This window comes from Achromobacter spanius (assembly GCF_029637605.1).
In the GTDB taxonomy this organism is placed as follows: domain Bacteria; phylum Pseudomonadota; class Gammaproteobacteria; order Burkholderiales; family Burkholderiaceae_B; genus Achromobacter; species Achromobacter spanius_E.
Genome location: NZ_CP121261.1, coordinates 2,790,894 through 2,848,564 on the forward strand (window position 1 = coordinate 2,790,894; position 57,671 = coordinate 2,848,564).

The following is a 57,671-nucleotide window of genomic DNA, read 5'->3' on the forward strand; positions in this document are numbered from 1 at the left end:
CCTGAGCGAAAGCCTGTTGCCGGAATACTCCGTATTCGGCGCCGTGCGCGAACCAGCCGGGGCCGCGCTGCCGGGCATCGCGCCGTCCAACGCCTATCCGTGCCAGGACGGCTACGTGCTCATCGCCGGCAACGGCGACGCCATCTACACCCGCCTGATGGCACGCATCGGTCGCGACGACCTGGGACAGGACCCGGCCTTGGCGCACAACGACGGCCGCGCCCGACGCGTCGCCGAGATCGACGCCGCCATCGGCGCCTGGACGCAAACCAGGCTGATCGACGACGTGCTGGCCGCAATGCGCGAAGCCGACGTGCCGGCCGGCCGCATCTATTCGGTGGCGGATATTGCCGCCGACCCGCACTACCGCGCCCGCAACGCCATCACCACCGTGGAATCCGCCGCCGGCGTGCCAGTGGAGATGCCGGCCGTCTTCCCGTATCTGTCGACCAACCCCGGCGCGGTGCGCGAACGCGCGCCCACGCTGGGCGAGCACACCGATGCCGTGCTGGCGCAGGCGGGCTTGTCGGACGAACAACGCGACGCGCTGCGCGCCAAGGGAGTGATTGCATGAACGCCGGCCCCGCAAAGATCGAGATCAACGAAGTTGGCCCCCGCGACGGCCTGCAGATAGAGAAAGCCCTGGTCGCCACCGACGACAAGGTCGCCTTCGTGGACGCCTTGTCCGACTGCGGCTTTGCACGCATCGAAGTGACCAGTTTCACGTCGCCCAAGGCCATCCCCGCGCTGGCCGATGCGGCGGACGTCATGCGCCGCATCCGCTGCCATCCGGGCGTGATCTATACCGCGCTGGTGCCCAACATCCGCGGACTGGAACGCGCGTTGGAAGCCGGCACCGACGAAATGAACCTTGTCATGTCGTGCAGCGAGACGCACAACCGCGCCAACCTGCGCATGACGCGCGAGCAGTCGTATGCGGAACTGTCGCAGGTGCTGGCTGCCGCCGGCCGCAGCGGCACGCCGTGCAATGTGTCGCTGTCCACCGCCTTCGGTTGCCCGTTTGACGGCGACGTGCCGGTGGATCAGGTGCTGGACCTGGCCGCACGGCTGGCGGACGCGGGCGCCACCGGCATCACCCTGTGCGACACCACCGGCATGGCGTTCCCGACGCAAGTGGCCGCCTTGTGCGAACAGGCGTCCACGCGCCTGCCCGGCGTGGGGCTGACCGTGCACCTGCACAATACGCGCGGCATGGCGCTGGCCAATGCGATGGCCGCCTGGCAAACCGGCATCACCCGCTTCGACGCGGCGGCGGGCGGCCTGGGCGGATGCCCGTACGCGCCCGGCGCCAGCGGCAACGTCAACACCGAAGAACTGGTCCACATGTTTGCCTGCATGGGCGTGGATACCGGCGTGTCGCTGGAGCCGCTGCTGGCCATCGTGCGCGGCTTGCCCGCACTGGTGCAGCGCGATCTGAGCAACGCCTTGCTGCAAGCAGGGCCCCGTCTGGCGACCCACGCCGCGCCCGCCTGGCTGGCCGAGAGATTTCCGCAGTAGTACCGATGTAGTGCACGACCGATGTCGTGCTTCGCTTTATCCGTTCGTTTTGACCACACCTATAAAAAACCAAGGAGACATCCCATGGCATTGCCCTGCCTGCCCACCATCCTGCGCGCCGGTATCGCCGCCGCCCTGACCCTCGGCGCCAGCGCCGCCAGCGCCCAAGCCGACTTTCCCAATCGCCCGGTCACGCTGATCGTGTCCGCCGCGCCCGGCGGCACCACCGACATCGCCGCGCGCCTGATCGCCCAGCCCTTGGGCGTGGCGCTGGGCCAGAGCGTCGTCGTCGAGAACAAGCCGGGCGCCTCCGGCGGCATCGCCGCGCAGACGGTGGCGCGCGCCAAGGCCGACGGCTACACGCTGCTGCTGCAATACTCCGGCTTCCAGGTCATCACACCCCACGTCACGCCCACCGCCGGCTGGGACCCCGTCAAGGACTTCGCCCCCGTCGCCAACGTACTGTCGGCGCCGCAAGTCGTGGTGGTGCGCCCGGACCTGCCCATCAATTCGCTCAAGGAACTGGTGGCGTACGCCAAGGCCAACCCGGGCAAGCTGAACTACGCATCGTCCGGCAACGGCTCGCTGCAACAGGTGGCCACCGAACTGCTGAACCAGATGGCCGGCACGCAGATCACGCACATCCCCTACAAGGGCACCGGCCCCGCGCTGAACGACCTGCTGGGCGGCGCCGTGGACATGACCATCACCACGCCCCCGCCGCTGTTGGGCCAGATCGCCGCCGGCAAGCTGCGCGCGCTGGCCGTCACCGGCAACACCCGCCTGCCGTCACTGCCCAACGTGCCCACCGCCGCCGAGGCCGGCTATCCCGACCTGATCGTGTCATCGTGGTTCGCCATGTACGCCCCCAAGGACACGCCCGCGCCGGTCGTGGACAAGATCGCCGGTGAAATCCAGAAAATCATGAAGACCGACGCCTTCCGCCAGAAAGCCGCCGAACAAGGGGCGGAAGCCATCTTCATGGGGCCGAAGGAACTGGGTGCGTATACGCAATCGGAACTGGACCGCTGGGGCAAGGTGGTCAAGGCCGCGAAGATCACGGCTAACTAAGTAGAGGCTTTCTGAAATGAGAAAGGCCGTTAGTGAGCATTCTCACTAACGGCCTTTCATTTTTTGGTCGGGGCGGTGGGATTCGAACTCACGACCCTCTGCTCCCAAAGCAGATGCGCTACCAGGCTGCGCTACGCCCCGAAGGGTGGCAACTATACCAGAATCCAGGCCGCCCGGGGCGCTGCGCGCCAGGCTGTGTTTCTGGGGCGCGCCACCTTCTTGCATCACCAGGTCAACCCAGCACGGAAATCAGCCGAAGCGGCCCGTGATGTAGTCCTCGGTTTCCTTGCGCGACGGCTTCACGAAGATCTGGTCGGTCTGGCCGAATTCCATGAGCTCGCCCAGGTACATATAGGCGGTGTAGTCAGAGCAGCGCGCGGCCTGCTGCATGTTGTGCGTCACGATCACGACGGTGTAGTCGTTCTTCAGTTCGGCGATCAGCTCTTCGATCTTGGCGGTGGAAATCGGGTCCAGCGCGGAACACGGCTCGTCCAGCAGCAGCACTTCCGGCTTGATGGCCACGCCGCGTGCAATGCACAAGCGCTGTTGCTGGCCGCCCGACAGGCTGTTGCCGCTTTGGTGCAGCTTGTCTTTCACTTCGTTCCACAGCGCGGCCTTGCTCAAGGCCCATTCCACGCGCTCGTCCATTTCACCCTTGGACAGACGCTCGAACAGGCGCACACCAAACGCGATGTTGTCGTAGATGCTCATCGGAAACGGCGTGGGCTTTTGGAACACCATGCCGATCTTGGCGCGGATCAGCGAGATATCGGTCTTGGTCGTCAGCAGGTTCTCGCCGTCCAGCATGATCTCGCCCTCGGCGCGCTGGCCCGGATAGAGTTCAAACATGCGGTTGAACGTGCGCAACAGCGTCGACTTGCCGCAGCCCGAGGGGCCGATGAAGGCGGTGACCTTCTTCTCCTGGATCGACATGTTCACATTGCGGATCGCATGGAACTTGCCGTAGTAGAAGTTCAGGTCCTTGACCTCGATCTTGTTCTTGACGGCGGTAGCGGTGTTTTCCATTTCTCTTCCCTTGGCTCCGGCGCGCCACGCGCGCCGGCAAAGCGATCTTTACTTGTTGCGGAACATGTTGCGGGCAAGGATGTTGATGCCCAGCACCAGCAGCGTGATCAGCGTGGCCCCGGCCCAGGCCAGGTCATTCCAGTCCTTGAAGGGGCTGGCGGCGTATTGGTAGATCACGACCGGCAGGTTGGCCATCGGCGCGTTCATGTTGAACGACAAGAACTGGTTGGACAGCGCCGTGAACAGCAGCGGCGCGGTCTCGCCCGAGATCCGGGCAATGGCCAGCAGCACGCCGGTGATGATGCCGGTCTTGGCGGCGCGATAGCACACCAGGGTGATCATGCGCCACTTGGGGCAACCCAGCGCCGCCGCGGCTTCCCGCAGGCTGTTGGGCACCAGCAGCAGCATGTTGTCAGTGGTGCGCACCACCACCGGAATCACCAGGATGGCCAGCGCCAGCGCGCCGGCCCAGCCCGAGTAATGCCCCACCTGCGCCACATACACGGCATAGATGAACAGACCGATGATGATGGACGGCGCCGACAGCAGCACGTCGTTCAGGAACCGCGTGGCGGGCGCGAGCCAGCCGCGATGGCCGTATTCAGCCAGGTAGGTGCCCGCCAGGACGCCAATCGGCGTACCGATCAGCGTGCCAACGCCAGCCATCACCACGCTGCCAAAAATCGCGTTGATCAGGCCACCCGTTTGACCGGGGGGCGGTGTGATCTCGGTGAACAGCGTGTAGGACAACGCGGGCGCGCCGCGGGTCAGCAGGGTCAGAATGATCCAGAACAGCCAGAACAACCCGAACACCAGCGTGGACAGGGACACCGTCAGCATGATGCGGTTGACCATGCGGCGCCGGCGGTACGTGCCATTCTGCATATTGAGTACGGATACAGCCATGATCTTTTCCTTGTGCTCGCGGCGCGTCAGGATTTCTTGCCTTCGCCTGCGGACAGGCGAACCAGCAGCACTTTGGCCAGGGCCAGCACGATCGTCGTGATCAGGAACAGGATCAAGCCCAGCTCCAGCAACGCCGACTTCTGAATGCCGCCCGCTTCATTGAATTCGTTGGCCAGCGCCGAGGCGATCGAGTTGCCCGGCGAAAACAGCGACCCCGACCACTTGAAGGCGTTACCGATCACGAACGTGACGGCCATCGTCTCGCCCAGGGCTCGGCCCAGACCCAGCATGATGCCGCCGATGACGCCCGACTTGGTGAAGGGCAGCACCACGCGCCACATGACTTCCCAGGTTGTGCTGCCCAAGCCGTAGGCCGATTCCTTCAACATGGCCGGCACCAGCTCGAACACGTCGCGCATCACCGCGGCGATGAACGGGATGATCATGATCGACAGGATCAGGCCGGCGGTGAAGATACCGATACCAAACGGCGGCCCCGCGAACAGGCCGCCGATGATGGGCACGTTGCCCAGGGTGGCGATCAGGAAGGGCTGCACATATTGCTGGAATACCGGCACGAAGACGAACAGGCCCCACATGCCGTAAATGATGGACGGAATGGCCGCCAGCATTTCCACGGCCGTGCCCAGGGGGCGACGCAGCCAGGTCGGCGACAGTTCGGTCAGGAAGATGGCGATACCAAACGAGACCGGCACGGCGATGATCAAGGCGATGGCCGAGGTCAGCAGCGTGCCGATGATGGGCACCACGGCGCCATAGTTCTGGTTGACGGGATCCCAATCGTTCAGCCACAGGAACGACAGGCCATACTTGGCCAGCGATTCGCGGCTGCCGTAGATCAGGGATACAAGAATGGCCGCCAGCAAAATGAACACCAGGAAGGCGAACAGGCGGGTCAGATTCTTGAATAGCGCATCCATCAGCGCGTTTTTATTTTGCTTCATAGGCGAAGGCGTGCCGGTAGTCACGGAGTCCGCCACGCTGGGCGGAAGCGGCACACTATTATCCATTACCGCGCTCATGGATGGACTTTCCTTAGGAAACCTGGGTGGAAACGGGAACTGCTGGGGCGAGCCGCCCCGGTTTTCTTGCAGGGCATGAATTCCGGGGCGGCTGCTGATGGGTTACGCGCGGCGTCGGGCTGCTTTCTTGTTGCGGCCCTCTCGCGCTACACCCATCCTACTTCCAGACGGGGGTGCCGTCGGCGGCTTTGATTTCGCCCCAGGCGGCGCGGATTTGCGTGGTCACGGCTTCCGGCAGCGGTACGTAGTCCAGATCCGCGGCCGACTTGGCGCCGTTCTTGAACGCCCAGTCAAAGAAGTCCAGCACGGCCTTGCCTTGCGCCGGCTTGGCTTGCGACTTGTGGATCAGGATGAAGGTGGCGGCGGTGACGGGCCACGAATCGGCACCCGGTTCGTTGGTCAGGATCACGCCCATGCCAGGTGCGCTCTTCCAGTCGGCGTTGGCGGCCGCGGCAGCGAATGCCGACTGCTCGGGCTGGACGAACTTGCCGTCCTTGTTCTGCAGTTGCGTCCAGGCCAGCTTGTTCTGCTTGGCGTAGGCGTATTCCACATAGCCGATCGAGTTCTTCAGTTGGCCCACGTAGGCGGCGACGCCTTCGTTGCCCTTGCCGCCTTGGCCGGTGGGCCACTTGACGGCCTTGCCTTCACCGACTTGCGACTTCCAGTCAGCCGACACCTTGGACAGGTAGTTGGTCCAGCCGAAGGTCGTGCCCGAGCCATCCGAACGGTGCACGACGATGATGTCGGCCGAAGGCAGCTTCACGTCGGGGTTCAGCGCCTTGATGGCGTTGTCGTCCCACTTCTTGATCTTGCCCAGGAAGATGTCAGCCAGCACGGTGCCCGACAGCTTCAGCTTGCCCGGTTCCACGCCGTCGATGTGCACGACGGGCACTGTGCCGCCGATCACGGCGGGGAACTGCAGCAGGCCGTTCTTTTCCAGGTCAGCCGCCTTCATGGGATCGTCCGAAGCGCCGAAATCGACGGTCTTGGCGATGATCTGTTGCTGGCCGCCGCCCGAACCGATCGACTGGTAGTTGATGGCGTTGTTGGTGGCCGCCTTGTAGTCCGACGCCCACTTGGCGTAGACCGGGTACGGGAACGAGGCGCCGGCGCCGGTCACGTTGGCGGCTTGCACGGCAAATACAGCGGCGCTCAGCGCGACGCCCACGGAAACTTGTTTGAAGACACGTTTGAACATCTGGGTTCCTTCAGTGCTTGTTGGAGAAGTCGTATCAGGCTTTTCTTTGCTGCCTGTCTTTCAGCGACCTTCGCATCTTAGGGGCCCAACGTGACAAGATAGTGACAGTCACATACGGTTCATGTTGCCCCGTCCCCGACCGTTGAAAAACGGTGGCCGCCCGGGAAAACCAGGGCGGCCACAGTATTTTGGGGTCGCACCCCACATGAAAATGGTCGGCTTATACGCCCAGTTTCTGCATCAGATAATGATGCAAGTTGAAGGGTTCGCGGCGGCTCTTCACCCGGGCATAATCGCCATCTGGCTGCTGCTGCCACGCCAGTTGGTTGTCGCGCAGCGCGTAAGTGAACGCTTCGTCGACCACCCGTTTTTTCAGGGTCTTGTCGTAGATCGGGAACGCAATTTCCACCCGGCGGAAGAAATTGCGGTCCATCCAGTCGGCCGAAGACAGATAGACCGTTTCCTCGCCGTCCGCATAGAAATAGAACACCCGCGAATGCTCCAGGAAGCGGCCCACGATGGAGCGCACGCGGATGTTTTCGGATAGGCCGGACACGCCAGCGCGCAACGCACACACCCCGCGCACGATCAGGTCGATCTTGACCCCGGCCTGGCTGGCTTTATAGAGCTCTTCGATCACCTGCTCTTCCAGCAGCGAATTCATCTTGGCCATGATGCGCGCGCGCTTGCCCGCCTTGGCCGCCCGCGCCTCCGCACGGATCAGGGCCACCATGCCGTCATGCATGGTGAACGGCGACTGCATCAGTGCCTTGAGCGAGCGGCGCGCGCCCAGCCCGGTCAACTGCGCAAACACCTTGTCCATGTCCTCGCACAGCTTCGGGTCCGCGGTCAGCAGGCCAAAATCGGTGTACAGGCGCGCGGTGCGGGGGTGATAGTTGCCGGTGCCCAGGTGCGCATAGCGGCGCAAACGGCCTTTTTCGCGGCGCAGCACCACGGCCATCTTGGCGTGCGTCTTGTGGGCCACCACGCCATACACCACGTGCGCCCCCACCTCTTCCAGCTTGGATGCCCAGTTGATGTTGGTCTGCTCGTCAAAGCGCGCCATCAACTCCACCACCACCGTCACTTCCTTGCCGGCCCGCGCGGCGGCCAGCAGGATCTTCATCAGCTCGGAATCTTCGCCCGTGCGGTAGATGGTCTGCTTGATGGCCATGACGTCAGGGTCCAGCGCCGCCGCGGTCAGGAAATCAATGACGGGCTGAAACGACTGGTACGGGTGGTGAAGCAGGCGGTCCTGCGCGGCCACGGCCTCAAACAGGTCGTGCGGCTTGTCGCCCACCTTATCGAACGGCGCGGGCACGGGCGCGCGGTATTCCGGAAACAGCAGATCGGGCCGCAGGTCGGAATTGCACAGCTGCATCAGGCGCGACAGGTTCACCGGGCCAGGCACGCGGTAAGTGTCCTCGGCCTTCAGCGAGAATTCGCGCTGCAGGAAGGTTTCAAGCTCGACCGGGGTGAGCTTGTCGATCTCCAGGCGCACCGCGGCGCCGAAATTACGCTGCGACAACTCGCCCTGCAAGGCGTGGCGCAGGTTGGTGACTTCTTCCTCGTCAACAAACAGGTCGCTGTTGCGGGTGACACGCCACTGGTAGCAGCCCAGCATTTCCAGACCGGGGAACAGTTCACCCACGAAAGCCCGCAGCAAGGACGTCAGCAGAATGAAGCCTTCCGGGTGGCCGGACAACTCGGGCGGCATCTTGATCAGGCGAGGCAGGGCGCGCGGCGCCTGCACCACGGCAATCGAGGCCTGCCGGCCGAAGGCATCGGCGCCAGACAGCGACACAATGAAGTTCAGGCTTTTGTTGTAGACGCGGGGAAACGGATGCGCCGGGTCCAGCCCGATGGGGGTCAGCAGCGGCATCACATCGCGATTGAACACCTGGCGCGCCCATTCCTGCTGCTCGGCGTTCCATTCGGAAGCGTGATGCAGGGTGATGCCCTCTGCCTGCATGGCGGGCAGGATGTCGTCGTTGAGCAGGTTGTATTGCCGCGCCACCAGGGCGTGCACGGCATGCTGTACGTTTTCGAAGGCCTGGTCCGGTGTCATCCCATCGGGACCCACCAGGTTGGGCGACTGAAGCTGCTGCTCTTTCAGGCTGGAAATCCGGATTTCGAAGAACTCATCCAGATTGGAACTGACGATACACACGTACCGCAGCCTTTCCAGCAACGGCGTTTTCGGATTTTCCGCCATCGCCAGCACGCGTTCGTTGAATTTGAGCAGCGACAACTCGCGATTCATGAGCAAAGGCTCGCCAGGCGGGCGTGTGGGCATACCGGATTCCATACGTTTGGGGGGAGCGTGGAGTTTTACTGCAAAAAAGTGACGGTTCTATGACATAGCGACAAAACCGTAGCGTACGTCAAAAGCGGGACATATAGCGCACGCCACAACGTCGCCAAGCCCATGATCCATAAGCGAAAACCCGTACCCAAGGGCACTGTCACATGGGATCTCTATAATCAGGCCACCTCAAAGCCTATATTACGAGCCGCATGGATCAACTTCTGGCCGCGGTGGACCTCGGGTCCAACAGCTTCCGCCTCTCTATCGGACGCATCGTTCAACAAGACGGTACGCCCCAGATCTACCAGATCGATCGCCTCAAGGAAACCGTTCGGCTTGCCGCCGGACTGGACGCCGAGAAACGCCTGGGCGACGACGCCATCGAACGCGCCATCGCCGTGCTTGAGCGTTTTGGCGACCGTCTGCGCAGCTTCCATCCGAACCGGGTGCGCGCGGTGGCCACCAATACCTTCCGGGTGGCGCGCAACACGCGCGACTTCCTGCCCCGTGCCGAAGCGGCGCTGGGCTTTCCCATTGAAGTCATCGCGGGCCGCGAAGAAGCCCGCTTGATCTTTTCGGGCGTGGTCCACACGCTGCCCCCGTCGCCCAACAAGCGCCTGGTCATCGATATTGGCGGCGGGTCCACCGAAGTCATCATCGGCAAGGGGCACGAGCCTGGTCTGATGTCGTCGTTGTACATGGGCTGCGTCAGCTACAGCCGCCAGTTCTTCTCGGACGGCGTGGTGGACGCGCACCAGATGAAGCAGGCAGAGCTTGCGGCGCGGCGTGAAATCGAAGTCATCGCCAAGCAATACCGCAAAACGGGCTGGAAAGAAGCCTATGGCTCTTCCGGCACCGCCAAGGCGCTGTTTGCCATCCTGACCGAAAGCCGCTTTTCCGACCGCGGCATTACCCGCGCCGGCCTGGCCAAGCTGAAAGACCGCATCGTGCGCTCGGGCCGTGTCATCCCGTCCGAGCTGCCGGGCATCAAGATCGAACGTTCGGACGTGCTGCCCGGCGGGCTGGCCATCATGAGCGCCCTGTTCGATGAACTGGGCATTGACGTCATGCACACCGGTGACGGCGCGCTGCGCCTTGGCGTGCTGTATGACCTGCTGGGCCGCGACGACGAGCACGACAAGCGCGACGAATCCGTGCGCCAGTTCATGAAGCGCTACCACGTGGACGTGAACCAGGCGCGCCGTGTGCGCCATGCCGCGCTGACGCTGTTTGACGCCATGTTCCCCGAAGGCCAGGAACGCGCTGAACTTCGCCCGGCGCTGGGTTGGGCGGCGGACCTGCACGAAGTGGGGGTGTCGATTGCGCACAATGCGTATCACAAGCACACCGCCTACGTGTTGGAAAACGCCGACATGCCGGGCTTCTCACGCGCCGACCAGCAACTGCTGGCGTTGCTGGCGCTGGGCCACCAGGGCAAGCTGACCAAGCTGGAACCGCTGATCCGCACCCGGGCGCAATGGAAAGCCATCCTGAGCCTGCGCCTGGCCGTGCTGTTGTTCCGCCGCCGCGGCGAAATCGAGCCCCTGCCGCTGACCGCGTCGGTACGCGAAAGCTCCATCGTCGTGCGCGTCAACCGCGACTGGCTGACCCAGCACCCCTTGAGCGACTTCACGCTGCGCGCCGAAGAAGCGGAATGGAACAAGGTGGGCTTTTCTTTCGAATTGCTGGAATTCTGATTCTGGCGTCGTCGCGCCTGTGCAAGGCGTGATCGGCGCAGATGGCGCGAACTGCGCGGACGAAAAAAAGCGGGCGACGGCGGTAACGCCCTCGCCCGCTTTTACGCTTTCACGCGCTTAATCTGGAGACAGATCTGTCTGCCGGTGCAACTGCCTGAGCTCAAGACGGATAGGCCGTGTGGCCCGCCGTATCAGCCTGATTTTCATACGGCGGAGCAGGCGGCGCATGATGATCAGCGCTGGCCGTTGACGGCCGCCGGTTGATCCAGGCCGAAGTGGCGGCGGTAACGCTCGTCCATCCGGTCCATCTTCAGCAACACCGGGAAGTCAGCGGCATTGAAATCCGGGTCCCAGGCGGGTTCGCCACAGACCCTGGCGCCCAACTTCAGGTAACCCTTGATCAGCGGCGGAACGCGCGCCGGCAAGGTGCTGTTCAATTTTTCCACCGGGTAGCGGTGCAGCGGGGTCACACTGGGTTCGCCGGCCCGGGGCAGCTTCGGCATGATGGTGCGCCAGACTTCGGCGGCAGTCACGCCATCGTCCCGCAGGCTGACGCTGGCGCAGCCCAGCACGTATTCGTAGCCGCCACGCCGCAGGTATTCCGTCAGGCCCGACCACAACAGCATGATCACCCCGCCGTTGCGGTAGTCCGAATGGGTGCACGACCGGCCTACTTCAACCAGTTGGTCGCGAATGGGACCCAGCCCGGAAAGGTCGAACTCTGATTGCGCGTAATAGCCGCCCGCTTCTCGCGCCTTTTCGGGCGTCAGGATGCGATACGTGCCGACGACGCGGCCCGTATCCATTTCGCGCACCATCAGGTGTTCGCAAAAGGGGTCGAAGCGGTCGTGCTCAATGCCGTCAAGCGCGTCGGGAAACACCGCGCCCATGTCCTCGGTGAAGACGTCGTAACGCAGACGTTGGATCTGCTCGATTTCTTCAGCCGTGCGCGCCAAGCCCACCGCCAGCACTTTCGGGGCGTTGCCCTTCCAAGGTTCAGCGGGATTACGGCTTGGGGTGGTGCGTGCTAGTTCAAGCATTGCGCGAAGCTCCTAGAGAGTCCAGTCAGTTTGGACGCCCTGTATGTCAAAGACTTGACCGATATGTTACGTGACTATGAAGTTTAGTTCGGAGGAGATAGGTCAATTTAGGGCAAATCTCGACAAAACTTTACAAAGCAATACTTGGTGGAAATGCACAAAAGCCACCCACCGCTAAGCGGTGAGTGGCTTTTGGGGACACAGTCAGGAGGCCGGGCTTAAGCCAAGCTGGCGGCAAGCTTCTCTGCGCAGGAAACAGCAAGCGATTCATCTTCCGCTTCGACCATCAAGCGCAATTTCGGTTCAGTGCCTGAAGCGCGGATCAGAATACGGCCGCGGCCGTTCAGTTCCGCCTCGACCGCTGCGCGCGCGGCGGTCAGACCCGCGTGGGTCTTCCAGTCTTGACCAGGCGCCAAGGGCACGTTGATCATTTTTTGCGGGTACATCCGCAGATCGCGCACCCATTGGGCCATCGTCTCGCCGCTGCGGCGCAGCGCCGTCAGCACTTGCAAGGCAGCGATGATGCCGTCGCCCGTGGAGTGGCAATCCAGGCACAGCAGGTGGCCGGAGCTTTCGCCGCCGTACTGCCAGCCGCGAGCCTGCATTTGCTCGAGCACGTAGCGGTCGCCCACGTTGGCGCGCTCGAAGCCCACGCCCAGGCGCTTCATCTCGCGCTCGAAGCCGAAATTGGTCATCAGGGTGCCAACCACGCCGTCGACTTTGCCACGCTGCATGCGCTCGCGCACGATGGCGTACAGCAGTTCGTCGCCGTTATAGATGCGGCCTTCGCCGTCCACAACCTGCAGGCGGTCGGCGTCGCCATCCAGGGCGATGCCCAGGTGCGCGCCACGGGCCTGCACTTCCTTGGCCAGGGATTCGGGATGCAAGGCACCCACGCCCTTGTTGATATTGAAGCCGTCCGGATGCACGCCAATGGCGTGTACCTCGGCGCCCAGCTCGCGGAAGACGTGCGGGGCGATGTTGTAGGCGGCGCCGTGCGCGGCGTCCACAACGATCTTCATGCCGTTCAGGTCCAGGTCGTTCGGGAAGGTGCTCTTGCAGAACTCGATGTAGCGGCCCTGCGAGTCCGACATGCGGCGGGCACGGCCCAAGCCTTCGGAACTGACGCAGCCCAGCGGCTCGTCCAGCGCCGCTTCAATAGCGCTCTCGATTTCGTCCGGCAGCTTCATGCCCTGCGCCGAGAAGAACTTGATGCCGTTGTCCTGATACGGATTGTGCGAGGCGCTGATGACGATGCCCGCCACCAAACGCAGTGCCCGGGTCAGGTAGGCCACGGCCGGCGTCGGGATGGGGCCGGCCAGCAGCACGTCGATGCCGGCGGCGGACAAGCCCGCTTCCAGGGCGGATTCGAGCATATAGCCCGAAATGCGCGTGTCCTTGCCGATGACGACCTGCGGGCGACTGCCGCCGCGCACGGCGTGTTCGCGCGCCAGCACCCGGCCGGCGGCATAACCCAGGCGCAGCGCGAATTCGGCGTTGATCACCGAACCGCCGACTTCACCACGCACCCCATCGGTGCCGAAATACTTGCGTTGACTCATGAACTGATAGCTCCTTGTTCAGCCGCATGCCATACCTTAAGGGCATCCACGGTGGCAGCGACATCGTGCACACGCACGATGGAAGCGCCCCGGGACACGCAGGCAAGCGCTGCGGCGATGCTGCCGGACAGCCGGTCGCCGACCGGTCGGCCCGTGGCCTGCCCGATCATGTTCTTGCGCGACAGGCCGATCAGCAATGGATAACCGGTGCTGCGCAAGCTGGACAAGCGGCGCAGCAATTGGAAGTTTTGGTCCGCCGTCTTGCCGAACCCGAATCCCGGGTCCAGCACGATACGGCGAGGGTCGACCCAGGCCGCGCGCAGCTTCTGCGCGCGAGACCCCAGGAAGAGTCCGATTTCACCGATCAGGTCGGTGTATTCGGGGGGCGAGGCCTGCATGGTGCGAGGCTCGCCCTTCATGTGCATCACGCACAGCCCGCAGCGCGATTGCGCCACCGCCTCGATGGCGCCGGGCTGGCGAAAGCCATAGATGTCGTTGATCATGTCGGCGCCCGCGTCCAGCGTGGCGCGCATGACTTCCGGCTTGAAGGTGTCGATGGATAACGGCACGCCGCAATCGCGCAGCGCCTCGATCACGGGCAACAGGCGGTCGAGTTCATCGGCCACGGAAACCGGGTCGGCGCCAGGGCGTGTGGACTCACCGCCCAGATCCAGGATCTGCGCGCCCTCTTCGATCAAGCGACGCGCGTGCGACACCGCGGAATCCGTATCGTCGTGCTGGCCGCCGTCGGAAAACGAATCCGGCGTGACATTGACGATACCCATGACAAGCGGGCGCTCGAGATCAAACTCGAAGCGCCCGCAAAGGAAGTTATTTGCCATGACTCAGGACAAAAAACCTCAGACTGCTGCAGCCGTGCTGCCGTCAGCCGCCAGACCGGTGCTGGGAGGCGGCGTGTCGGTGGAATCCGACGGGCCTTGCGGCGTTTTCGGGGGACGCGGAGGACGGCCCTCGATGATGTCGTTGATCTGGTCGGCGTCGATGGTTTCCCATTCGAGCAGCGCGGACGTCATCACTTCGACCTTGTCACGGTTTTCATCCAGGATCTTGCGCGCGACTTGGTATTGCTCGTCGATGATGCGGCGGATCTCGGTGTCCACCTTCTGCATGGTGGCTTCGGACATGTGGGTCGTCTTGGTGACGCTGCGGCCCAGGAAGACTTCGCCTTCGTTCTCGGCGTAGACCATCGGACCCAGTTCGTCCGTCATGCCGTAGCGGGTGACGATGTCGCGGGCGATGGCGGTGGCGCGTTCGAAGTCGTTCGAGGCGCCCGTCGTCATCTGGTCCATGAACAGTTCTTCGGCGATACGGCCACCGAACAGCACGGCGATGGTCGACAGCAGACGGCCCTTGTCCATGCTGTAGCGGTCGGTTTCAGGCAACTGCATCGTCACGCCCAGCGCACGGCCGCGCGGGATGATGGTGACTTTGTGGACCGGGTCGGTCTTGGGCAACATGCGGGCGACGATCGCGTGGCCGGACTCGTGGTACGCGGTGTTCTTGCGTTCCTCTTCGGGCATGACGATCGAGCGGCGCTCGGCGCCCATGATGATCTTGTCCTTGGCCTTTTCGAAGTCGGACATATCCACCGTGCGGCCATTGCGGCGCGCGGCGAACAAGGCAGCTTCGTTGACCAGGTTGGCCAGGTCGGCGCCCGAAAAACCGGGGCAGCCGCGCGCCAGGATGGTCGCGTCGACGTTGGGCGACAGCGGAACCTTGCGCATATGGACTTTCAGGATCTGCTCGCGGCCACGGATATCGGGCAGCGGCACCACGACCTGGCGGTCGAAACGGCCGGGACGCAGCAGCGCCGGATCCAGCACGTCAGGACGGTTGGTTGCGGCGATCACGATGACGCCCTGGCCGGATTCGAAGCCGTCCATTTCAACCAGCATCTGGTTCAGGGTCTGTTCGCGTTCGTCGTTGCCGCCACCCAGGCCAGCGCCACGCTGACGGCCCACGGCATCAATTTCATCAATGAAGATGATGCAAGGCGCGTGCTTCTTGGCGTTTTCGAACATGTCGCGGACACGGGCCGCGCCCACGCCGACAAACATTTCAACGAAGTCCGAACCCGAGATGCTGAAAAACGGCACCTTGGCTTCACCGGCGATGGCCTTGGCCAGCAGCGTCTTGCCGGTACCGGGCGAGCCCACCATCAGCACGCCGCGCGGGATACGACCACCAAGCTTTTGGAACTTGCTGGGGTCCCGCAGGAAGTCGACCAATTCCTGAACGTCTTCCTTCGCTTCATCGCAGCCCGCGACGTCGGCAAAGGTGATTTGGTTGGTGTTTTCGTCGAGCATGCGGGCGCGTGATTTGCCGAAGCTGAATGCCCCGCCCTTGCCGCCGCCCTGCATCTGTCGCATGAAGAACACCCACACGCCGATCAACAACAGCATGGGGAACCACGACACGAAGATGCTCATCAACAGCGATTGCTCTTCACGCGGCTTGCCGGAAACCTGGACGCCGTACTTCAGCAGATCGGAGACCATCCAGAGGTCGCCCGGCGAAGTCAGCGTATAGGCGCGGCCCGCGTCCGGGGTGACGTACAGCACATCGCCCTGAACGTCGACCTTGCGGATACGTCCCGCCTTGGCGTCGTCCATGAACTGCGTGTAGCTCACGCCGTCCTGGGTCTGAGCGCGTCCGTCGAACTGTTTGAAGACGGTGAACAGCACCAGGGCTATCACCATCCAAACAGCGACTTTCGAAAATGAATTATTCAAGGTCGATCTCCTGCTTTCGATTCCGACCAGCGACCGCGCACCCGCGTATGGCACAGTCACAAGTATGTCAATAGCCCATTCTACCCTGTTGGACCCGATTGCGTCCTGGGATCCCTGGGGCCCGTGTAGTTACGTCTGATTTGTCGTTATGGTGGTCGTTGTCTCGGCAAGCAGGTCAGCTTTTTAGGGGTTCAAGGCAACATGCCCCGACCCGGGTTATTTCAGATCGCGCGCAACCAGAAAGGTTTCAGAGGATTTATCCCGTGAGGCCTTCGGCTTGCGCTCGACCACCCGCTTGAAGTGCTGTTTGAAGGACTGCACGATCTGCGAAAATCCGCTGCCGTGGAAGGCCTTGACGATCAGCGCCCCGTTGGGCTTGAGATGGGCGCGGGAAAACTCCATCGCCAGCTCGCACACATGCTGAATGCGGGCGGAGTCGGCGCTACCCACGCCTGACAAGTTGGGGGCCATGTCCGAGATTACAAGGTCCACGGCGCGAGATCCGACCATGTCTTCCAATTGTTTCAGAACGTCATCGTCGCGGAAGTCGCCCTGGATGAATTCCACCCCGGCCACCGGCTCCATCGGGAGCAGATCCAGCGCAATGATTCGTCCGTCAACGACACCACCCGGGCCGGCCAGGCGCTCGCGCGCCACTTGGGACCAACTGCCGGGCGCCGAACCCAGATCGATGACCAGGTCGCCCCGCCGCATCAGCTTTTCGGTATCCAGGATCTCGATCAGCTTGAAGGCGGCGCGGGCGCGATAGCCCTTCTGTTGCGCCAGCTTCACATAGGGATCGTTGATGTGCTGGTGAATCCAGTCTTTAGAGAATTTATTCTTGGCCATTACCGTACAATTCCACGCATGCCTATATTAGAACTTACCTCTCGTGAGCGCAGCGACCTTCGCTCCGCCGCTCACCCTCTGCGCCCCGTCGTCCTGATTGGCGACAATGGCCTGACCGACGCCGTGCTCAAGGAAATCGACTTGGCACTGGCTTCCCACGGCCTCATCAAGGTGCGCGCCGGCGGCGATGACCGCGAGGCCCGCGAGACCATGTTGTCGACCATCTGCGACACCCTGTCTTGCGCCGCGGTGCACCATTTGGGCAAGACCCTGATTCTTTTCCGCCCGCTGGCCGGCAACATCAAGCCTGCCGCCCTGGCAGCGATGGAGCCCGAGGCTCCCGCCAAGCGCCGCGCTTCCGAACCGTACACGCCGAAGAAGCTGGCCGCCGAAGGCAAAAGCCTTGCCAAGCGCCCGCGCCGCAGCGAGTCCGAAGAGCCCAAGCCAGCCAAGACGCGTTTCGTGCCGCAAGACCAACTGAACAAGAACGGCAAGCCGATGCGCCCCAGCAACAAGCGGGCTACCGCCAGCGGCCACGGCATTCCGCGCCGCGCCGGCAGCGCGCTCAGCCTGCGCGCCGGAGCTCGCAGCGGCACCAGCCGCAAGACGTCGAAAAGATAAGGCCGGGCACAAAAACGGGCGCCTGACGCGCCCGGTCCACCATAGCGATCCGCGCAGTCTCCGCGGGCACTCAGCCTGAATCAGGCTTCGAGCTATGGCGTTTTGACAGTTTACCGCTAAGGCGAGCGCGTTAGATGTAACGCACGCCCAGAACTTCGTATTCGCGAACGCCAGCCGGGGCCTTGACCTCGACCACATCGCCTTCGCTCTTGCCGATCAGCGCGCGCGCCACCGGGCTGGAGACGGAAATCAGGTTGGCCTTGATGTCAGCCTCGACGTCGCCCACGATCTGGTACGTGACGCGGTCACCGGAATCCAGGTCTTCGATGTCGACGGTTGCGCCAAACACGGCACGGCCTTCGGCGTCCAAAGCAGTGGGGTCAATCAGGTGGGCATTGGAAAGCGTGCCTTCAAGTTCGGCAATCCGGCCTTCGATAAAGCCTTGGCGCTCGCGAGCAGCGTCATATTCGGCGTTTTCCGACAGATCACCCTGTGCACGCGCTTCGGCGATGGCATTGATAACGGCAGGGCGTTCCACGGTTTTCAGCCGCTGGAGCTCTTCTTGCAAGCGCTCGGCCCCGCGCACGGTCAAAGGAATGGCAGACATGTCGTTTCCCAAACAAAAAGTAGAAAACGCCCCGAAGGAGCGTTCTCGGTGAAGGTCGTTACCCCGGCGCGCACCTGCCATCGGGACATCAATCAATGCGAGGCAAGCGGCGCGGACGACCAAAACAAAACCCCGGCTCGGGTCGGAACCGGGGCAATCAAAGTCATATTGTGGGCAAAGTCCCTCGGAATTGCAAGCCACCGCGGAAAACGTGCTTTTGCACGCATTTCGCTGCTGTAACCCGCGAAAACCGGCTATTTCCTCAAGAATTTTCAACCACGACGACCGCCTCGGGCAAGGGCCCGCTGCCGCGCGTTGCTGAAAAGATACTTTTCAATAGTATTTTGTCATTTTGCCCGGTGGCGCATGCCAAAGCCGCCCATTTTTATGCCGAAACGGGCTTTCTGCGACGCAGCAAGGCATACAGGATAATGGCCCCGAACGTAGCCGTGCCGATGCCGCCCAGCATGAAGTCGCCGATCTTGATGGTGAAGTCGCCCGCGCCCATCACCAAGGTGACCGCGGCCACGATCAGGTTGCGGTTGTCGCTGAAGTCGACCTGGTTGACCACCCAGATGCGTGCGCCCGCAATCGCGATCAAACCGAAAACCACGACCGACATGCCGCCCAGAACCGGGCCGGGAATCGTCTGGATCAGCGCGCCGAACTTGGGCGAAAAGCCCAGCACGATGGCGATCAGCGCGGCCACCACGAAGACCAGCGTGGAATAGATGCGGGTCACCGCCATCACGCCGATGTTCTCGGCGTAGGTGGTGACGCCCGTGCCGCCCACCGCGCCCGACACCATGGTCGCCACGCCGTCGCCGACGAAGGCGCGGCCCAGGTAGCGGTCCAGGTCGCGGCCCGTCATGGCGCTGACCGCCTTCACGTGGCCCAGGTTTTCCGCGACCAGGATGATGGCGACCGGCACGATCAAGCCCATGGCTTCCGCCTTGAAGACGGGTGCCGCGAAATGCGGCAGGCCGATCCAGGCAGCGTTGGCCACGCCCGAAAAATCGATGGGCTTGCCCAGGCCCATGCCATTGGCCAGCACCGCGTACACCACGCAGGCAAGGATCAGGCCGACCAGGATCAGCAGGCGTTGGACCATGCCTTTCGTGTAGACGGCAATGCCGCCGACGCAGACGATGGTGACCAGCGCCATGAAGGTGTCGAAGCCCGACGCGCCCATGGCGCCCTTGGCCGCGATGGGCGCCAGGTTCAGACCGATCACCGCCACCACGGCGCCCGTGACGACCGGCGGCATCAGCGCATCGATCCAGTTGGCGCCGCTGCCAGACCGGGCATTGGCGATCCACACGATCACGCCGATCAAGGTATAGGCCAGACCGCAGGCGATGATGGCGCCCAGCGCCACGCCAATATTGGCGTTGGCCCCGCCCCCCGCATACCCGGTCACCGCGATCACGCCGCCGATGAAGGCGAAGCTGGACCCCAGGTAGCTGGGCACGCGGCCGCCGACGAACAGGAAGAAGATCAGCGTGCCGATGCCGGACATGAGGATCGCCACGTTGGGATCGAAGCCCATCAGCAGCGGCGCCAGCACCGTCGAGCCAAACATGGCCACCACGTGCTGCGCGCCCATGGCCACATTCTTGGGCCAGGACAGCCTTTCATCAGGCGCGATGATGACGCCGGGTTCGGCATCGTCCGCCAGGCGCCAACGCGGAAAGTACGAATTCGACATAAATATCCCAAATAAGGGGTTGGGTGAGCGGGCGCCAGTGTAAAGGGGGCTGCGAAGGAGCGGCAACGTTTAAGTATGGCTGGCACCATGCCGTACTTAGGGAAACCCCGAAAGCCCGGTTCACCACCGGACTACCGGGGCACACACGCAGTACAACCCGGCAGCAGGAGACATCATGGCGATCAATTCCATCGGCGGCACATCCCGCATCGGCAGCTTGGCCGAACTGTGGGCCCAGAAGATCCAGGCCAACAAAGAGTCCAAGGAGGGCGCGGACGCGCAGGCGACCACGCTCACGCCGGACGGGAAAATCCGCGTCGGCGCCGCGGGCGCCATGGCGGTGGGCGGCTCGCAAGCCGCTGAAGAAAGCAGCAACGAAGACGACTTCGCCCGTCAGATCAAAGAGTTGCAGAAGCAGCTCAAGCGCGTCATGGACCAGATCGCCAAGGTCAATGCCAGCGGCATGTCGGCCGAGATGAAGGCGCAGCAGTTGCAGGCACTGAACGGCCAGGCCATGCAGATTCAAGGTCAGATTGTGCAGGTGATGGTCAAACAGGCGCAGGCCGCGCAAGGCAGCGTGTCGACCACGGCATAAGCGCCCACAGCCAGCAGGCAAGGCCTGGCCAGCGCAGGCGCCGCCGTCAAGGCGCCCGCGCTGATGAGGCGCATCAAAATTTCTGATTGGACGCATGCCAGGCCTGACATTACTGTCTCCGGACAAATTAAAACTACGGAGACAAACCATGCATGCAATGCGCACAGCCCTTGCAGGAGCCCTGCTGGCCGTTTGTGCGGCCCCTGCCCTGGCCGGCACCGTCACGGTGATCACGTCGTTCCCGAAAGACCTGACCCAGGCCTACAAGACCGCGTTCGAAAAAGCCAACCCCGGCATCACGCTGGAAATCCTGAACAAGAACACCGTGTCGGGCATTGCGTATGTGCGTGAAACGCCAGCGGGCCAACGCCCCGAGGTGTTCTGGGCCAGCGCGCCCGACGCCTTCGAAGTGCTGGGCCGCGACAAACTGCTGGCCAAGTCTTCCGACGTGGCCAACAAGGACGTGCCGGACAAAATTGGCAATTACCCCATCAATGACCCGTCCGGCATGTACCTGGGCCAGGCGTTGGCGGGATACGGCATCGTCTACAACACACGCTACCTTGCCGCGCACAAGCTTGCCGCGCCGGTGGAATGGAAGGACCTGCTGTCGCCCAAGTGGTTCGGGCATGTCGGCATCACCTCACCGTCGCGTTCAGGCACGATGCACCTGACCGTGGAAACCATATTGCAAGGTGAAGGCTGGGATGATGGCTGGAACACGCTGCTGCGCATGTCGGGCAACAGCAGCGCCATTACGGAACGGTCTTTCGGCGTGCCGGACGGCGTGAACAACGGCCAGTTCGGCGCCGGCCCGGTCATCGACTTCTTCGGCTTGTCCAGCAAGTATTCCAAGTTCCCGGTGGAATTCGTCTACCCCTCCGAGACGGCCATCGTGCCGGCCAATATTGCGCTGATCGAAGGCGCGAAGAACACCGAGGAAGGCAAGAAGTTCATTGCCTTCACGCTTAGCCAGGCCGGCCAGGAACTGCTGCTGCAACCCAAGATCTCGCGCCTGCCCGTGCTGCCGTACTCGGCCTTGGCCGGCAAGATTCCGCAAGGCTACCCGGACCCCGCCGAGATCGCCAAGCGCAGCAAGGTGCAGTTCAATGCCGACCTGTCGCAAAGCCGCTACTACGTCGTGCAATCGCTGTACGACCAGACCATCACGTTCCGCCTGAAGGAATTGCAGGCCGCCACCAAGGCGATCTACGACGCCGAAGCCAAGCTGGGCGACAAAGCCAATAGCGGGCGCGCCGCCGAACTGCTGGGACAAGCGCGCAAGCTGACATGGGCGCCGCTTGTCGATGGCAAGAAGGCCGCCGACCCGGCGTTCCTGGCGGTCTTCGCGGGCAACAAGAAAGACGCCTCGGTGAACCAGCAGATCACCCAGTTGGAAGGCGAGTGGAACGGCCGGGCGCGGGCGAACTACGAAGAAGCCGTGAAGCTGGCCAGAGAGGCCGCCGCGCTCTAAGCCACCCGCCGCGACGCGCGCGGTGGGCAGAGTGGTTTGCCCCGCCGCGCGCGCAGTCCCCTGGCAACACATTCGGGAATCTCGATGACTTCTTCGGGCCACTCACGCCTGCCCGCCGGCCCCGTATTGACGGCGCTGCTGGTGTTCGGCTTTCTGCTGCTGTTTCTTGCCGTGCCCGTGGGCACGGTGTTCTACAGCGCCTTCGTGAACGCCGACGGCAGCTTCACGATGGGCCACTTCGGCGCGTTCTTCAACCAGCCATTGATGCAGGAAGCGTTCTTCAACAGCCTGTACGTGGCGGGCTGGTCTGCGCTGCTGGCGTCGCTGATCGCCGTGCCGCTGGCCTACTTCACGGTGCGCTTCGAGTTCCGCGGCGCGCTGATCATCCAGACGCTGGGCGTGCTGCCGCTAATCATGCCGCCCTTCGTGGGCGCGGTGGCGATGCAGTTGATCTTCGGGCGGTCGGGCAGCGTCAACCTGCTGCTGAACGACTGGTTCGGTTTCACGATCCCGTTCATGGAAGGCTTGAACGGCGTCATCTTCGTTGAAGCCCTGCATTACTTCCCCTTCATCCTGATGAACCTGGTGGTGGCGCTGCGCAACATCGACGGGGCGATGGAAGAAGCCGCGTTCAACCTGGGCTCGCGCGGGTTCCGCCTGTTCCGCCGCGTGATCTTTCCGCTGGCGCTGCCCGGCTACGTGGCGGGGGCGTCGCTGGTGTTCGTCAAGGTGTTCGACGACCTGGGCACGCCGCTGGTGCTGGGCACCACCAACATGCTGGCGCCGCAAGCGTACCTGCGCATTACGCAGGTGGGCCTGGAAGACCCGCTGGGCTATGTGATCAGCGTGATCATGGTCGCGTTTTCGATTTTGGCCTTGTGGCTGTCGGCGCGTGTGCTCAAGGGGCGTGATTACTCCACGCTGCAAAAGGGCGGCAATTCAATCCAGAAGCGCAAGCTGGGGCCAATGGAAAGCGTGCTGGCCTACGGCTGGATCATCCTGGTGCTGATGCTGGTGCTGTCGCCGCACATGGGCGTGCTGCTGTTGTCGCTAGCCAGCGTCTGGAGCTATGCGCCGCTACCCGATGGCTACACATTGGCGCATTATTCAGCAGTGTTTTCAGAATCGCAGGGAATGATCGCCAACACGCTGCTGTATTGCGGGCTGGCGGCGGGCGTGGACGTGATCATTGGCACCGCCATCGCCTACCTGATGCTGCGCACCCGGCTGCCGGCGCGCCAATGGCTGGACTTCATGGCCTCCGCAGCGCTGGCGATACCCGGCATCGTGCTGGCCATCGGCTTCCTGCGCACGTTCCGCGGGATCGAGCTTCCGGGCACGGGCACGCTGCTGACCTCGTCGTGGATCATCATCATGATTGCGTATTCGGTCAGGCGCCTGCCTTACGCGCTGCGATCCTGCGTGGCGTCCTTGCAGCAGATCAACGTATCGCTGGAGGAAGCCGCGCAATCACTGGGTGCCACACGCATGAGCACGATTCGCCGCGTGGTGGTGCCGTTGATGGCGGGCGGCATGCTGGCGGGCTTCGTGACCAGCTTCGTGACGGCGGCGGTTGAGCTGTCGGCCACCATCATGCTGGTCACCAAGGACAGCCAGGCGCCCATGAGCTACGGCATCTATCTGTATATGCAAAGCGCGGCGGGTCGGGGGCCGGGAGCCGCGCTGGGCGTGCTGGCGGTGGCCGCGGTGGCTATCGGCACGTATGTATCGCACCTGCTGGTGGAGCGCGCGCAGTCGCGCCAGCGCCCGGCACGCAACGAAGGGGAATCCGCATGAAGAAAGTCAGCGTAGAGTGCCGCAACATCCGCCTGTCGTATGGCACGACCGAAGTGCTGAAGGATGTGAACATCCACGTCGAGCCGGGGAGTTCTTTGCGTTGCTGGGGCCGTCGGGTTCGGGCAAGTCGACGCTGCTGCGGCTGATTGCCGGCTTCAACCGGCACAGCGCGGGCCAATTGCTGGTGGACGGCAAGGACATCAGCGGCACCCCGCCCTGGAACCGCAACATCGGCATGGTGTTCCAGAACTATGCGCTGTGGCCCCACATGTCGGTCTGGGACAACGTGGCGTTCGGCCTGGTTGAACGCAAGCTGCCCCGCGCCGAGATCCGCGCCAAGGTCGAGGCCGCGCTCGAACTGGTGGGGCTGTCGCAGTTTGGCAAGCGCCGGCCGAACCAGTTGTCGGGCGGGCAGCAGCAGCGCGTGGCGCTGGCCAGAACCATCGTCATCGAACCGCAGGTGCTGCTGCTGGATGAGCCGCTGTCCAACCTGGACAAGAAGCTGCGCGTGCAGATGCGCCAAGACCTGCTCAGTCTGCAACGCCGGCTGGGCATCACCACCATCTTCGTCACGCATGATCAGGAAGAAGCCATGACCACGGCGGACCGGATGGCCGTGCTGGACCATGGCGTGGTGCAGCAGATTGGCGCGCCCAGCACGCTGTTCGACTATCCCGTGAACCGCTTCGTGGCCAACTTCGTGGGCACGATGAACGTGCTGGAAGGCGATGTGCGCGAACGCACCAGCGGCAGCGTCGTGCTGGCGGTGCCGGGCGTGGGCGACCTGCACCTGCCGTTGACGACCGAGGCGCCCGCCGCCAGCCGTCTGGCGGCTAGTTTCCGGCCGCACACCGTGCAGATCGAAATGGCGGATGGCCTGGGCGACGCGCGCTATGTATGGCTGCCGGGCATTGTGGAAAGCAGCGAATTCCTGGGCGAATTCACGCGCTATCAGGTGCTGATCGGTGAACAGCGCCTGACGGCCGACCAGTCGCATCTGGCAGGGCTGTCGCCCTTCCCTGCCGGCGCGCCGGTTTCCATTGGACTGGAGCCCACCCAGATACGGCTGCTGGCGGCCTAAACTTGCCGCCATGGAAATCTATCAGATCCGCGCTTTCGTCACGGTTGCCCGGCTGGGCAACCTGACCAAGGCGGCCGAAGCGCTGTCCCTGACCCAGCCCGCCGTGACCGCGCAGATCAAGGCGCTGGAACAAAGCCTGGGCGTGGCCTTGTTCGACCGCAGCGGCGGCCGACTGGCCTTGGCCAAGGCGGGCGAGGTGCTGCTGCCCACGGCGGAATCGCTGCTGGTGCTGGGCGCGCAGTTCAAATCCGAAGCACAGCAGTTGCAGGGCAGCCTGCATGGGGTCGTGGAACTGGGTGTGCCCAGCGAAAAGCCGGACTTCCTGCGCCTGGGCGAACTGGCTTCTGCCGTCACGCAGCGCCTGCCGCTGGTGGAACTGAAAACCCAGACCCTGCCCACCGCCACGCTGGCCGAGCAGGTCAGCACCGGGCGCCTGCCGGCCGCGCTGACCATCGCCGCCAACCCGCCGCGCGGCGTGTTGTGGCTGCCGCTGCGCAGCGTGCGCTATCGCATTGCCCTGCCGAAAGAACACGCCACGGCGCTCAAGCGCGGCGGCTGGCGCGAAGTGGCCCAGTTGCCGTGGCTGGACGGGCCGTCGGGCAGCCATACGCATCTGCTGCTGCGCGACATGTTCGAACGCCACGGCCTGACGCCGCGCATCGTCATGCAAAACGATGACCAGGCCAACCTGGAGGCGCTGGTGCGCGCCGGCGCGGGCTGCGCGCTGTTGCGCGAAGAGACCGCGCTGGCGGGCGCCGCGTCCAATGATTTCATCGTGTGGGGCCAGGCCCGCGCCGACGCCATGCTAGGCTTCATCCTGCCTTATGAGCGCGCTAGCGAGCCCGCGCTCGTCGCGTTAAGCTCGATCATTCACGCCATCTGGAAGCCGCGCACGGTGATCGCACCCGCCCAGCTTTGATGACCAAGCGTTGATTCCCAAGCTTTGCCCCACTTCCTGCCTTATTCCCCACTACGACCGTAATGACTGAAATCTGGTTCATCCGCCATGGCGAAACCGACTGGAACCGCCAGCGCCGCCTGCAAGGCTGGAAAGACATTCCCCTGAACGAATTCGGCGTCAACCAGGCCAGCCTGCTTGCCGCGCGCCTGCGCGACGAGGCCCGCCACACGCCCATCCACGCCATCTACAGCAGCGACCTGCAACGCGCCCACGCCACGGCGGTGCCCGTATCCGAACAACTGGGCTTGCGCGTGCGGGTAGAACCCGGCATCCGCGAGCGCGGCTTCGGCGTGCTGGAAGGGCTGGACCACGAACACATCGACGTGCAGGCGCCCGAAGCTGCCGCGGCCTGGAAAAGCCGCGATCCCTTGCGGCCACTGGATGGCGGCGAAACGCTGGGCCAGTTCCAGTCGCGTGTCATTTCCACGGTGGACGACATCGCCAGCCGCCATGACGGCGAGCGCATTCTGATGTTCACGCACGGCGGCGTGCTGGACATCATCTGGCGCCATGCCTCGGGCGTGCCGCTGAACGGCGCGCGCGATGCCGCGCTGCTGAACGTCAGCATCAACCGCGTCAGCGTACAGGGTCGCAAATGGGAAGTGCTGGATTGGGGCGACGTGGGCCACGTGGCCGATGAGGTCGGCGACGACGTGGTGCCTTGACGCAAGTAATGCAGGCAACGCAAGTTACGCAAACACGCTCGTAACGCACCATCGCGTTCACGCGCGGCGGGCAAGCCCGCCGCGCGGTCGCGCATCACCCCGCTTTGCGCGGTTTGCGTGGCGCATTGCGCGCCAGCTTGTCATACACCGCGTTGGGCAACAGGCGCATCAGCTTGGCCACCACGCCCATCTGCCACGGAATCACCGTATACGACGTTCCGCGCGCAATGGCCGCATGCGCGCGTTGTGCAAAGGCGTCCGCTTCCATCAGGAAGGGCATGGAATACGGGTTCTTGGCCGTCATGGCGGTCTTGATGTAGCCCGGGGCAATCGTCACCACCTGAATACCGTCCGCCGCCAGCTCCAGCCGCAGGCTTTCGCAATAGGTCACCACGGCGGATTTGGAAGCGCTGTAGGCACCCGCGCCCGGCAGTCCACGCACGCCCGCCACGCTGGCAATGCCCACCAGACGACCCGATCCGGCCGCGCGCATGGCGCCCACGAAGGGTTCGAAGGTGGCCACGGTGGCCAGCAGATTGGTATCGACGATGGCTTTGAAGACGTCGTAGTCCTCACCGTGTTCGGTCAACGTGCCGGCGCTGATGCCCGCGCTGGCGATGACCACATCCACCCTGCCCTGGCAGAACGCAATGAAATCGGCCGCCGCCGCATGCAGCGCGGCCCGGTCGCGCACGTCCACCGCATAGCAACGATGCTCGCCCGGCAGGCTGTCGGCCAATTCGCGCAGCGCGTCTTCGCGCCGGCCCAAAAGACCCAGCGTGGCGCCCGATGCGGCGTACTGCTGCGCCAGGGCGCGACCCAAGCCACTGCTGGCGCCGGTGATGAAGACTTTGTTCATGGGATCGGTAAGCAAAGTGGATTGCAGGATGGAAAAAGGGCGGCCCTGATCAAGGGCCGCCCCGGCATCCTACCTCAAGCCCGCGGGCTTGGCGCTGTCGCGTCAGTCTTGACCGCTAAGCGATGCGTGCAGGTCCTGCAACGGATACACCTGCAGGCCCAGACCCTGGCGCAGATACTGCATGCCTTCAACCGCGGCGCGGGCGCCGGCAATGGTGGTGAAGAAGGTGACGCGGGCAGCCAGCGATTGCGTACGGATCGTGCGCGAATCCACGATGGCGTTGCGGCGTTCTTCGACGGTGTTGATGACCAGCGCGATTTCGCCGTTCTTCACCATGTCGACGATGTGCGGACGGCCTTCGGTGACCTTGTTGACCACTTGCACCGGAATGCCCGCGGTTTCAATTTCGGCCGCCGTGCCGCGCGTGGCAACCAGCTTGAAGCCCATGGCGTGCAGGCCGCGCGCCACTTCCACGGCGCGGGGCTTGTCCTGGTTCTTCACGCTGATGAACACCGTGCCGGATTCCGGCAAGCGCACGCCAGCAGCCAACTGCGACTTCACGAAGGCTTCGCCGAAGCTCATGCCCACGCCCATCACTTCACCGGTCGACTTCATTTCCGGACCCAGGATGGTGTCCACGCCCGGGAACTTCACGAACGGGAACACGGCTTCCTTGACCGAAAAGTAAGGCGGCACGATTTCCTTCGTGATGCCTTGCGCCGCCAGCGTCTGGCCGGCCATGGCGCGCGCGGCGATCTTGGCCAGTTGCAGGCCGGTGGCCTTGGACACGTAGGGCACCGTGCGCGAGGCACGCGGGTTCACTTCCAGCACGTAGACGTCGCCGCCCTGGATGGCGAACTGCACGTTCATCAGGCCGCTGACGTTCAAGGCCTTGGCCATCATCGTGGTCTGGCGCTTGATCTCGGCGATGACTTCCGCCGACAACGAGTAGGGCGGCAGGCTGCAAGCCGAGTCGCCCGAGTGCACGCCGGCCTGCTCGATGTGTTCCATGACGCCGCCGATGAAGACGGTTTCGCCGTCGGCCAGGCAGTCCACGTCGACTTCGGTGGCGTTGTTCAGGAAGCGGTCCAGCAGCACGGGCGAGTCATTGCTGACCTTCACGGCCTCGCGCATGTAGCGCTCGAGGTCTTGTTGCTCGTGCACGATTTCCATGGCGCGGCCGCCCAGCACGTAGCTGGGACGCACGACCAGCGGGTAGCCGATCTCGGTGGCGTGAGCCAGGGCCTCGCCTTCGGTGCGCGCGGTGCGGTTGGGCGGCTGACGCAGGCCCAGCTTGTTCAGCAGCTTCTGGAAGCGTTCGCGGTCTTCGGCAACGTCGATGGATTCCGGGCTGGTGCCGATGATGGGCACGCCGTTGGCTTCCAGGGCACGCGCCAGCTTCAGCGGGGTCTGGCCGCCGTACTGGACGATCATGCCAACCGGGTTTTCCTTGTGGACGATTTCCAGCACGTCTTCCAAGGTCAGCGGTTCAAAGTACAGGCGATCGGACGTGTCGTAGTCGGTGGACACGGTTTCCGGGTTGCAGTTGACCATGATGGTCTCGTACCCGTCGTCGCGCAGCGCCAGCGCGGCGTGCACGCAGCAGTAGTCGAATTCGATGCCTTGGCCGATACGGTTCGGGCCACCGCCCAGCACGATGATTTTCTTGCGATCGGTGGGCGCGGACTCGCACTCTTCCTCGTACGTGGAGTACATGTACGCGGTGCGGGTGGCGAATTCGGCGGCGCAGGTGTCAACGCGCTTGTAGACCGGGCGCACGTTCAACTGGTGACGCAGCTTGCGCACTTCGGATTCAGCGGAATCCAGCAGGAATGCCAGGCGGCGGTCGGAGAAACCGCGGCGCTTCAGTTCCCACAGCGTGGCGTAGTCCAGGTCGGCCAGCGTCTTTTGTTCCAGCGCCAGTTCGATGTCGACGATTTCCTTGATCTGCGACAGGAACCACGGGTCGATGTGCGTGATGTTGTGCACTTCGTCCAGCGTGAAGCCTTGCGCGAAGGCGTCGCCCACATACCAGATACGTTCCGGACCGGGCTCGCCCAGCTCGACTTGCAGCTTTTCGCGGTCGGTGGTTTTCTGGTTCAGGCCGTCAACGCCGACTTCCAGGCCACGCAGCGCCTTCTGGAACGATTCCTGGAAGGTGCGGCCGATGGCCATGACTTCACCCACGGACTTCATCTGGGTGGTCAGGCGTGCGTCGGCGGTGGGGAATTTTTCGAAGGCGAAACGCGGCACCTTGGTGACGACGTAGTCGATCGACGGTTCGAACGAGGCGGGCGTGGCGCCGCCGGTGATTTCGTTCTTGAGCTCGTCCAGCGTGTAGCCCACGGCCAGGCGCGCGGCGACCTTGGCGATGGGAAAGCCGGTGGCCTTGGATGCCAGTGCCGACGAACGCGACACGCGCGGGTTCATCTCGATGACGATCATGCGGCCGTTCTTCGGATTGACGGCGAACTGCACGTTCGAGCCGCCCGTATCCACGCCGATCTCGCGCAATACCGCGATCGATGCGTTACGCATGATCTGGTATTCCTTGTCGGTCAGCGTCTGGGCCGGCGCCACGGTGATCGAGTCACCGGTGTGCACGCCCATCGGGTCCAGGTTTTCGATCGAGCAGACGATGATGCAGTTGTCCGCCTTGTCGCGGACCACTTCCATCTCGAATTCCTTCCAGCCCAGCAAGGATTCTTCGATCAGCAGTTCGCTGGTCGGCGAGGCTTCCAGTCCGCGACGGCAGATCGTTTCGAATTCTTCGGCGTTGTAGGCGATACCGCCGCCCGAACCACCCATGGTGAAGCTGGGGCGGATCACGGCGGGGAAGCCCGAGGTGCCGACTTCGGCCGCGATGCGGCGCTGCACTTCCCAGGCTTCGTCCATGCTGTGGGCCACGCCCGACTTGGCCGATTCCAGGCCGATGTCGGTCATGGCCTGCTTGAACTTCTGGCGGTCTTCGGCCTTTTCGATGGCGTGCTCGTTGGCGCCGATCAGTTCCACGTTGTGCTTTTTCAGCACGCCGTGGTGGGCCAGGTCCAGTGCGCAGTTCAGCGCGGTCTGGCCGCCCATGGTGGGCAGCAGCGCATCGGGCTTTTCACGCTCGATGATCTTTTCAACGGCTTGCCAGGTGATGGGCTCGATGTAGGTGACGTCGGCCGTTTCCGGGTCCGTCATGATCGTGGCGGGGTTGCTGTTCACCAGAATGGTGCGGTAACCCTCAGCCTTGAGCGCCTTGCAGGCCTGTGCGCCGGAATAGTCGAATTCGCAGGCCTGCCCGATGATGATGGGGCCGGCGCCGATGATGAGTATGCTTTTTAGGTCTGTACGCTTGGGCATGATGCAATCTTTACTTTTGGCCGGACATCAGGGCGATGAACTTGTCGAACAGTTCAAGGATGTCGTGCGGACCCGGGCTGGCTTCGGGGTGACCCTGGAAGCAGAAGGCCGGGCGGTCGGTGAGCTCGAAGCCCTGCAGCGTGCCGTCGAACAGCGACACGTGCGTGACGCGCGCATTTGCCGGCAGGCTGGCCGCATCGACCGCGAAGCCGTGGTTCTGGCTGGTGATGAACACGCGCTTGGACTGCAAGTCCTGCACGGGGTGGTTCGCGCCGTGATGGCCCGTTTTCATCTTGAGCGTCTTGCCGCCCACGGCCAGGCCCATGATCTGATGGCCCAGGCAGATGCCGAAGACCGGCAGCTTCTTGTCCAGGAACGTGCGCGTGGCGTCGATAGCGTAGTCGCAAGGCTCGGGGTCGCCGGGGCCGTTGGACAGGAACACGCCGTCGGGATTGAGCTTCAGGACGTCTTCGGCGCTGGTTTGCGCCGGCACCACGGTCAGGCGGCAACCGCGATCGGCCAACAGGCGCAGGATGTTCGTCTTGATGCCGAAGTCGTAAGCGACGACGTGGAACCTGGATTGGTCGGGCTTGGAAAAGCCTTCGCCCAACTGCCAGGTGCCTTCGGTCCATTCGGTGCTGGCTTTCTGCGACACGACCTTGGCCAGGTCCTGGCCGGCCATGCCGGCAAAGCCCTGCGCCATTTCAACGGAGCGTTCAGCGTCGGTGCCGACGAAGATGCAGGCGCCCTGGGCGCCTTTTTCACGCAGGATGCGCGTGAGCTTGCGGGTGTCGATGCCGGAAATGGCAACGATGCCCTGCGCGGCCAGATAGTCGGGCAGGGATTGCGTGGAACGGAAGTTCGACACGCGGGCGGGACAGTCGCGGACCACGAGTCCGGCGGCATAGACGCGATTGGCTTCCACGTCTTCGGCGTTGACGCCGGTGTTGCCAATGTGCGGATAGGTCAGCGTAACGATCTGACCGCTATAGCTGGGATCGGTGAGAATTTCCTGGTACCCGGTCATCGCGGTGTTGAACACCACTTCGGCAACGGTAGCCCCAGGCGCACCGATCGACACGCCTCGAAAAATGGTACCGTCCGCCAGAGCCAGAATTGCAGGAGGGAAGCGGTTGATCCCCTCGGGAAAAAGTTGCGGCAGCACAGTAAACCCCGGTTTTAGAATCGATAATCAAACCTTCGGATTATACCTTGACCGGGCAAATTCCCCGGCGAACCGCGCCAAATAAGGCCGGGATCGCCGATTAGCCCTGCGCGGCGAGGGTACCGCCTCGCGCTTGTGGGCGACGGCGATACCGTGACGGCAGTGATACGCTAGGGAACCTTCAACCCTTGCCGTTGTGAGCCGTTACTGCCCATGTCCAGCCAACTTGACGCCCTGCGCAATCACACTACCGTTGTTGCCGACACCGGCGATTTCGAAGCCATGAAGGCCTTGCGTCCGACCGACGCCACCACCAATCCGTCCCTGATTCTCAAGGCCGTTCAGCAGGATGCCTATCGCCCCCTGCTGGAACAAACCGTGCGCGATCACCAGGGTGCGTCCGCGCCTGAGCTGGTCGACCGCCTGCTGGTGGCCTTTGGCCGCGCCATCCTGAATATCGTGCCGGGCCGCGTATCCACCGAAGTGGATGCCCGCCTGTCGTTCGACACCCGCGCCACCATTGAGCGCGCGCGCGGCCTGATCGCCCTGTACGAAGCCGCCGGCGTGCCGCGCGAGCGCGTGCTGATCAAGATCGCATCCACCTGGGAAGGCATCCAGGCCGCCCGCGCCCTGCAAGCCGAAGGCGTGCGCTGCAACCTGACGCTGCTGTTTTCGCTGCCCCAGGCCGTGGCCTGCGCCGACGCCCGCGTGCAACTGATTTCGCCTTTTGTCGGCCGTATCTACGACTGGCACAAGAAAAGCGCGGGCGCCGCGTGGGTGGAAACCGACAACGCCGGCCCGCAAGATCCGGGCGTGTTGTCGGTGACGCGCATATACCGGTATTACAAACAGCACGACATTTCTACCGAAATCATGGGCGCCAGCTTCCGCAACGTGGGCCAGATCCTGGCGCTGTCGGGCTGCGACCTGCTGACCATCAGCCCGGACTTGCTCAACCAGTTGGCCGGTACGCAAGGCGATGCCCCGGCGCAGTTGCGCGCCGACGACACGGGCCCCGCCATCGACCGTATCGGCGCGGACGAAGTCAGCTTCCGCACGCTGCTCAACGACGACGCGATGGCCAGCGAAAAGCTGTCCGAAGGCATCCGGCTGTTCGTCGCCGATGCGGTAAAGCTGGACACACTGATCGACGCGCAACGCCGCTGATCCCGTCTGCTTTAGCAAAAAAACAAGCGTGCCCAGGCTTTGGGCACGCTACTTGCTGATACGCCTAATGGCCGGCTTGGCGGAGATTTTGGCGGTGGTGTCAGCGGTGATCGTGCGAATGCACCTGCAACGCTTCCAGAAAGCGCGACACCATGTTGTAGGCCGCGACCGTCGCAGTCAGTTCGACGATGAGTTTTTCAGAGCCCATGGCTGCGCGGGCAGCCTGAAACACGGGTTCCGGCACCTGGACGTTGCGGGTCATGGCGTCGGTGTAGGCCAGTACGGATTTTTCGCGCTCGTCGAACAACGTTGAGTTTTCCCAATCGCCCAGGGCATCCAACTGGGCTTGCGAAACGCCTTCTTTCAGCGCGATCGGCGCATGCTGATCGGCCTCGTAGGGCGCGCCGTTAAGCGCGGCAACGCGCATGATGACCAGTTCGCGCACGTCACCGGGCAAGGTGCTCAGTTGCCGGATGGACGTCAGGTAGTTCAACCAGCCTCCGGCCACTGCGGGGCTGTGTAGCAGCATTTGGTACAGATGAAGCACGCTGCCCCGTTCGGCAACGATGCGGTCCACCAGGGGACGTGCTTCGGGATGAGACAGATCGGCGTAGGGAAGACGGGCCATGGATGCTCCAGATAGTGGAAGGGGCTGCAAATGCATACATTCGAACAATATATTTGACATAATGACAGCTCATTGCGCGTCCCAGGTACCCCACCCACAATGAATGCGCCAACCCAATCCCCCACGCCAGTCACGCTCGCCAACTGCGATAGCGAACCAATACATATACCGGGCGCCATCCAGCCGTTGGGGGCGTTGCTGGCGTTCGACGCGGATGGGGTTCTGCAATTTGCCAGCGAAAATGCGCCCGCCGTGCTTGGGGTGCCGCTGACCCTGGGCGAGTGCTGCCTGCCAGGCGCGCTGCCCGCCAGCCTGGCCGACTACCTGGCGGTGTGGCTGGACAAGTCCGATCCCGTTTTCGACCCGCTCGCGCTGGAGTTGAACGGCGCCACATTCGACGTGATAGGCCACCGCAACGAAGACGGCTTCACGATTATCGAACTGGAGCAGCGGACCCCGGCCGGCGTGGACATCGCCGACCCCGCTCTCATTTACCGCAGCATCGAACGCGTGCGCCGCGAGCGCGATATCGACGGCTTGCTCAAGAGCGCCGTACGCGAGGTGCGCCGCGCCACCGGTTTCGATCGCGTCATGGCCTACCGCTTTCATCCCGACGACAGCGGGGAAATCGTCACGGAAGAACGCCACGAATCACTGGAAGACTGGGTGGGCCGCCGCTATCCCGCAGGCGACATCCCCGCGCAGGCACGCCGCCTGTACACCGTGAACACACTGCGCCAGATTGCCGATGCGCGCTACACGCCGGTGCGCGTGCTGGGCGCCCCCACGGCTAGCGCGCAGCCGCTGGACATGAGCTTTTCGGTGTTGCGCAGCGTGTCGCCGATCCATCTGGAATACATGGCCAACATGGGCGTGCAGGCGTCGATGAGCTTGTCGATCGTGATCGGCGACCGGCTGTGGGGCATGATCGCCTGCCACCACTATGCGCCACGGCCCATCCCCTACCCTGCACGCCTGGCCTGCGAAGCGCTGGCGCAGGTGCTGTCGGCCGCGTTGGCCAATATCGAAGGGGCTGAACGCGCCGCCCAGGCGCGCCGCAATGCGGCCTTGGTCAGCGAACTGACCGAACGCGCCTCCGCCTCCGAAAACCTGCATCTGGCCTTGTCGAGCGGGCCGGATACGCCCGCGTCGCTGATCGCGAACGATGCCGCGCTATGCCTATGGGGCAACAGCGTCACGGTGTTTGGCGGCATCGCCCCGCGCGGCGAGCTGGCGGGCATTCTGTGTGCCTTGGACCAAAGCGGCCAGCGCCTGGTGCATACCGACAACATCGCCCGCGACTACCCCGATCTGCAAACCGATCTGGTTCCCTATGCCGGCCTGCTGGCCTGCAAGTTCGACCCGATGAACAACGGCTGGCTGATCTGGCTGCGCAAAGAGCAGATCGAAACGCTGGTGTGGGGCGGCAAGCCCGAGAAGCAATACGCGGTCGGCAACCAAGGCCCGCGCCTGACCCCGCGCGGCTCGTTCGAGGCCTGGCGCGAAGTGGTGCGCAATACCTGCACCGCATGGCTGCCCGCCGAGCTGGAAGCCGCCGATAATCTGCGCGACGAACTTTCCCATATCGCCACGAGCCGGACCGCCGACGTGGACCGCGCGCGTACCGCCCTGTTGGCCATGCTGGGCCACGACCTGCGCGACCCCTTGCAGTCCATTTCCATGGCCGCCACCCTGCTGTCCAAAACGGATTCCGGCGCGCGCATGGGCGAGCGCATCCGCTATTCCAGCGGCCGCATGCAGCGCCTGATTTCGCAGGTACTGGACCTGTCGCGCCTGCAAGGCGGCATGGGCCTGGGCATCGAGAAGCGGCCGTGCGCCCTGAGCGACCTGGTCAACGGGCTGATCGACGAAAAGCGGCAGGCCTACCCCGGCCTGCGCATCGAGCCCGATGTGGAGCCCGGCTTGACGCTGATGGCCGACACCGATCGCATCGCCCAGGTTGTGACCAACCTGATGAGCAACGCGCGCCAGCACGGCGCACCGCGTCAGCCCATCCTGGTGCATGCGCACCAGCGCGGCAACGACATTGAATTGCGCGTCACCAACCATGGCGCGCCCATTGCGCAAGAGGTGCTGACCCACCTTTTTTCGCCCTTCAAACCCGAATCGCTGGGCCAGTCGCGCAACCGCAACGGCCTGGGGCTGGGCCTGTATATCGCCGAACAGGTCGTGCGCGGCCACGACGGCGAGATCTCGGTTGCGTGCCGGGACGGGCTGGTCATTTTTACGGTGAGGCTGCCGTGCGACTTGCACGATGCGTCCGCCCCTTGAACCCTGGAGACATCTTTTGAACGAAGTGCGCGCAGTTCGCGTCCTGCTGGTTGACGACAATGAAATGGGCTCGGAGCTGCTTGCCGAGTTCCTGGCGCTTTCGGGCGTGGAAACGCGCTGCGCCCCTTCGGGCGAAGCCGCGCTCGACATGATTGACGACTTCAGCCCCGAAGCCGTGCTGGTGGACATCCTGCTGCCCGATATGGACGGCTATGAGCTGGCGTCCCGCCTGCGCTCGCGTGGCGCACCGCCGCGCATCTATGCGCTGAGCGGCCTGGCGCGCCACGAGCGCCGTGACGCGGACGGCATGTTCGACGGCTGGATCGAAAAACCCGCCGACCCCGACGCACTGTTGGCCATTTTGCGCCAGACCCATTAGGCCCCCATGTCGATCGACACCCCCCTGAACGCCCTTGCCGCGCAAGGCGTGCGGTTCAAAGTGCTGGCGCAGGTATTTCCGGTGCTGCGCCACGAAGTCGTGGGCCCGCTGTCCAACGCCACGCTGGCCGCCGCAATGCTGCGCCAGACGCCGGATGGCGCCGATGCCGACGCCTTGCAGCAGCGCTGCCAGCGCCTGGCGGGCGACCTGACCGGCATGCTGGAAGACAGCGTCACCATCGTGCGCGAACTGGACCAATGGCTCTTGGACAGCGACGCCACCATTGCTACCGAAGCGCTGCTGCGCGAGTGCCGCAAGCTGATGTTTTCGCATTTGCTGCTATCGCGGCACAACATCACCTGGCCCGAAGCCGTGGCCGATATCCAGGTGCCGCAGTTCACCTCGCGGTATCTGTTGCTGGCCTGGCTGCTGAGCCTCTTGTCCGTCCTTCCGCCAGACGCCACATTGACGCTGGACTGCTCGCAGCCCGATGCCTGGCACGTGCATTTTCCGGAAAGCCTGGCGTCGGCCGTGACACCAGAGGCACCGGCCTTTGCCCCCGAGGAAGTGGAACTGCTTGCCGCGGTATCCGGCTGGCACCTGGAGCGCCAGGCGCAGTGCTGGTCGCTGTACCTGCCGGTTGCCGCCCCGGAACAATCAACAAGCGCGCCATGATTTCTCCCGTTCACCAAGTGCTTCGAGACGGCACACGCGACAGGCACGAAGCGCTGGACCAGGGTTTGGCCCTGACCAGCGGCGACATGGACCGCGCCGGGTATTTGAACTATCTGCGCGCATTGCTGGGCTGGCTGGAACCTTTGGAACAGCGCCTGTGGCAACTGGACTGGCCCGACAGCCTGCAAGCATCGGCACGCGCTGGAAAAAGTGATTGGATCCGCGCCGACCTGGCAGCGGCGGGTGACGCGGTACCGGTGTCGTACTGCGCCGACGCACCCCGCATCGAGGCGGCAGACGCCTATGCGTTGGGGGTCGCGTATGTAGTGGAAGGGTCGCAGTTGGGCGGACGCTTTCTGGCCAAGCACCTGGCCGATGTCACACCCGCGCTGCCGCTGCGCTATCTGCGCGGCTACGGTGAAGCGCTAGGGCCGATGTGGAAGGCGTTTCTACAGGTTCTGGACAGCGAGGCCGGCGCTCAAGGGCGCGAAGACCACGCGTTGCAAGGCGCACGCGACGCCTTCGACAGCCTCACGGCCTGGCTGCACAGCCGGCACGCGCTGCGAACCTGAAAGGCTCGCGGCGCGGCCGCGCCGGCTGATTACAGCTTTTCAGTTTCGCCCGATTTGGGCTGCCACTTCATCAAGCGCTTTTCACCGATGCCGACGATATAGTCCAGCACCAGCGCAAACGCGGTCAGCACCACGATGCCCGCGAACACGGTGTTCACGTCGAACGTGCCTTCCGCTTGCAGGATCAGGTAGCCCACGCCCCTTGCCGAGCCCAGGTATTCCCCCACCACCGCGCCCACGAAGGCCAGGCCCACGGACGTATGCAGGCTGGAAAATACCCAGCTGGTGGCCGACGGCAGGTAGACGTGGCGCAGCAACTGGCGCTTGCGCGCGCCCAGCATGCGGGCATTGTCGAGCAAGGTTGGGCTGACTTCGCGCACGCCCTGGTAGACGTTGAAGAACACGATGAAGAACACCAGCGTGACCGCCAGCGCCACCTTCGACCAGATACCCAAGCCGAACCACATCCCGAAGATGGGCGCCAGAATGACGCGCGGCATCGAGTTGGCGGCCTTGATGTAGGGATCAAGGATCGCGCTTGCGCGGGGCGACAAGCCCAGCCACAGGCCAAAGACCAAACCAGCGATGGTGCCGATGAAAAAGGCCAGCACGGTTTCCGTCAGGGTGACCCACAGGTGCGCGTAGATGTCGGCGTTGGTGACGAACCAGGCCCAGATGCGGCCCCAGACCTTCAACGGCTCACCAAAGAAGAACGCCACCTGGGAATCGCGCGACGCGAATTGCCAGACGCCCAGGATGACAACCAGCAGCAACAGTTGCCAGAAGCGCAAGCTGGCCTTACCAGATTTTAATAACTTCGACATACCTCAGGCTCGCTTCTGTTGGGCATAGCCCTTGAGCACTTCTTCGCGCAGCACCGCCCAGATGGCCGAGTGCAGTTCGACAAAGCGCGGGTGGACGCGTACCTCGGCCACGTCACGGGGACGCGGCAGGTCAATGACGAATTCCCCGATAGGGTGCGTGCCCGGGCCGGCGGACAACACGATCACGCGGTCGCTCATCGCAATGGCTTCGTCCAGGTCATGCGTGATGAACAGCACGGCCTTGCGCTTGGCCATCCAGAGGTCCAGGACTTCGTTTTCCATCAGCTGGCGCGTCTGGATGTCCAGGGCGGAGAACGGTTCGTCCATCAGGATGATGTCGGGGTCGCGGATCAGCGTCTGGGCCAGCATGGCGCGCTTGCGCATGCCGCCTGACATCTGATGCGGATAGCGGGCTTCAAAGCCGCCCAGCCCCACCCGGCGCATCCACTCGCGACCGCGCTCCAGCCCTTCGGCACGCGGCACGCCGGCGAAGTCCAGGCCGGCCACCACGTTGTCCAGCGCGCTGCGCCAGGGCAACAGCGCTTCGCCCTGGAACATGTAGCCCGCGCGTGCGTTGATGCCGGACAAGGGTTGCCCGAAGACCTTCACCTGCCCGCTCGACGGCGCCAGCAAGCCGGCGCCGACGTTGAGCAGGGTGGACTTGCCGCAGCCGGTCGGGCCCACTACCGACACGAACTCGCCCGGCGCAATGGCCAGGCTCGTGTCACTGACGGCGGTGTAGCGCTGCGACCGGTCGTCGCGCGAAACAAAGGTGCAACTGATGTTTTCCAGCGATAGTGCGGCTTCAGCCATTGGCGTACTTCTCGTTGGCGCGGCGGGCGAAGTCGTTGGTCCAGGCTTTCGACGGATCAATCTTCGACGCGTTGAACTCTGCCTGGTACGCGGCCAGCGCCTTGAGCGCGGTAGCCGCGCCGTCCTCGGGGATCATGCCGTCGGGCGACAGGCCTTCCAGGCTGGCCGAGATGGCGGCTTTGTAGATGGCCGGGTCGCCCAGCAGGTAGGTTTCCGGCACGATCTTGGCGATTTCGTCGGGACCCGCCTTCTGAATCCACTTGTCGGCGCGCACCATCGCGTTGGCCAGCGCCTGCGTGGTATTCGGGTTGGCGTCGATGAACGCTTGTGGGGCATACAGGGAACCCGCCGGCATGTTGCCGCCGAAGATCTCCTGCGTGTCTTTAAGCGTGCGCGTGTCGACAATGATCTCGATCTCGCCCGGCATCTGCAACATCGACACCACGGGGTCGGTGTTGGAGATGGCGTCGATCTGACCGCTGCGCAACGCCGTCACGGCACCCGCGCCGGCGCCCACGCCGATGATGGACACGTCGGAGGCCTTCAAGCCATGCTTGGCCAGGAAGAAGCTGACCACCATGTTGGTGGACGAACCTGGCGCGGTCACGCCGATCTTCTTGCCCTTGAGGTCAGCGGCGCCCTTGTAGTTGGGCAGGTTTTTCTTGGACACGCCCACGCCGATCATCGGCGCGCGGCCTTGCAGCACGAAGGCGCGGTAGGCCTGACCCTTGGACTGCATCGACAGCGTGTGTTCGAAGGCGCCCGAGACGATGTCGGCGCTGCCGCCCACCACGGCTTGCAGGGCCTTGGAGCCGCCCGCGAAGTCGGCGATGCTGACGTCCAGCCCTTCGTCCTTGAAGTAGCCGCGGGCTTCCGCGATGGACAGCGGGAGGTAATAGATCAGGGGCTTGCCGCCCACGGCGATCTGAACCTTGGTCTTTTCAAGCTTCTGGGCCCGCACGATGGCGGGGGCCATGCCCATGACGCCGGCGGCGCCAGCCATCTTGAGCAAGTCACGGCGAGTAACTGACATTGGGTTGTCTCCTTAGTTGTCGGGTTTACCGATAGCGCCGGTCTTCGCCAGCTCTTCAATAGCCGCTGAATCATACCCCAGCGCTTTCAGGACTTCCTCGGTATGTTCCCCTAATTTGGGGCCTACCCAGCGCGTCTGGCCAGGGGTTTCCGACAGCTTGGGAACCACCGCCGGAAGCTTCACGGGGCTGCCATCGGCTAGCTGATGTTGTTCGATCATGCGGCGCGCCAGGAACTGTGGATCGCTGAACATATCGGCCACGCTGTAGATCTTTCCGACCGGCACATCGGCCGCTTTGAGCGTGCCCAGCGCGTCTTCGATGTTGCGCCCGTTGCACCATTGCTGGATCGCGCCGTCGATCTCTTCCACGCGGCGCGCACGGCCGTCGTTGCGCACCAGATCGGGGTCTTCGGCCAGGTCGTCGCGGCCGATGGCGCGCATCAGGCGGTGAAAGATGGCGTCGCCATTGCCCGCGATGACGATGTTCTGGCCGTCGCGGGTGGTGTAGGTGTTGGATGGCACGATGCCCGGCAGCGCGCCGCCGGTGCGCTCACGCACCACGCCGGCCACGTCGTATTCGGGCACCAGGCTTTCCATCATGTTGAAGACGGCTTCGTACAAGGCCACGTCCACCATCTGCCCCTGCCCGGCCTGGCAAGCATCGCCTGTCTTGCCGTTCCAGCGGCCGCCGGTGGCGTCGCGGTGGCGCAGCGCCATCATGGCGCCGATCACGCCATGCAGCGCGGCGATGGAGTCGCCGATGGAAATGCCGACCCGCAGCGGGGGCCGGTCGGGGTGGCCCGAGACATAGCGCAGGCCGCCCATGGATTCGCCGATGGCGCCGAAGCCGGGCTGGTCTTTCATGGGGCCCGTCTGGCCGTAGCCCGACAGCCGCACCATGATCAGCGCCGGGTTGATGGCGCGCAGTTGTTCAAAACCCAAGCCCCACTTTTCCAGCACGCCGGGCCGGTAGTTCTCGACCACGACATCGGCGTCCAGCGCCAGCTTGCGGGCAATTTCCTGGGCGCGCGGGTCTTTCAGATTGAGGGCGATGGATTGCTTGTTGCGCGCCTGTACCGTCCACCAGAGCGAATTGCCCTCGTGCAGATGCCGCCAACTGCGGATGGGGTCGCCACCGCCCGTGCCATCCGGCCCGTGCGGCGTTTCCACCTTGATGACGTCGGCGCCGAATTCGCCGAAGATGCGCGCGGCAAAGGGGCCGGCGATTAGCGTGCCGAGTTCCAGGACTTTCAGTCCGGTCAGCGCTGACATGGTTTGTCTTCCTCACGTTTCTTGCCGCGCCGGTACGTTGCCGGGGGCTGTTTTAACGTTGCGAGCCTTGGGTCAGGTGGTCTTGCGCTCCATCAGCGCCCAGGCGATGGTGCCGGCGTCCACGTATTCAAGTTCACTGCCCGCCGGTACGCCACGCGCCAGGCGTGTGACGCGCAGGCCGCGTTCACCCAGCGCTTCGCCCAGGAAGTGGGCCGTGGTTTCGCCTTCGGCAGTGAAGTTGGTGGCCAGGATGACCTCCTGCACCACCCCGTCGGTGGCGCGCTTGATGACGCGGTCGAAATCAAGTTCGCGCGGGCCGATGCCCTCAAGCGGCGCCACCCGGCCCATCAGCACGTAGTACAGGCCACGGTAGCCGTGGCTGGACTCGATCATGTTCTGGTCGGCTGGCGTTTCCACGATGCACAAGAGCGACGGATCGCGCTTGGGGTTGGCGCAAGTGCCGCAGACCTCGTCTTCGGAAAAGCTGTTGCAACGGGCGCAATGCTTCAGGTCCCGCACCGCGCCGGCCAAGGCCCGCCCCAGCATGTCCGCGCCTTGCGGGTCATGCTGCAACAGGTGATAAGCCATGCGCCGGGCTGATCGGACGCCCACGCCGGGCAGGCGCCGCAGCGCCTCGATCAGGGACACCAGCGGTTCAGGTTCAGGCAGTAAGGGATCCATTGCAGCCCAGGGCAGCCTTTGATCAGAACGGCAGCTTCATGCCCGGGGCAGGGGCATGCCGGCGGTGACGCCCGCCATCTTTTCCTGCGACGTGGTTTCGGCCTTGCGCAGCGCGTCGTTGAACGCGGCGGCAACCAGGTCTTCCAGCATGTCCTTGTCGTCGCCCAGCAGCGACGGGTCGATCACGACGCGCTTGACGTCGTGGCGGCAGGTCATGGTGACCTTGACCAGGCCGCCGCCCGAGGCGCCTTCGACCAGGATCTCGGCCAGCGCGTCTTGCGCCTTCTTCATGTTTTCCTGCATCTGCTGCGCCTGGCGCATCAGGCCGGCCAGTTGTCCTTTCATCATGATGGATGTTCCTTGAACGAGGGGAATAAGAGATGGCCGCCGCGTCAGGCAGCGGCCGGGGGATCAACGTGGCGGATGGAGTCGGGGACGACATGGCCCCCGAAATCGGCCAACAACGCTTGCACGAAGGGATCGACGGCCACCGCATCTTCGGCGGCCTGCTGACGCGCGGCGCGTTCGGCTTTGGCGACCGCGTGCGCGGTGTCGTCGCCGGTAATGCCGACTTGCACGTCCAACCGGATGCCCTGGCCGAAATGTTCGCACAAGACGGTTTGCAAACGCACCCGGCTTTCGCTTTCGGCCAGCGTCTTGACGGCCACGCGCAGCACGATGGCATCACCCTGCACGCCGGCCCATTCGCTTTGCCGCGCCAGTTCCGCCGCCAAGCCGGTGACGGGCAGGCGCGCGGCCAATTCGGGCCAGCCGGCCTGCGTCATGTCAGACATGCGCGCGCGCGAGGTGCGCTTGCGCGACGAGGCGGGGGCTTCACGGCGGGCTGCGGGTGGCGGCGCCACCGAGGGCGCGCTGGCCAGCGTTTCAAATTCGTCGTCGTCCGGGTTGGACGTGAAACCGCCCTCCGGCACAAAGCCGCCTTCGGCTTCAAACGGGATTTCTTCGTCAACCCAGGACGGCGGGCCGTCGTCGGCGGCCGGCGCGGCGGCCAACACGGCCGCAACCGCGGGCGTGACCGCCAACGCGGCGGAACCCGGGCCCTTGGCGGCAGCGTCGACGGTGGATGCGGCGGCGGCCGTAGCAGCAGCGGACTCGACGGTAGCGGCGGCAGCGGCGTCAAAGGCGGGCGCGGCGGGGGACGGCTCTGGCGTGGATTCGAGAGCAGGCGCTGGCGCCGCTTGTGCGGTCGGCGTCGCGCCCGGCAGATCTTCCCACGGCGGCACGCTGTCTGGCGCGGGCGTCGCTGCCGTTGCGGCTGTGGCCGATTGCGGCGAGGCTTGGCGCGCGGGTTCGGGAGTGTCCTGCAGAGAAGCTTGTGGCGTCGGCGCGGTGGGTGCGGAAGCCGCCTGGGCAGATTCGGGAACCGGCGTGGCGGACACGGGCGCCGCGCGGGCAGATTCGGGAACCGGCGTGGCGGGCACGGGCGCCGCCTGGGCAGGTTCGGAAACCGGCGTGGCGGACGCGACCGTTGCCTGCGGCGCGGGTTCGGTCACTACGGCTGGCGCGGGTGCCGCCGTGGGCTCGATCACCGAGGCCGCCGCGCGAGCCGCTGCGGGTTCAGCCACAGAAGCAGCAACGGGCGCATCCATCGGCGCAGCGACGGCTGCGGCGGCGGGCGCCGCAGCAGGTGCAACCCCGGCCGCCGCAACAACGGCTTCCTGCGCGGAAGCCGCAGCCGGTTCCGCCGCCTGGCGGGCCGGCGTGGCAGGCGCTTCCAATGCAGTCTGCGGACCGGCGTCGCCATTGAGCGCCAGCATGCGCAGGCAGGCCATGATGAAGCCCGCATACTCGTCCGGCGCCAGCGTCAGTTCGCCGCGGCTATGCACGGCCACTGAATAGAACAACTGGACGGCGTCGGGATGCAGGCTTTGGGCCAGCCGAGCAATGTCGGCGGCCAGCGGGTCTTCGGCAGGCGTGACGCCCGTGACGCGCTGTTCGATCGCCACGCGCGACAGCAGCACGGCCAGATCAGCCAGCGCCCCCGCGTACGACAGCCCGCGTATGGCCAGCTCATCCGCCACGGCCAACACGCTTTTGGCGTCACCCGCCGACAAGGCATCAAGCAGACGCACCAGATGACGCTGGTCGATAGTGCCGAGCATGCCGCGCACGGCGTCCTCGGTCATGTTGCCGGCGCTATAGGCAATGGCTTGGTCGGTGAGCGACAAGGCATCGCGCATCGAACCCTGTGCGGCCTGGCCGATCAGGCGCAAGGCCGGCACTTCAAAGGCGACTTCTTCGTGGCCCAGCACCGCTTGCAGATGCCCGACGATGGAGTCGGCCGGCATCTGCTTCAAATTGAACTGCAGGCAGCGCGACAGCACCGTCACCGGGATCTTTTGCGGATCGGTGGTGGCCAGGATGAATTTGACGTGGGGGGGCGGTTCTTCCAGCGTCTTCAACATGGCGTTGAAGGCGTGGCCGGTCAGCATGTGCACTTCGTCGATCATGTAGACCTTGAAGCGCCCCGCGCCCGGCGAGTACACCGCCTGTTCGAGCAACTGCGTCATTTCCTCGACGCCGCGGTTCGAGGCCGCATCCAGCTCCAGGTAGTCAACAAAGCGCCCGGCGTCGATTTCCGTACAAGCGCGGCAGACGCCACAAGGCTTGGACGTAATGCCGGTTTCACAGTTGAGAGACTTGGCCAGGATGCGGGACAAGGTGGTCTTGCCCACGCCCCGCGTGCCGGTAAACAACCAGGCATGGTGCAGGCGTTGGGTGTCGAGCGCATGAGTCAGCGCGCGGACCACGTGATCCTGTCCCACGAGGGTATCGAACGATCTCGGCCGCCACTTGCGGGCCAGTACCAGATAAGTCATGGCTGGATTGTAGAGCCTGTTTCGCGTGCTGGCTGAAATGCAAAGGGGACGGGCTTATTCCCGTGGAACGAATCCCTGGAAAATAACCCCGTCCCCCTTGAAAGCGAAGGGCCATGAACTGAAATCATGACCCTTTGCTTTGAAGAATCCGGTTGGCGAGCCTTACTCCGGCACTGACCCTAAACGACTATGGCTGCTTCGTTCCCGACCTGACCAGGTTCACCGTCGAACCATGCGGAGGGGCCCGCCAACCGGAATTCTAGCAGAGCTGCGCTTCGCTTGCTTGCTTGCAGCCTTCCGGTTGGCGGGCCCCTGTGGGGCGGTATGTTGCCCCCTCCCCGGCCCTCCCCCCGAGGGGGAGGGGGTGATGGCTTTGCTTCGCTTGCCATTTTTGGCTCGCTTCGCTTTGCCTTGCTTGTCTCGGCTCGCTTGCTCGCGGGATGGGTGAAGCACTTGCTCGCAGGATGGGTGAAGCACTTGCTCGTAGGATGGGTGAAGCGCGGGTTGGCCGTCAGAAGAAAACACGTCGTCTACGCGCGTAACCCATCTGCCACATACATCACACCACCCTCCCCCCAACATCCCTCACCCCTGCAAATCAATCCACGCCTTCGCCCTGGGAAAGTACAACGCGGCCTTGGCCTTGCGGCCGTCCAGCGATGTGACCTGCGCGCAATACCGCAGCAACTGATCACCATGTCTTTGACGCATCCTTGCCGCAAACACCGCCGAAGGTTCCCCCGGATGGGGGCGGCCCGTTTTGTAGTCGACGATCAGCCAGCCGTCTTCGGTACTCAGCGCCAGGTCGATCACCGACACCTTACCGGCGGCGTCGATCAGCGGCCATTCGCGGCGGGCGCCGGATTGGGACAGCAGCCACAGGCCGCGCTCATCCGCCAACGTGGCTTGCAGCGTTTCCAGGACGGCCTCGGCGGCGGCGTCGGCCTGGCTGGCGGGGATGCCGGCGCGGGTCAACTGGCGGCGCATGGCGGGCAGGCGGTCGGCCAGGGCGTCGGCAGGCCATGTATGAACGCCGTCTTGGCCGATGCGGGCAAGCCAGGCGTGCGCCAGCGTGCCGATGGCGGCGTCGTAGCCGGCTTCAAGCTGCCAGGCGGGATGTTCGCTGCCATCCCCCCACGCACCGCGTTCGGCTGCGCCGAAGCCGGGGCTGATGACCACGTTGGACAGCCGCGCCAACTGCGCCAGGCCGTCGCCGGCCACGCGGCGCAGCGGCTCGCCTTGCCATTCCGGGGTGTCGCCCGCGTCGGGCTCGGCCTCGTTTTCCAGCGTGGGGGGCACCGGCGGCGTCAGGCACGGCCACAAGCGGCCCAGCAAACTGGCGGACGGCGGCGTCTTGGCTTGGCCCGTGGCCTCGTCGACCGCGACATGGCCCACCAGGTGCAGGCGTTTGCGCGCCCGTGTTGCCGCCACGTACAGCAGACGATCAATCTCGTAGGATGCGCGGCGGGCTTCGCGGGCGCCCAGGTAGCGCGAGATCGGGTCGGCCTCGACCTCGGCGCGCGGTTTGACCGGGCCGAACAGCACCCGGCCGCTGCTTTGTTCAAAACGTACCAGCGGCGCTTGATCACCCCTGGGCGCGCGGTGCAGGCCGTACAGGATGACCGTTTCAAACTGCAGGCCCTTGGACTTGTGCATGGTCATGATTTCGACCGCGCCGTCGTCCTCGTCCGCCGCATCGGGCGCGGCGAACAGGCGCGAGATGCCGGCGTCCAGCGCTGCCGGATCAATGCCGCCGTGCGGCGCCAGCCGCTCCAGCAGTTGGAACAGGCTTTCGGCATCGTTCGACACCGACATGCCCGCGTACAGCGCCGGGCCGCCCAGGCGCCGCCATAAAGACTCCACCCAGGCCGCGAACGGCATCGCGCCCGAGGCATTGCGCTTGTCCAGCAAAATGGCGGCCACCTGGCGCAGGCGTTCGAACTCGTCGGCGCTCAACACCGCTTGCGCGGCGGGCGATTCGGGCGCGGCCGGGGCCGCGTCGAACAAGGAGCCCTGCGGCTCGATGCTGGCGGCCGGGGACGTCGCAACCGGGGCTGTCGGCGGCGCAATGCGCAGCGCGCGTTCCAGCAGCACCGGCACGGGCGTGATGTGGTCGTCGCCAAACAGGCGCTGCAGGGACGTGAGCGTCAAGCCGCAGTACGGCGCGCGCAAGACCGACAGCCAAGCCAGCCGATCGGCCGGATGCGATAGCGCCCGCACCAACTGCACCAGGTCGGCCACCACCGGACGCAAGGCCAGCGGCACCAGGTCCACGGCGCGGCAGCGGATGCCCTCCTGCGCCAGTCGGCGCGTCAGGTTGCCCAGGTGGCTGCGCGCGCGCACCAGCACCGCCACCGGATGCTTGGCGCCCTTGTGGTCGATCAGCGCCTGGCGCACCAGGCCCAGCGCAATTTCCTCGGCCTGCTCTTCCGCCGGCGTGCCGCTCGCCCGCGACCAAGCCGGGTGAAAGCGCACCGCCGGGTCCGGCAGCGCCTCGTGAAATGCGGTGGACGGGCTATAGGCAATGGCGCCCGCGGCGGCGTCGCTGCGCTTGGGCAGCAGGCCCGCGAACGACTGGTTCACCCATTCCACAATGCCCGCCTGCGAGCGGAAATTGTCTGTCAGGTTCAGGAAGTCGGGCGTCAATTCGCCCACGCCGATGTCGGCCACTTCCAGGAACAGGCCCACTTCCGCCTTGCGGAAACGGTAGATGGATTGCATCGGGTCGCCCACCAGGAACAGGCTGCGGCCATCGCCCGCCTGCCAGCCCGACGTCAACGTGCGCAACAGGTCAAGCTGCGTCTGGCTGGTGTCCTGAAATTCGTCGATCAGCAGGTGGCGGATCGATGCGTCCAGTTTCAGCAACAGTTCACCGGGATCATCGGCGCTGCCCAGCGCGGCGGCCGCGCGTTGCGCGATTTCGATGAAGTCCACCTCGCCCTGATCCGCGAAGCGCAAGCGCAGTTGCGCCACGGCCAGCGCCAGCGTCATCAACTGCGCGCCCAGCACTTCCCATTGCGCGTCCGTGAAATGCGGGTTGGGGATGTCGCGCACGGCGTTCAGCCGGCGCACCCAGGCGGCCTTGTCGTCCGCCGCTTCCAGCCATGCCACAAAGGGTTCCTTGTGCGCGCACTTGGCCGGAAAGCCCAGGTTTTTGTTGACGGTCTTGCGCAGGCTGCCGCTGCCCGTCAGCAGCAGATGGGCCACGGCGCGCCACTGGTCCAGCACCTCGGCATCTGGCGGCAGCTCTTCCGTCCAGTCCAACAGCGCCAGCAGCTTGTTGTCGTCTTCGCCATCTTGCAGATGGGCCGCGGCCAAGCGAGCCGGGCCGCACAGCGCGTCGGCCCAGCCATACGGCATGGCCTCGCACAGCGCGTCCAGGTCTTCGCCGATGGCTTCGGCCAGCATGGCTTGCATGCCGGCGCGGTCGGAACCGTGGCGCAGCAGCGGCAACCATTGATCGCGCTGGCCCAGCATGTCGGCGATGGCGTCCTTGGCCGCCTGCACGTCCACGTCCAGATGCTGCAGCAGAATGCGCACGGCGTCGTAGTCGTCGGCCAGATCCAGCGTGGCGCGGGCCGCCGCTTCGTAATGGGCGCGCGCGTCGTCGGTGATGTCGGGCATGCCGCCCAGTTCAGACAACCACGGCATGCTGCGCACCAGCCCCGCGCAGAACGAATCGATGGTGCGGATTGCCAAGCGTGCCGGGTGGTCCAGCAAATGCCAGCCTTGCTCGGCGTTGCGGGCCAGCGCGGCGCGCGCCAGTTCCCAACTGCGGCGTTCGTGCATGGCCTCGGGCGGCCCGTCCAGCCCGCGCCGCAGCTTGCTGAGCACGCGGGCATGCATTTCGGACGCGGCCTTGCGCGTGAACGTGATGGCCACGATTTCCTCGGGCCGGTTCACCGTGGCCAGCAGGGCCAGGATGCGGTCGGTCAGCAGCTCGGTCTTGCCGGAGCCGGCCGGGGCTTGCACCAGAAATGAGCGGGTGGGGTCCAGCGCGTCGGTGCGCGCGGCGTGGTCCTGTGGCAGGCGTTCGGTGTCGGCCATGGCTCAGGCGTCCTCGTCGTCAAGATGCAGACGCAGGAACGGCAATGCATCGCAGTATTTCAGGTCGTCACGGCGGTAGGCCACATTGCTGGCCACGCCCGCCACGTATTCATCGGCCAGCGCCTCGATGGCCACGCGCCAACGCTGCCGGATTTCCGGCCAGGTCAGGCCGTCGAAGAACTTGCTGTCGCTGGCCAAGGTGACGCCGGGCACGCCCAGGTCTTCGTCGGCCAGGCCTTGCGCGGCCACCTGGCGCGCGTGGATCTGCGCCAGCACCAGGCCCGCGACCTCGCCGCCCGCCGCATCGGCCAGCACCGACGCATAAAACGGCAACTGCACGTTCACGGGACGGCTGCGCGACCAATCGGGTTCGGGCTTGGCGGCGGCCACGCCGGTCTTGTAGTCGACGATGACGTTGCGGCCATCGGCCAGGCTATCAATGCGGTCCAGCCGCAGCTTCAGGTTCAACGCGCCGCGCTGCCACTGGTGGCTCTTTTCAACCTGGGCCACCGCGAACGGCAGGCGCTGGGCCTCCATATGGAGCCACGACGCCAGCACGGTCTGCGCGCGCTGGCATTCCAGCGTCTTCAACGCGGGCGCATAGTCCTTGAGTTCTTCATCGGCGGCCTGGGCCACGGCTTGTTCCACCAAGGCGGCCAGCCGCTGGGTGGCAATGACGTCGTGCAGCGTGTCCTGGTCGGGCATCATGCCCCACACCAATTCCAGCGCCTTGTGCAGGAACTGACCGCGCACGTTCACGGTGGCGCTATCGGCATAAGGCGCAAGCTCGCGCCCACCCAGGCGATGCCGCACGAACGCCCAAAGCGGATTGCGCGCCTGCGTGTCCAGCACGTCCAGCCCGCCGCCGCCGCGGTTGCCCGCCGCCAAGGGCGGGCCCCGACTGTCATCCAGCGATTCCTGCGGCAGCGCCGCCGTGGTTTCGGCGGGGGGCGGCGTCCAATCGGTCAAGGCGGCGCCGGCGATAAGCGGCGATGGCCGCAGCTCGCGTTCGCCGTCCATATGGGCATGGCTGACGATGATGTCGGGCGCGCAGCGGCACAGCGCGGCATACATGCCTTCGGCCCATTCACGTTCGCGCTCCGGCGTGGCGCGCGGGGCCTTGGCCTGGCGCAGCACGGCCAAGGGCAACAGGGGGTTGGGCTTGGGCGACGCGGGCAGCACGTCGTCGGTCAGCCCCAGCATCCACACGCCGTCCCAGTAGCCGCCTTCGGCTTCCAGCAGGCCCAGCACATCCAGCCGCGCCGTGGGATCGCGCTGCGGCTGGAACGACGCCGACCGCGCCACGCTTTGCAGCAGGTTGACCGCCGCCACGCCGCCCAGCCTGCCGGCAGCCGGCGCCAGCGCCGAAAAGCTGCCCAGCGCATCGCCCAATGCGCCCATGACCTGATACGCCACGCTGTCCAGCGCGCCTTCGCCCGGAAAGCCCAGCGCCGTCAGCGCCGCCTTCATGCGCAGCATCCAGACGTCGCACGTGGCCTGGCGGCCGCCCTGGGTCCAGATGTCCAAGGCCTGGTTCCAGGCCTGCGCCAAGGCGGGCGTGTCGGCCAGCAGCTTCTTCCAATCGTTCGGGCTGACGCGCTGCACCGCCTGACGGCGCCAACGCGCGTCGATGGCGGCCAGACGGGCGCGGTCGCGCACGTCGCCCGCGCAATGCCCGGCCAGCAGCGCCGCGCCCAGCACGTCCACGCCGCAGCCCTTGCCGCCCGCGCATTCGGCCAATGCACGCAGCCACGCCAGCGCGGCGCGCGCCATCGGCCAGTCATTCAGCGGCCGGCCCACGGCCACGTTGAAGGCATGGGCAGGGGCGCCATCGCGGCCGGCCAAAGCCTGGCTCAAGACACGCCGCGCAAACGGCGACTCGGCTTCCAGTTGCGGGGACACGATGGCAAACCGCCCCTGCGGATGCGCCCGCAACTGGCTGGCGGCCCAAGCCGCCGCCGCGCGCCATTCCGCGCCCTGGTCGGCGGCTTCAAAGCGGCGGGCCACCGTTTCAATGCGCTGCTCGTCGCGCCATTGCGCAACCCGGCAACCCAGGTCTTCAAAGGCGCGCAGCAGACGGCGAAAACGGGGTGATACGTCGGTGAAGCCGGCCAGCACCAATTGCCCGGGGGTGCGCAAGCGGCCTTCTTCCAAGGCGCGCAGCACGCGCGCATAACCTTGGTTGGCGTCCTCGGCGTCGATACCCGCCAGCGTTTGCCGGTAGCGCACACGCCACTTGGCAAAGCCGCGGTATTCGTCGGTGTCGGCGCCGGAGGGCACGTGCAAGTCCCATTCGTCCATCAACAGGTCGGCGTCCATGGACAGCTTGGCCGCCTGGCTGGCATCCAGCAAGACGCGCTCGGCCTCTTCGGCGCGGATGGCCTCGGTCCAGACCAATTGCGTGGCGAAGCTGTCCAGCCGGTAGGCGGGCACGTCGTCGTCGGCTTCAAACGCCAGTTCGTTGGCGGATTCGGCAAGCCAGGCGGACAAGGGCAGGATGCGCGGCAGCTCGCTGACCTGGCGTTCCTGGCGCAACAGGCCGGCCAGTTCCAGCGTCAGCCGGCGTGACAGGCGGTTGTTCACCGTCAGCACCAGCGTGTCGGCGGCGGCCAGGGCGCCGATGTCCGGCAGGGAAAGCAAGATTGGGGAAAGCAAGGGAGGGGAAAGCGGCGCGTCCTGCATGGGCATCCGAAAAAGAAGCGGCTAGAAGCCGCACAGGGCGGCCAGGTTTTCCCAATGAAGCTGCATGTCGGGCGTGGTGTAGCCCCAGAACGCCAGGCCCAGCACCGCCGCCAGCGCCAGCACGCCCACGGCGCGCCAGCCTCGATGGCGGCGGACGGCGGGGGTATTGGCGTGCGGCATGGTCAGGGATTCCAGTTATCAAGTCGCCACGGGTCGGGGTTCGGCGACATTCACCGGCTGCTCGCGCACCGGCAGGCACAGCAGCGCGGCAATGAGGGCAAGCGCCAGGCCCAGCCACCAGACCATATCGTAATTGCCGGTCTTGGCGTAAGCATACCCGCCCAGCCAGACGCCGATGAAGCTGCCCAACTGGTGCCCCAAAAAGACGATGCCCGACAGCGTGGCAGCGTAGCGCAGGCCGTAGATCTGCCCGATCAGCCCTTGGGTAAGCGGCACGGTGCCCAGCCAGAACAAACCCATCCATGCCGCGAACACATACAGCACCCAGGCCGACAGCGGCACCGCCAGCAACAGCACGATGCCGAAGGCGCGCATGAAATACACCAGCGCCAACAGGCGCTTCTTGCTGTATTTGCCGCCCAGCTTGCCGGCATAGAAAGAGCCCACCACATTGAACAGGCCGATCAGCGCCACCGCGGTCGCGCCCTGCCCGGCCGTCAAGCCGCCGTCGGTGACGTACGCGGGCAAGTGCAGCGTGATGAAGGCCGTGTGAAAGCCACAGACGAAGTAGCTCAGGAACAGGAAGTGGAACGACGGATGGCGCACCGCCTGGCGCACGGCGGCGGCCAGCGATTGCTGCGGACCCGACTGCGCTTGCGGGCGGCCGCGCAGGAAGTAAGCCAGCGGCGCGGCGCAGGCCACGAACAGCGACAGCACCCACAAGGCGCCCGGCCAGTCCATGCCGGTGATCAGTGCCTGCCCGGTCGGCACCACCGCGAACTGGCCCAAGGAGCCGCCCGCGCTGGCGATGCCCATGGCCGTGCTGCGGTAGGCGGGCGGCACCGCCCGCGCCACCACCGGCAGGATCACCGGGAACGTGGTGCCCGCCTGGCCCAGCCCGACCAGCACGCCCGCCGTCAGGTACAGCGTGGTTTCGTCGGTGGCGAAGCGGGTGCCGACCATGCCCAGCATGTAGAGCACCGCGCCCAGCGCGATCGTGCGGCCGGAGCCGTAGCGGTCGGCCAGCATGCCCATGAAGATACAGGCCACGCCCCAGACCAGGTTCTGCAGCGCGAACGCCATCGAGAACACGTCGCGCCCCCAGCCGTGGGCCAGGCCCATCGGCTGCATGAAGAGGCCAAAAGTGGCGCGCACGCCCATGGCAAGCAGCACCACCAAAGTACCCAGGATAAGGGTGCGCGTGGAAATCGTATCGGTTTGGCTAGACATGAAACCCGTGTCTGGTTGTTGTTTGGGTTTGCGTCCCCTCCTCGGGACTCGGCCAACATCATATACAAGTCGCCGGCCGCGCAACGGTAATAGCCCTGTTGGCGAATCGCGCATTGCGCCGCGCTGTCACTAGGGCCTACCCCCTACGACCAAGGTCGTGTGTCCGAGCCTGCGATGCGTCTCTATATTGGGCAGAGGCCCGCGAGGCATCGCCAAACGAGCCAAACCGGATGCGCTGACGGCGCCCGGCCATAACAACAAGGAGCCCTATCGTGCCCACCCCCAAACACGTGCCTTCCCCCCACGTGCCCCCCTCCCCCCAAATACCCGAACCCGAAAGCAGGGTCGCCGCCGTCATGCGGCATCCCAAATATCAGGAACTGCTGCGGCGCCGCAGCCGCGCCAGCCTATTGTTCTTTGCCATCACGGGCGTGATCTACGCCGGTTTCATCCTGACGTTGGCCTTCGACCCCGTGTTCTTCGGCAGCCCGGTGCCGGGCATGACGATGAGCATCGGCGTGTTGACGGGAACGCTGGTCGTGTTGAGCGCCGTGGTGCTGATTTCCGCTTACGTGCATATCTCAAATTCCGTGTTCGACCCGCTGCTGGCCGCCATCATCAAGGACGTGTCATGAAAAACAAGAAACTGGGCGCCGCATTGATCTTCATCCTGGGCTGCTCGCTGGCGGGCGCGGCGCGCGCCGCCACCGGCGGGCAGGCCAGCATGTCCGCCATCGTGATGTTCCTGGCGTTCATCGCCGGCACCATGGGCATCACCTACTGGGCCGCCAAGCGCACCCGCACCACGTCCGACTTCTACACCGCGGGCGGCGGGCTATCGGGCTTTCAGAACGGCCTGGCCATCGCGGGAGACTACCTGTCGGCCGCGTCGTTCCTGGGCATCGCGGGCATGGTCTACGTCAGCGGGTTCGACGGCATGATCTACGCCATCGGCTTCTTGTTCGGCTGGCCCGTGGTCATGTTCCTGATCGCCGAACGGCTGCGCAACCTGGGCCGCTACAACTTCGCCGACGTCACCTCGTTCCGGCTGTCGCAGACGCCGATGCGCGTGCTGGCGGCCAGCGCGTCCTTGCTGATCATTGCGCTGTACCTGATTGCGCAGATGGTGGGCGCGGGCAAGCTCATCGTGCTGCTCTTCGGGCTGGACTACAACGTTGCCGTGGTGATCGTCGGGTCGCTGATGATGATCTACGTGGCCTTCGGCGGCATGACCGCCACCACCTGGGTGCAGATCATCAAGGCAGTGCTGATGCTGCTGGGCGCCACGCTGATGACGGTGCTGGTGATGGCGGCGTTCAACTACAGCCCCGATGCCCTGCTGGCGGAAGCCACGCGCGTGCACCCGTCCGGCATGGAACTGCTGGCGCCGGGCGCGCAGGTCAGCAGCAACCCCTTGAACGCCTTGTCGCTGGGGATTGCGCTGGCCTTCGGCACCGCCGGGCTGCCGCACATCCTGATGCGATTCTTCACGGTGTCCAACGCCAAGGAAGCGCGCAAGTCGGTCATCTACGCCAGCTCATTCATTGGCTACTTCTACCTGCTGACCTTCATCATCGGCTTTGGCGCGGTGGCCCTGCTGGTGCGCCACCCCGAGTATTACGTGACGGGCGCGGACGGCCAGTTCGACATGCTGAAAAGCCTGATCGGCGGCACCAACATGGTGGCCGTGCACCTGGCCAATGCCGTGGGCGGCAACTTGCTGCTGGGCTTTCTGGCGGCCGTTACCTTCGCCACCATCGTCGCGGTGGTGGCGGGCCTGGCGCTGGCGGGCGCGGCGGCCATTTCGCATGACCTCTACGCCAACGTCATCGCGCGGGGCCGCGCCACCGAAGCCCAGCAGATGCGCATCTCTCGGCTTTCCACCATTGCGCTGGGCGTCATGGCCATCTTGCTGGGCATCGTGTTCGAAAACCAGAACGTGGCTTTCATGGTGGGCCTGGCGTTCGCGATTGCGGCCAGCGCCAACTTCCCGGTGCTGGTGCTGTCGATTTCCTGGCGCGGCTGCACCACGCGGGGCGCCACCATCGGCGGCTTTCTCGGGCTGGCCACCGCCACCATCTGGGTGGTGCTGAGCGACACGGTATGGGTGGATGTGTTCGGCTTTGCCACGCCCATCACGCCATTCCCCAACCCCGGCATTCTGTCCATCCCGTTGGCCTTCTTTTCGATATGGCTGTTCTCAACACTGGACAACAGCGCCCGGGCGCGGCAAGAAGCCGAGGCCTTCGACGCATTGACCGTCCGCAGCCAGACGGGCATCGGCGCCACCACCGCCGTCGCTCATTAACCCCGCCTATTCACCACGCTCAGGAGCCGTCATGGAATCCATACCCGATCGCTATCCCGTCCCCCAAGGTTTTGCCGGACCGCACACGGTAACGCAGGACCAGTACGACGCCGCATACGCGGCCTCATTGCAGGACCCCGATGCGTTCTGGGCGAATGCGGCCAAGCGCCTGCAGTGGTATCGCGAACCCACCCAGATCCGCGACGTCAATCTGTCACCCGACGACTTTCATATACGCTGGTATGCCGATGGCGAACTTAACGTCAGCGTCAATTGCCTGGATCGACACCTGGCAACGCGCGGAGACAAGACAGCGTTGATCTGGGAATCCGACGACCCCGCCATGCCGTCGCAACGCCTGAGCTACCGCGAACTGCACGCCAAGGTTTGCAAGATGGGCAACGCGTTGCGCCGACTGGGCATCGGGCGCGGCGACCGCGTCACGATCTACATGCCGATGATCGCCGACACCGTGGTGGCGCTGCTGGCCTGCGCGCGCATCGGCGCGGTGCATAACGTGGTGTTCGGCGGGTTTGCGCCGGCATCCATCGCCGACCGCGTGCGCAACTGCGGCGCTTGCGCCATCATCACCGCAGACGGCGGCCGCCGCGCGGGCCGCGGCGTTGCGCTGAAAGCCAACGTGGACGCCGCGCTGGACATGCCCGGCATGGAAGGCGTGCGCACCGTGCTGGTGGTGCCGCACACGGGCGAATCCGTCAACATGACCGCCGAACGCGACTACTGGCTGGACCGCCTGATGGAACGCGAGCCCGACGACTGCCCACCCGAACGCATGAACGCCGAAGACCCGCTGTTCATCCTTTACACCTCGGGCAGCACCGGCAAGCCCAAGGGCATGCTGCACACCACGGGCGGCTATCTCGTCTATGCCGCCTACACCCACGCCACGCTCTTTGACATTCGCGACAGCGACGTCTTCTGGTGCACGGCCGACGTGGGCTGGATCACCGGCCACAGCTACCTGGTCTATGGTCCCTTGGCCAACGGCGCCACCACCCTCATGTTCGAAGGCGTGCCCAGCTACCCCGACGCCTCGCGCTTCTGGCAGGTCATCGACAAACACGCCGTCACCATCTTCTACACGGCCCCCACCGCCATCCGTGCGCTGATGCGCGAAGGGCCCGAGCCCGTGCTGCGCACGTCGCGCAAGTCCTTGCGCCTGCTGGGGTCGGTGGGCGAACCCATCAACCCCGAAGCCTGGCGCTGGTATCACGACATCGTGGGCGCGGGCCGCTGCCCCATCGTGGACACCTGGTGGCAAACCGAGACGGGCGGCATCCTGATTTCGCCGCTGCCCGGCGCCCGGGCCTGCAAGCCGGGCGCGGCCAGCACGCCCTTCTTCGGCATCCGCCCTGAACTGGTCGATGTAAAAACCGGCGCCATCATCAACGGCCCCGGCGAAGGCAACCTGTTCATCCGCGATTCCTGGCCCGGTCAGGCGCGTTCGGTGTACGGCGACGAACAGCGCTACATCCAGGGCTGCTTCAAGGACTATCCGGGTATGTACTTCACGGGCGACAGTTGCCGCCGCGACGAAGACGGCGATTACTGGATCACCGGGCGGGTGGACGACGTGCTCAACGTCAGCGGACACCGCATCGGCACCGCCGAACTGGAAAGCGCATTGGTGTCGCATCCCAAGGTGGCCGAAGCCGCCGCCGTGGGCTTTGCGCACGACATCAAGGGCCAGGGCATCTACGTCTACGTCACGCTGAAGGCCGGCGCCAAGCAGTCCGATACGTTGCGCCAGGAATTGGTGGCGCACGTGCGCCGCGAGATCGGCCCCATCGCAACGCCCGACCACCTGCAATGGGCGCCCAGCCTGCCCAAGACGCGCTCGGGCAAGATCATGCGCCGTATCCTGCGCAAGATTGCCGACAACACGATCGACGACCTGGGCGACATCACGACGCTGGCCGATCCCACGGTGGTCCAGGCGCTGGTGCGCGAACGGCGTGTGGCATGATCGGACCATGCCTGTCCTGCTGATCGCCGACGACCACCCGCTGTTTCGCGAAGCCTTGCGAGGAGTGATCGGGCGTGTGTTCCCGGACGCCGTCATACACGAAGCCGACCAGATCGCCGTGCTCTACGATCTGGTCGAATCCTGCTCCAACGCCGACCTGCTGTTGCTGGACCTGGACATGCCCGGCTCGTTCGGCCTGGGGCCGCTTG

Annotated in this window: 45 protein-coding genes, 1 tRNA gene, 1 other RNA gene and 2 pseudogenes (2 of these 49 cut by a window edge); 20 read left to right on the forward strand and 29 right to left on the reverse strand. The window is 64.8% G+C overall.

All coding sequences use genetic code 11. The annotated features are described in order from the left end of the window. The 3 genes from P8T11_RS12380 to P8T11_RS12390 all read left to right on the forward strand — a co-directional run. On the forward strand, positions 1 to 574 hold the end of the coding sequence (locus P8T11_RS12380; RefSeq protein WP_268081661.1) for a CaiB/BaiF CoA transferase family protein. It extends 620 nt beyond the left edge of the window; only the last 574 of its 1,194 coding nucleotides appear in the window; the start codon falls outside the window, past its left edge; its stop codon occupies positions 572 to 574. Next, positions 571 to 1,518: a hydroxymethylglutaryl-CoA lyase gene (locus P8T11_RS12385; RefSeq protein ID WP_268081660.1), complete on the forward strand. Its 948-nt coding sequence runs from the start codon at positions 571 to 573 to the stop codon at positions 1,516 to 1,518. The genes P8T11_RS12380 and P8T11_RS12385 overlap by 4 nt, the downstream gene beginning before the upstream one ends. 84 nt (positions 1,519 to 1,602) lie before the next feature. Then, the gene (locus tag P8T11_RS12390) at positions 1,603 to 2,589 is read left to right on the forward strand and encodes a Bug family tripartite tricarboxylate transporter substrate binding protein (protein ID WP_268081659.1); all 987 of its coding nucleotides are present in this window, start codon (positions 1,603 to 1,605) and stop codon (positions 2,587 to 2,589) included. Positions 2,590 to 2,653: 64 nt separating this feature from the next. Here the strand turns inward: P8T11_RS12390 and P8T11_RS12395 are convergent. The 6 genes from P8T11_RS12395 to ppk1 form a co-directional block, all read right to left on the reverse strand. After that, positions 2,654 to 2,730: transfer RNA gene (locus P8T11_RS12395), tRNA-Pro, on the reverse strand. Between the two features lie 108 nt (positions 2,731 to 2,838). Further along, positions 2,839 to 3,615 (reverse strand): phosphate ABC transporter ATP-binding protein PstB, encoded by a 777-nt coding sequence (gene pstB / locus P8T11_RS12400; RefSeq protein ID WP_268081658.1) that lies wholly within the window; start codon positions 3,613 to 3,615, stop codon positions 2,839 to 2,841. A 48-nt stretch (positions 3,616 to 3,663) separates the two neighbouring features. Next, positions 3,664 to 4,521, reverse strand: coding sequence for a phosphate ABC transporter permease PstA (pstA, locus tag P8T11_RS12405; protein ID WP_268081657.1), 858 nt, complete (start codon positions 4,519 to 4,521; stop codon positions 3,664 to 3,666). Positions 4,522 to 4,547: 26 nt separating this feature from the next. Then, positions 4,548 to 5,564: a phosphate ABC transporter permease subunit PstC gene (gene pstC, locus P8T11_RS12410; RefSeq protein WP_268081656.1), complete on the reverse strand. Its 1,017-nt coding sequence runs from the start codon at positions 5,562 to 5,564 to the stop codon at positions 4,548 to 4,550. Between the two features lie 157 nt (positions 5,565 to 5,721). Continuing rightward, complete coding sequence (gene pstS / locus P8T11_RS12415; protein ID WP_268081655.1) at positions 5,722 to 6,762, reverse strand: phosphate ABC transporter substrate-binding protein PstS; 1,041 nt, start codon at positions 6,760 to 6,762, stop codon at positions 5,722 to 5,724. 220 nt (positions 6,763 to 6,982) lie between these two features. Further along, entirely contained in the window at positions 6,983 to 9,058 is a 2,076-nt protein-coding gene (ppk1, locus tag P8T11_RS12420) for a polyphosphate kinase 1 (protein ID WP_268081654.1), read from the reverse strand. Positions 9,059 to 9,279: 221 nt separating this feature from the next. Here ppk1 and ppx point away from each other — a divergent pair, with 221 nt between their 5' ends. Continuing rightward, positions 9,280 to 10,767, forward strand: a complete 1,488-nt coding sequence (ppx, locus tag P8T11_RS12425; RefSeq protein ID WP_268081653.1) for an exopolyphosphatase — start codon at positions 9,280 to 9,282, stop codon at positions 10,765 to 10,767. 233 nt (positions 10,768 to 11,000) lie between these two features. Here the strand turns inward: ppx and P8T11_RS12430 are convergent, their stop codons facing one another. The 5 genes from P8T11_RS12430 to P8T11_RS12450 all read right to left on the reverse strand — a co-directional run bounded on the left by P8T11_RS12430 (position 11,001) and on the right by P8T11_RS12450 (position 16,971). Next, entirely contained in the window at positions 11,001 to 11,807 is an 807-nt protein-coding gene (locus P8T11_RS12430; protein ID WP_268081652.1) for a GNAT family N-acetyltransferase, read from the reverse strand. A 218-nt stretch (positions 11,808 to 12,025) separates the two neighbouring features. Beyond that, positions 12,026 to 13,369 carry a phosphoglucosamine mutase gene (glmM, locus tag P8T11_RS12435; protein WP_268081651.1) on the reverse strand — a complete coding sequence of 448 codons (1,344 nt, stop codon included), beginning with the start codon at positions 13,367 to 13,369 and terminating at the stop codon, positions 12,026 to 12,028. Then, positions 13,366 to 14,211 (reverse strand): dihydropteroate synthase, encoded by an 846-nt coding sequence (gene folP, locus P8T11_RS12440; protein ID WP_268081649.1) that lies wholly within the window; start codon positions 14,209 to 14,211, stop codon positions 13,366 to 13,368. Before folP ends, glmM begins: the two co-directional genes overlap by 4 nt. A gap of 18 nt (positions 14,212 to 14,229) precedes the next feature. Next, positions 14,230 to 16,122: an ATP-dependent zinc metalloprotease FtsH gene (ftsH, locus tag P8T11_RS12445; protein WP_268081648.1), complete on the reverse strand. Its 1,893-nt coding sequence runs from the start codon at positions 16,120 to 16,122 to the stop codon at positions 14,230 to 14,232. A gap of 216 nt (positions 16,123 to 16,338) precedes the next feature. After that, entirely contained in the window at positions 16,339 to 16,971 is a 633-nt protein-coding gene (locus P8T11_RS12450; RefSeq protein ID WP_046806891.1) for an RlmE family RNA methyltransferase, read from the reverse strand. Positions 16,972 to 16,989: 18 nt separating this feature from the next. On the opposite strand from P8T11_RS12450, the gene P8T11_RS12455 reads away from it, so the two are divergent. Continuing rightward, positions 16,990 to 17,592, forward strand: a complete 603-nt coding sequence (locus tag P8T11_RS12455; RefSeq protein ID WP_268081647.1) for a YhbY family RNA-binding protein — start codon at positions 16,990 to 16,992, stop codon at positions 17,590 to 17,592. Between the two features lie 130 nt (positions 17,593 to 17,722). Here P8T11_RS12455 and greA read toward each other — a convergent pair whose 3' ends face one another. Both greA and P8T11_RS12465 read right to left on the reverse strand, forming a co-directional pair. Then, entirely contained in the window at positions 17,723 to 18,199 is a 477-nt protein-coding gene (gene greA, locus P8T11_RS12460) for a transcription elongation factor GreA (RefSeq protein WP_268081646.1), read from the reverse strand. A 385-nt stretch (positions 18,200 to 18,584) separates the two neighbouring features. Then, complete coding sequence (locus P8T11_RS12465; RefSeq protein WP_268081645.1) at positions 18,585 to 19,907, reverse strand: solute carrier family 23 protein; 1,323 nt, start codon at positions 19,905 to 19,907, stop codon at positions 18,585 to 18,587. 175 nt (positions 19,908 to 20,082) lie between these two features. Between P8T11_RS12465 and P8T11_RS12470 the strand changes: the two genes are divergently transcribed. From P8T11_RS12470 to P8T11_RS12495, 6 genes and pseudogenes are all read left to right on the forward strand, one after another. Then, positions 20,083 to 20,502: a FlxA-like family protein gene (locus P8T11_RS12470; RefSeq protein ID WP_268081644.1), complete on the forward strand. Its 420-nt coding sequence runs from the start codon at positions 20,083 to 20,085 to the stop codon at positions 20,500 to 20,502. A gap of 148 nt (positions 20,503 to 20,650) precedes the next feature. Next, a complete protein-coding gene (locus P8T11_RS12475) occupies positions 20,651 to 21,976 on the forward strand; it encodes an ABC transporter substrate-binding protein (protein ID WP_268081643.1) in 1,326 nt (441 codons plus the stop codon). 84 nt (positions 21,977 to 22,060) lie between these two features. Beyond that, the gene (locus tag P8T11_RS12480; RefSeq protein ID WP_268081642.1) at positions 22,061 to 23,773 is read left to right on the forward strand and encodes an ABC transporter permease; all 1,713 of its coding nucleotides are present in this window, start codon (positions 22,061 to 22,063) and stop codon (positions 23,771 to 23,773) included. Beyond that, positions 23,770 to 24,854 (forward strand): annotated as a pseudogene (locus tag P8T11_RS12485) (ABC transporter ATP-binding protein). The gene P8T11_RS12480 and the pseudogene P8T11_RS12485 overlap by 4 nt, the downstream one beginning before the upstream one ends. 10 nt (positions 24,855 to 24,864) lie before the next feature. Beyond that, positions 24,865 to 25,773, forward strand: a complete 909-nt coding sequence (locus tag P8T11_RS12490) for a LysR family transcriptional regulator (protein WP_268081640.1) — start codon at positions 24,865 to 24,867, stop codon at positions 25,771 to 25,773. Between the two features lie 62 nt (positions 25,774 to 25,835). Continuing rightward, positions 25,836 to 26,480: a histidine phosphatase family protein gene (locus P8T11_RS12495; RefSeq protein ID WP_268081639.1), complete on the forward strand. Its 645-nt coding sequence runs from the start codon at positions 25,836 to 25,838 to the stop codon at positions 26,478 to 26,480. Positions 26,481 to 26,574: 94 nt separating this feature from the next. Here the strand turns inward: P8T11_RS12495 and P8T11_RS12500 are convergent, their stop codons facing one another. From P8T11_RS12500 to carA, 3 genes are all read right to left on the reverse strand, one after another. Beyond that, positions 26,575 to 27,339: an SDR family oxidoreductase gene (locus P8T11_RS12500; RefSeq protein ID WP_268081638.1), complete on the reverse strand. Its 765-nt coding sequence runs from the start codon at positions 27,337 to 27,339 to the stop codon at positions 26,575 to 26,577. A 102-nt stretch (positions 27,340 to 27,441) separates the two neighbouring features. After that, positions 27,442 to 30,687 carry a carbamoyl-phosphate synthase large subunit gene (carB, locus tag P8T11_RS12505; RefSeq protein ID WP_268081637.1) on the reverse strand — a complete coding sequence of 1,082 codons (3,246 nt, stop codon included), beginning with the start codon at positions 30,685 to 30,687 and terminating at the stop codon, positions 27,442 to 27,444. 10 nt (positions 30,688 to 30,697) lie between these two features. Continuing rightward, positions 30,698 to 31,852, reverse strand: coding sequence for a glutamine-hydrolyzing carbamoyl-phosphate synthase small subunit (gene carA / locus P8T11_RS12510; RefSeq protein ID WP_268081635.1), 1,155 nt, complete (start codon positions 31,850 to 31,852; stop codon positions 30,698 to 30,700). 213 nt (positions 31,853 to 32,065) lie between these two features. On the opposite strand from carA, the gene tal reads away from it, so the two are divergent. Beyond that, the gene (gene tal, locus P8T11_RS12515) at positions 32,066 to 33,019 is read left to right on the forward strand and encodes a transaldolase (protein WP_268081634.1); all 954 of its coding nucleotides are present in this window, start codon (positions 32,066 to 32,068) and stop codon (positions 33,017 to 33,019) included. A 100-nt stretch (positions 33,020 to 33,119) separates the two neighbouring features. On the opposite strand, the gene P8T11_RS12520 is transcribed toward tal, so the two are convergent. After that, entirely contained in the window at positions 33,120 to 33,647 is a 528-nt protein-coding gene (locus P8T11_RS12520) for a carboxymuconolactone decarboxylase family protein (RefSeq protein WP_268081633.1), read from the reverse strand. Positions 33,648 to 33,746: 99 nt separating this feature from the next. On the opposite strand from P8T11_RS12520, the gene P8T11_RS12525 reads away from it, so the two are divergent. From P8T11_RS12525 to P8T11_RS12540, 4 genes are read left to right on the forward strand one after another with little or no spacing between them, the layout of a single operon-like run. Further along, entirely contained in the window at positions 33,747 to 35,939 is a 2,193-nt protein-coding gene (locus P8T11_RS12525; protein ID WP_268081632.1) for an ATP-binding protein, read from the forward strand. A 25-nt stretch (positions 35,940 to 35,964) separates the two neighbouring features. After that, positions 35,965 to 36,318: a response regulator gene (locus P8T11_RS12530; RefSeq protein ID WP_268082373.1), complete on the forward strand. Its 354-nt coding sequence runs from the start codon at positions 35,965 to 35,967 to the stop codon at positions 36,316 to 36,318. Positions 36,319 to 36,324: 6 nt separating this feature from the next. Further along, entirely contained in the window at positions 36,325 to 36,993 is a 669-nt protein-coding gene (locus P8T11_RS12535) for a hypothetical protein (protein ID WP_268081631.1), read from the forward strand. Further along, positions 36,990 to 37,565: a biliverdin-producing heme oxygenase gene (locus tag P8T11_RS12540; RefSeq protein ID WP_268081630.1), complete on the forward strand. Its 576-nt coding sequence runs from the start codon at positions 36,990 to 36,992 to the stop codon at positions 37,563 to 37,565. Before P8T11_RS12535 ends, P8T11_RS12540 begins: the two co-directional genes overlap by 4 nt. 29 nt (positions 37,566 to 37,594) lie before the next feature. Here P8T11_RS12540 and P8T11_RS12545 read toward each other — a convergent pair whose 3' ends face one another. From P8T11_RS12545 to P8T11_RS12600, 12 genes and pseudogenes are all read right to left on the reverse strand, one after another. Further along, positions 37,595 to 38,389: an ABC transporter permease gene (locus P8T11_RS12545; RefSeq protein WP_268081629.1), complete on the reverse strand. Its 795-nt coding sequence runs from the start codon at positions 38,387 to 38,389 to the stop codon at positions 37,595 to 37,597. Positions 38,390 to 38,392: 3 nt separating this feature from the next. Then, positions 38,393 to 39,202, reverse strand: a complete 810-nt coding sequence (locus tag P8T11_RS12550; RefSeq protein WP_268081628.1) for an ABC transporter ATP-binding protein — start codon at positions 39,200 to 39,202, stop codon at positions 38,393 to 38,395. Beyond that, positions 39,195 to 40,235, reverse strand: a complete 1,041-nt coding sequence (locus P8T11_RS12555) for an ABC transporter substrate-binding protein (RefSeq protein ID WP_268081627.1) — start codon at positions 40,233 to 40,235, stop codon at positions 39,195 to 39,197. The genes P8T11_RS12550 and P8T11_RS12555 overlap by 8 nt, the downstream gene beginning before the upstream one ends. A gap of 12 nt (positions 40,236 to 40,247) precedes the next feature. After that, positions 40,248 to 41,507, reverse strand: coding sequence for a CaiB/BaiF CoA transferase family protein (locus P8T11_RS12560; RefSeq protein WP_127185461.1), 1,260 nt, complete (start codon positions 41,505 to 41,507; stop codon positions 40,248 to 40,250). 72 nt (positions 41,508 to 41,579) lie between these two features. Continuing rightward, positions 41,580 to 42,188, reverse strand: coding sequence for a recombination mediator RecR (gene recR / locus P8T11_RS12565; protein ID WP_050449018.1), 609 nt, complete (start codon positions 42,186 to 42,188; stop codon positions 41,580 to 41,582). A gap of 22 nt (positions 42,189 to 42,210) precedes the next feature. Next, a pseudogene (locus P8T11_RS12570) lies at positions 42,211 to 42,536 on the reverse strand (YbaB/EbfC family nucleoid-associated protein). 44 nt (positions 42,537 to 42,580) lie between these two features. Continuing rightward, positions 42,581 to 45,028 carry a DNA polymerase III subunit gamma/tau gene (dnaX, locus tag P8T11_RS12575; protein WP_268081626.1) on the reverse strand — a complete coding sequence of 816 codons (2,448 nt, stop codon included), beginning with the start codon at positions 45,026 to 45,028 and terminating at the stop codon, positions 42,581 to 42,583. Positions 45,029 to 45,179: 151 nt separating this feature from the next. Then, an RNA gene (gene ffs / locus P8T11_RS12580) (signal recognition particle sRNA small type) lies at positions 45,180 to 45,277 on the reverse strand. 336 nt (positions 45,278 to 45,613) lie between these two features. Beyond that, positions 45,614 to 49,075, reverse strand: coding sequence for a UvrD-helicase domain-containing protein (locus P8T11_RS12585; RefSeq protein WP_268081625.1), 3,462 nt, complete (start codon positions 49,073 to 49,075; stop codon positions 45,614 to 45,616). 3 nt (positions 49,076 to 49,078) lie between these two features. Continuing rightward, entirely contained in the window at positions 49,079 to 51,757 is a 2,679-nt protein-coding gene (locus tag P8T11_RS12590; RefSeq protein WP_268081624.1) for a PD-(D/E)XK nuclease family protein, read from the reverse strand. Between the two features lie 21 nt (positions 51,758 to 51,778). Beyond that, positions 51,779 to 51,937 carry a hypothetical protein gene (locus tag P8T11_RS12595; protein WP_268081623.1) on the reverse strand — a complete coding sequence of 53 codons (159 nt, stop codon included), beginning with the start codon at positions 51,935 to 51,937 and terminating at the stop codon, positions 51,779 to 51,781. Between the two features lie 18 nt (positions 51,938 to 51,955). Next, complete coding sequence (locus tag P8T11_RS12600; protein ID WP_268081622.1) at positions 51,956 to 53,167, reverse strand: MFS transporter; 1,212 nt, start codon at positions 53,165 to 53,167, stop codon at positions 51,956 to 51,958. Positions 53,168 to 53,523: 356 nt separating this feature from the next. On the opposite strand from P8T11_RS12600, the gene P8T11_RS12605 reads away from it, so the two are divergent. The 4 genes in view from P8T11_RS12605 to P8T11_RS12620 are tightly spaced (at most 31 nt apart) and all read left to right on the forward strand, a layout consistent with a single transcriptional unit that may run on beyond the window. Next, entirely contained in the window at positions 53,524 to 53,802 is a 279-nt protein-coding gene (locus tag P8T11_RS12605) for a DUF485 domain-containing protein (RefSeq protein WP_268081621.1), read from the forward strand. Then, on the forward strand, positions 53,799 to 55,475 hold the full coding sequence (actP, locus tag P8T11_RS12610; RefSeq protein ID WP_268081620.1) for a cation/acetate symporter ActP: 1,677 nt from the start codon (positions 53,799 to 53,801) through the stop codon (positions 55,473 to 55,475). The genes P8T11_RS12605 and actP overlap by 4 nt, the downstream gene beginning before the upstream one ends. 31 nt (positions 55,476 to 55,506) lie before the next feature. Beyond that, positions 55,507 to 57,462, forward strand: coding sequence for an acetate--CoA ligase (gene acs / locus P8T11_RS12615; RefSeq protein ID WP_268081619.1), 1,956 nt, complete (start codon positions 55,507 to 55,509; stop codon positions 57,460 to 57,462). Positions 57,463 to 57,469: 7 nt separating this feature from the next. Next, a protein-coding gene (locus tag P8T11_RS12620) for a response regulator transcription factor (protein ID WP_268081618.1) crosses the window boundary here: on the forward strand, positions 57,470 to 57,671 show its 5' end (the start). The gene runs 488 nt beyond the window's last position; only the first 202 of its 690 coding nucleotides appear in the window; its start codon is at positions 57,470 to 57,472; its stop codon lies beyond the right edge, outside the window.

What these genes read in the sequence shown, in the direction of transcription:
- P8T11_RS12385 (WP_268081660.1), top strand. Translation starts at nt 571, where the DNA reads ATGAACGCCGGCCCCGCAAAGATCGAGATCAACGAAGTTGGCCCCCGC.
- P8T11_RS12390 (WP_268081659.1), top strand. Translation starts at nt 1,603, where the DNA reads ATGGCATTGCCCTGCCTGCCCACCATCCTGCGCGCCGGTATCGCCGCC.
- pstB (WP_268081658.1), bottom strand. Translation starts at nt 3,615, where the DNA reads ATGGAAAACACCGCTACCGCCGTCAAGAACAAGATCGAGGTCAAGGAC.
- pstA (WP_268081657.1), bottom strand. Translation starts at nt 4,521, where the DNA reads ATGGCTGTATCCGTACTCAATATGCAGAATGGCACGTACCGCCGGCGC.
- pstC (WP_268081656.1), bottom strand. Translation starts at nt 5,564, where the DNA reads ATGAGCGCGGTAATGGATAATAGTGTGCCGCTTCCGCCCAGCGTGGCG.
- pstS (WP_268081655.1), bottom strand. Translation starts at nt 6,762, where the DNA reads ATGTTCAAACGTGTCTTCAAACAAGTTTCCGTGGGCGTCGCGCTGAGC.
- ppk1 (WP_268081654.1), bottom strand. Translation starts at nt 9,058, where the DNA reads ATGCCCACACGCCCGCCTGGCGAGCCTTTGCTCATGAATCGCGAGTTG.
- ppx (WP_268081653.1), top strand. Translation starts at nt 9,280, where the DNA reads ATGGATCAACTTCTGGCCGCGGTGGACCTCGGGTCCAACAGCTTCCGC.
- P8T11_RS12430 (WP_268081652.1), bottom strand. Translation starts at nt 11,807, where the DNA reads ATGCTTGAACTAGCACGCACCACCCCAAGCCGTAATCCCGCTGAACCT.
- glmM (WP_268081651.1), bottom strand. Translation starts at nt 13,369, where the DNA reads ATGAGTCAACGCAAGTATTTCGGCACCGATGGGGTGCGTGGTGAAGTC.
- folP (WP_268081649.1), bottom strand. Translation starts at nt 14,211, where the DNA reads ATGGCAAATAACTTCCTTTGCGGGCGCTTCGAGTTTGATCTCGAGCGC.
- P8T11_RS12450 (WP_046806891.1), bottom strand. Translation starts at nt 16,971, where the DNA reads ATGGCCAAGAATAAATTCTCTAAAGACTGGATTCACCAGCACATCAAC.
- P8T11_RS12455 (WP_268081647.1), top strand. Translation starts at nt 16,990, where the DNA reads ATGCCTATATTAGAACTTACCTCTCGTGAGCGCAGCGACCTTCGCTCC.
- greA (WP_268081646.1), bottom strand. Translation starts at nt 18,199, where the DNA reads ATGTCTGCCATTCCTTTGACCGTGCGCGGGGCCGAGCGCTTGCAAGAA.
- P8T11_RS12465 (WP_268081645.1), bottom strand. Translation starts at nt 19,907, where the DNA reads ATGTCGAATTCGTACTTTCCGCGTTGGCGCCTGGCGGACGATGCCGAA.
- P8T11_RS12470 (WP_268081644.1), top strand. Translation starts at nt 20,083, where the DNA reads ATGGCGATCAATTCCATCGGCGGCACATCCCGCATCGGCAGCTTGGCC.
- P8T11_RS12475 (WP_268081643.1), top strand. Translation starts at nt 20,651, where the DNA reads ATGCATGCAATGCGCACAGCCCTTGCAGGAGCCCTGCTGGCCGTTTGT.
- P8T11_RS12480 (WP_268081642.1), top strand. Translation starts at nt 22,061, where the DNA reads ATGACTTCTTCGGGCCACTCACGCCTGCCCGCCGGCCCCGTATTGACG.
- P8T11_RS12490 (WP_268081640.1), top strand. Translation starts at nt 24,865, where the DNA reads ATGGAAATCTATCAGATCCGCGCTTTCGTCACGGTTGCCCGGCTGGGC.
- P8T11_RS12495 (WP_268081639.1), top strand. Translation starts at nt 25,836, where the DNA reads ATGACTGAAATCTGGTTCATCCGCCATGGCGAAACCGACTGGAACCGC.
- P8T11_RS12500 (WP_268081638.1), bottom strand. Translation starts at nt 27,339, where the DNA reads ATGAACAAAGTCTTCATCACCGGCGCCAGCAGTGGCTTGGGTCGCGCC.
- carB (WP_268081637.1), bottom strand. Translation starts at nt 30,687, where the DNA reads ATGCCCAAGCGTACAGACCTAAAAAGCATACTCATCATCGGCGCCGGC.
- tal (WP_268081634.1), top strand. Translation starts at nt 32,066, where the DNA reads ATGTCCAGCCAACTTGACGCCCTGCGCAATCACACTACCGTTGTTGCC.
- P8T11_RS12520 (WP_268081633.1), bottom strand. Translation starts at nt 33,647, where the DNA reads ATGGCCCGTCTTCCCTACGCCGATCTGTCTCATCCCGAAGCACGTCCC.
- P8T11_RS12525 (WP_268081632.1), top strand. Translation starts at nt 33,747, where the DNA reads ATGAATGCGCCAACCCAATCCCCCACGCCAGTCACGCTCGCCAACTGC.
- P8T11_RS12535 (WP_268081631.1), top strand. Translation starts at nt 36,325, where the DNA reads ATGTCGATCGACACCCCCCTGAACGCCCTTGCCGCGCAAGGCGTGCGG.
- P8T11_RS12540 (WP_268081630.1), top strand. Translation starts at nt 36,990, where the DNA reads ATGATTTCTCCCGTTCACCAAGTGCTTCGAGACGGCACACGCGACAGG.
- P8T11_RS12545 (WP_268081629.1), bottom strand. Translation starts at nt 38,389, where the DNA reads ATGTCGAAGTTATTAAAATCTGGTAAGGCCAGCTTGCGCTTCTGGCAA.
- P8T11_RS12550 (WP_268081628.1), bottom strand. Translation starts at nt 39,202, where the DNA reads ATGGCTGAAGCCGCACTATCGCTGGAAAACATCAGTTGCACCTTTGTT.
- P8T11_RS12555 (WP_268081627.1), bottom strand. Translation starts at nt 40,235, where the DNA reads ATGTCAGTTACTCGCCGTGACTTGCTCAAGATGGCTGGCGCCGCCGGC.
- P8T11_RS12560 (WP_127185461.1), bottom strand. Translation starts at nt 41,507, where the DNA reads ATGTCAGCGCTGACCGGACTGAAAGTCCTGGAACTCGGCACGCTAATC.
- recR (WP_050449018.1), bottom strand. Translation starts at nt 42,188, where the DNA reads ATGGATCCCTTACTGCCTGAACCTGAACCGCTGGTGTCCCTGATCGAG.
- dnaX (WP_268081626.1), bottom strand. Translation starts at nt 45,028, where the DNA reads ATGACTTATCTGGTACTGGCCCGCAAGTGGCGGCCGAGATCGTTCGAT.
- P8T11_RS12585 (WP_268081625.1), bottom strand. Translation starts at nt 49,075, where the DNA reads ATGGCCGACACCGAACGCCTGCCACAGGACCACGCCGCGCGCACCGAC.
- P8T11_RS12590 (WP_268081624.1), bottom strand. Translation starts at nt 51,757, where the DNA reads ATGCAGGACGCGCCGCTTTCCCCTCCCTTGCTTTCCCCAATCTTGCTT.
- P8T11_RS12595 (WP_268081623.1), bottom strand. Translation starts at nt 51,937, where the DNA reads ATGCCGCACGCCAATACCCCCGCCGTCCGCCGCCATCGAGGCTGGCGC.
- P8T11_RS12600 (WP_268081622.1), bottom strand. Translation starts at nt 53,167, where the DNA reads ATGTCTAGCCAAACCGATACGATTTCCACGCGCACCCTTATCCTGGGT.
- P8T11_RS12605 (WP_268081621.1), top strand. Translation starts at nt 53,524, where the DNA reads ATGCGGCATCCCAAATATCAGGAACTGCTGCGGCGCCGCAGCCGCGCC.
- actP (WP_268081620.1), top strand. Translation starts at nt 53,799, where the DNA reads ATGAAAAACAAGAAACTGGGCGCCGCATTGATCTTCATCCTGGGCTGC.
- acs (WP_268081619.1), top strand. Translation starts at nt 55,507, where the DNA reads ATGGAATCCATACCCGATCGCTATCCCGTCCCCCAAGGTTTTGCCGGA.